General features: G+C 53.8%; 43 protein-coding genes (2 of these 43 running past the window's edge). 17 read left to right on the top strand and 26 right to left on the bottom strand.

All coding sequences use genetic code 11. The features are described 5' to 3' along the window. The 5 genes from ACZ5BW_RS03845 to glgC all read right to left on the bottom strand — a co-directional run. A protein-coding gene (locus tag ACZ5BW_RS03845) for a UvrD-helicase domain-containing protein (RefSeq protein WP_464542709.1) crosses the window boundary here: on the bottom strand, positions 1 to 1,211 show its 5' portion. 2,392 nt of this gene lie to the left of the window's left edge; 1,211 of the gene's 3,603 nt are visible here — the first part of the coding sequence; its start codon is at positions 1,209 to 1,211; the stop codon falls past the left edge of the window. Then, complete coding sequence (locus ACZ5BW_RS03840) at positions 1,208 to 4,003, bottom strand: PD-(D/E)XK nuclease family protein (protein WP_464542707.1); 2,796 nt, start codon at positions 4,001 to 4,003, stop codon at positions 1,208 to 1,210. The genes ACZ5BW_RS03845 and ACZ5BW_RS03840 overlap by 4 nt, the downstream gene beginning before the upstream one ends. 25 nt (positions 4,004 to 4,028) lie before the next feature. Further along, positions 4,029 to 4,352 (bottom strand): ferredoxin FdxA, encoded by a 324-nt coding sequence (gene fdxA, locus ACZ5BW_RS03835; RefSeq protein WP_464542705.1) that lies wholly within the window; start codon positions 4,350 to 4,352, stop codon positions 4,029 to 4,031. A gap of 271 nt (positions 4,353 to 4,623) precedes the next feature. Beyond that, positions 4,624 to 6,324 carry a glycoside hydrolase family 57 protein gene (locus tag ACZ5BW_RS03830; RefSeq protein ID WP_464542703.1) on the bottom strand — a complete coding sequence of 567 codons (1,701 nt, stop codon included), beginning with the start codon at positions 6,322 to 6,324 and terminating at the stop codon, positions 4,624 to 4,626. Between the two features lie 49 nt (positions 6,325 to 6,373). Further along, entirely contained in the window at positions 6,374 to 7,651 is a 1,278-nt protein-coding gene (glgC, locus tag ACZ5BW_RS03825; RefSeq protein WP_464542701.1) for a glucose-1-phosphate adenylyltransferase, read from the bottom strand. A gap of 528 nt (positions 7,652 to 8,179) precedes the next feature. Here glgC and ACZ5BW_RS03820 point away from each other — a divergent pair. The 3 genes from ACZ5BW_RS03820 (at position 8,180) to glgA (ending at position 12,495) form a co-directional block, all read left to right on the top strand. Continuing rightward, positions 8,180 to 8,404 (top strand): hypothetical protein, encoded by a 225-nt coding sequence (locus ACZ5BW_RS03820; protein WP_464542698.1) that lies wholly within the window; start codon positions 8,180 to 8,182, stop codon positions 8,402 to 8,404. A gap of 195 nt (positions 8,405 to 8,599) precedes the next feature. Further along, entirely contained in the window at positions 8,600 to 10,840 is a 2,241-nt protein-coding gene (glgB, locus tag ACZ5BW_RS03815) for a 1,4-alpha-glucan branching protein GlgB (RefSeq protein WP_464542696.1), read from the top strand. A gap of 164 nt (positions 10,841 to 11,004) precedes the next feature. Continuing rightward, positions 11,005 to 12,495: a glycogen synthase GlgA gene (gene glgA, locus ACZ5BW_RS03810; RefSeq protein ID WP_464542694.1), complete on the top strand. Its 1,491-nt coding sequence runs from the start codon at positions 11,005 to 11,007 to the stop codon at positions 12,493 to 12,495. A 72-nt stretch (positions 12,496 to 12,567) separates the two neighbouring features. On the opposite strand, the gene glgP is transcribed toward glgA, so the two are convergent. Both glgP and orn read right to left on the bottom strand, forming a co-directional pair. Further along, positions 12,568 to 15,126, bottom strand: a complete 2,559-nt coding sequence (gene glgP, locus ACZ5BW_RS03805) for an alpha-glucan family phosphorylase (protein WP_464542692.1) — start codon at positions 15,124 to 15,126, stop codon at positions 12,568 to 12,570. Positions 15,127 to 15,205: 79 nt separating this feature from the next. Next, positions 15,206 to 15,760, bottom strand: coding sequence for an oligoribonuclease (gene orn / locus ACZ5BW_RS03800; RefSeq protein ID WP_464542689.1), 555 nt, complete (start codon positions 15,758 to 15,760; stop codon positions 15,206 to 15,208). Positions 15,761 to 15,865: 105 nt separating this feature from the next. Here orn and ACZ5BW_RS03795 point away from each other — a divergent pair, with 105 nt between their 5' ends. The 3 genes from ACZ5BW_RS03795 to rsgA are packed head-to-tail and all read left to right on the top strand — an operon-like array spanning position 15,866 to position 18,433. Further along, positions 15,866 to 17,122: a M48 family metallopeptidase gene (locus ACZ5BW_RS03795; RefSeq protein ID WP_464542687.1), complete on the top strand. Its 1,257-nt coding sequence runs from the start codon at positions 15,866 to 15,868 to the stop codon at positions 17,120 to 17,122. A gap of 31 nt (positions 17,123 to 17,153) precedes the next feature. Next, entirely contained in the window at positions 17,154 to 17,495 is a 342-nt protein-coding gene (locus ACZ5BW_RS03790) for a 4a-hydroxytetrahydrobiopterin dehydratase (RefSeq protein ID WP_464542685.1), read from the top strand. After that, on the top strand, positions 17,492 to 18,433 hold the full coding sequence (rsgA, locus tag ACZ5BW_RS03785) for a ribosome small subunit-dependent GTPase A (RefSeq protein ID WP_464542683.1): 942 nt from the start codon (positions 17,492 to 17,494) through the stop codon (positions 18,431 to 18,433). The genes ACZ5BW_RS03790 and rsgA overlap by 4 nt, the downstream gene beginning before the upstream one ends. Before the next feature lie 174 nt (positions 18,434 to 18,607). Here the strand turns inward: rsgA and ACZ5BW_RS03780 are convergent, their stop codons facing one another. The 18 genes from ACZ5BW_RS03780 to ACZ5BW_RS03695 form a co-directional block, all read right to left on the bottom strand. Continuing rightward, on the bottom strand, positions 18,608 to 20,269 hold the full coding sequence (locus ACZ5BW_RS03780) for a SulP family inorganic anion transporter (protein WP_464542680.1): 1,662 nt from the start codon (positions 20,267 to 20,269) through the stop codon (positions 18,608 to 18,610). 664 nt (positions 20,270 to 20,933) lie between these two features. After that, positions 20,934 to 22,820 (bottom strand): proton-conducting transporter transmembrane domain-containing protein, encoded by a 1,887-nt coding sequence (locus tag ACZ5BW_RS03775; RefSeq protein ID WP_464542678.1) that lies wholly within the window; start codon positions 22,818 to 22,820, stop codon positions 20,934 to 20,936. Further along, positions 22,817 to 25,564, bottom strand: coding sequence for a YbcC family protein (locus ACZ5BW_RS03770; RefSeq protein WP_464542676.1), 2,748 nt, complete (start codon positions 25,562 to 25,564; stop codon positions 22,817 to 22,819). Before ACZ5BW_RS03770 ends, ACZ5BW_RS03775 begins: the two co-directional genes overlap by 4 nt. A 412-nt stretch (positions 25,565 to 25,976) precedes the next feature. Beyond that, complete coding sequence (locus ACZ5BW_RS03765; RefSeq protein ID WP_464542674.1) at positions 25,977 to 27,293, bottom strand: sensor histidine kinase; 1,317 nt, start codon at positions 27,291 to 27,293, stop codon at positions 25,977 to 25,979. After that, complete coding sequence (locus ACZ5BW_RS03760; RefSeq protein WP_041352815.1) at positions 27,232 to 27,915, bottom strand: response regulator transcription factor; 684 nt, start codon at positions 27,913 to 27,915, stop codon at positions 27,232 to 27,234. The genes ACZ5BW_RS03765 and ACZ5BW_RS03760 overlap by 62 nt, the downstream gene beginning before the upstream one ends. A 64-nt stretch (positions 27,916 to 27,979) precedes the next feature. After that, positions 27,980 to 29,083, bottom strand: coding sequence for a uroporphyrinogen decarboxylase (gene hemE, locus ACZ5BW_RS03755; RefSeq protein WP_464542672.1), 1,104 nt, complete (start codon positions 29,081 to 29,083; stop codon positions 27,980 to 27,982). Between the two features lie 194 nt (positions 29,084 to 29,277). Continuing rightward, positions 29,278 to 30,399, bottom strand: coding sequence for a deoxyguanosinetriphosphate triphosphohydrolase (locus tag ACZ5BW_RS03750; RefSeq protein WP_464542670.1), 1,122 nt, complete (start codon positions 30,397 to 30,399; stop codon positions 29,278 to 29,280). Further along, positions 30,392 to 31,492 (bottom strand): 3-dehydroquinate synthase, encoded by a 1,101-nt coding sequence (gene aroB, locus ACZ5BW_RS03745; protein ID WP_464542668.1) that lies wholly within the window; start codon positions 31,490 to 31,492, stop codon positions 30,392 to 30,394. Before aroB ends, ACZ5BW_RS03750 begins: the two co-directional genes overlap by 8 nt. Before the next feature lie 125 nt (positions 31,493 to 31,617). After that, positions 31,618 to 32,031, bottom strand: a complete 414-nt coding sequence (gene hemJ, locus ACZ5BW_RS03740; protein ID WP_464542666.1) for a protoporphyrinogen oxidase HemJ — start codon at positions 32,029 to 32,031, stop codon at positions 31,618 to 31,620. A 238-nt stretch (positions 32,032 to 32,269) separates the two neighbouring features. Further along, complete coding sequence (locus ACZ5BW_RS03735) at positions 32,270 to 32,830, bottom strand: NifU family protein (RefSeq protein WP_464542664.1); 561 nt, start codon at positions 32,828 to 32,830, stop codon at positions 32,270 to 32,272. A 22-nt stretch (positions 32,831 to 32,852) separates the two neighbouring features. After that, on the bottom strand, positions 32,853 to 33,335 hold the full coding sequence (gene sufU / locus ACZ5BW_RS03730; protein ID WP_074972088.1) for a Fe-S cluster assembly sulfur transfer protein SufU: 483 nt from the start codon (positions 33,333 to 33,335) through the stop codon (positions 32,853 to 32,855). Further along, a complete protein-coding gene (locus ACZ5BW_RS03725; protein ID WP_464542662.1) occupies positions 33,335 to 34,594 on the bottom strand; it encodes a SufS family cysteine desulfurase in 1,260 nt (419 codons plus the stop codon). The genes sufU and ACZ5BW_RS03725 overlap by 1 nt, the downstream gene beginning before the upstream one ends. Positions 34,595 to 34,597: 3 nt before the next feature. Then, a complete protein-coding gene (sufD, locus tag ACZ5BW_RS03720) occupies positions 34,598 to 35,908 on the bottom strand; it encodes a Fe-S cluster assembly protein SufD (RefSeq protein WP_464542660.1) in 1,311 nt (436 codons plus the stop codon). 2 nt (positions 35,909 to 35,910) lie between these two features. Beyond that, on the bottom strand, positions 35,911 to 36,699 hold the full coding sequence (gene sufC, locus ACZ5BW_RS03715; RefSeq protein ID WP_464542657.1) for a Fe-S cluster assembly ATPase SufC: 789 nt from the start codon (positions 36,697 to 36,699) through the stop codon (positions 35,911 to 35,913). Next, positions 36,696 to 38,132 (bottom strand): Fe-S cluster assembly protein SufB, encoded by a 1,437-nt coding sequence (sufB, locus tag ACZ5BW_RS03710; RefSeq protein WP_464542655.1) that lies wholly within the window; start codon positions 38,130 to 38,132, stop codon positions 36,696 to 36,698. Before sufB ends, sufC begins: the two co-directional genes overlap by 4 nt. 124 nt (positions 38,133 to 38,256) lie before the next feature. Beyond that, on the bottom strand, positions 38,257 to 38,601 hold the full coding sequence (locus ACZ5BW_RS03705) for a HesB/IscA family protein (protein WP_464542653.1): 345 nt from the start codon (positions 38,599 to 38,601) through the stop codon (positions 38,257 to 38,259). 67 nt (positions 38,602 to 38,668) lie between these two features. Beyond that, positions 38,669 to 39,187 (bottom strand): Rrf2 family transcriptional regulator, encoded by a 519-nt coding sequence (locus tag ACZ5BW_RS03700; RefSeq protein WP_464542651.1) that lies wholly within the window; start codon positions 39,185 to 39,187, stop codon positions 38,669 to 38,671. Positions 39,188 to 39,644: 457 nt separating this feature from the next. Beyond that, positions 39,645 to 40,289, bottom strand: coding sequence for a TetR family transcriptional regulator (locus tag ACZ5BW_RS03695; protein WP_464542649.1), 645 nt, complete (start codon positions 40,287 to 40,289; stop codon positions 39,645 to 39,647). Positions 40,290 to 40,401: 112 nt separating this feature from the next. Here ACZ5BW_RS03695 and ACZ5BW_RS03690 point away from each other — a divergent pair, with 112 nt between their 5' ends. The 6 genes from ACZ5BW_RS03690 (at position 40,402) to ACZ5BW_RS03665 (ending at position 51,281) form a co-directional block, all read left to right on the top strand. Then, on the top strand, positions 40,402 to 41,643 hold the full coding sequence (locus ACZ5BW_RS03690) for an efflux RND transporter periplasmic adaptor subunit (protein ID WP_464542647.1): 1,242 nt from the start codon (positions 40,402 to 40,404) through the stop codon (positions 41,641 to 41,643). A 34-nt stretch (positions 41,644 to 41,677) separates the two neighbouring features. Further along, positions 41,678 to 44,794 (top strand): efflux RND transporter permease subunit, encoded by a 3,117-nt coding sequence (locus tag ACZ5BW_RS03685; protein ID WP_464542645.1) that lies wholly within the window; start codon positions 41,678 to 41,680, stop codon positions 44,792 to 44,794. Continuing rightward, complete coding sequence (locus tag ACZ5BW_RS03680; protein WP_464542643.1) at positions 44,791 to 46,215, top strand: efflux transporter outer membrane subunit; 1,425 nt, start codon at positions 44,791 to 44,793, stop codon at positions 46,213 to 46,215. Before ACZ5BW_RS03685 ends, ACZ5BW_RS03680 begins: the two co-directional genes overlap by 4 nt. Positions 46,216 to 46,336: 121 nt before the next feature. Beyond that, the gene (locus ACZ5BW_RS03675; protein WP_464542641.1) at positions 46,337 to 47,560 is read left to right on the top strand and encodes an efflux RND transporter periplasmic adaptor subunit; all 1,224 of its coding nucleotides are present in this window, start codon (positions 46,337 to 46,339) and stop codon (positions 47,558 to 47,560) included. Continuing rightward, positions 47,557 to 50,733, top strand: coding sequence for a multidrug efflux RND transporter permease subunit (locus ACZ5BW_RS03670; protein WP_464542639.1), 3,177 nt, complete (start codon positions 47,557 to 47,559; stop codon positions 50,731 to 50,733). Before ACZ5BW_RS03675 ends, ACZ5BW_RS03670 begins: the two co-directional genes overlap by 4 nt. A gap of 245 nt (positions 50,734 to 50,978) precedes the next feature. Next, complete coding sequence (locus ACZ5BW_RS03665; RefSeq protein WP_464542637.1) at positions 50,979 to 51,281, top strand: hypothetical protein; 303 nt, start codon at positions 50,979 to 50,981, stop codon at positions 51,279 to 51,281. A gap of 82 nt (positions 51,282 to 51,363) precedes the next feature. Here the strand turns inward: ACZ5BW_RS03665 and ACZ5BW_RS03660 are convergent, their stop codons facing one another. Continuing rightward, complete coding sequence (locus tag ACZ5BW_RS03660; RefSeq protein WP_464542635.1) at positions 51,364 to 52,290, bottom strand: LysR family transcriptional regulator; 927 nt, start codon at positions 52,288 to 52,290, stop codon at positions 51,364 to 51,366. A 141-nt stretch (positions 52,291 to 52,431) separates the two neighbouring features. Here ACZ5BW_RS03660 and ACZ5BW_RS03655 point away from each other — a divergent pair, with 141 nt between their 5' ends. From ACZ5BW_RS03655 to asd, 5 genes are all read left to right on the top strand, one after another. Beyond that, positions 52,432 to 53,901 carry a ribulose-1,5-bisphosphate carboxylase/oxygenase large subunit gene (locus ACZ5BW_RS03655; RefSeq protein ID WP_464542633.1) on the top strand — a complete coding sequence of 490 codons (1,470 nt, stop codon included), beginning with the start codon at positions 52,432 to 52,434 and terminating at the stop codon, positions 53,899 to 53,901. Positions 53,902 to 53,924: 23 nt separating this feature from the next. Beyond that, complete coding sequence (locus ACZ5BW_RS03650; protein WP_464542631.1) at positions 53,925 to 54,359, top strand: ribulose bisphosphate carboxylase small subunit; 435 nt, start codon at positions 53,925 to 53,927, stop codon at positions 54,357 to 54,359. A 190-nt stretch (positions 54,360 to 54,549) separates the two neighbouring features. Then, on the top strand, positions 54,550 to 55,512 hold the full coding sequence (gene cbbX, locus ACZ5BW_RS03645) for a CbbX protein (RefSeq protein ID WP_464542629.1): 963 nt from the start codon (positions 54,550 to 54,552) through the stop codon (positions 55,510 to 55,512). A gap of 185 nt (positions 55,513 to 55,697) precedes the next feature. Beyond that, positions 55,698 to 57,518: an ABCB family ABC transporter ATP-binding protein/permease gene (locus ACZ5BW_RS03640; RefSeq protein WP_464542627.1), complete on the top strand. Its 1,821-nt coding sequence runs from the start codon at positions 55,698 to 55,700 to the stop codon at positions 57,516 to 57,518. Between the two features lie 136 nt (positions 57,519 to 57,654). Next, positions 57,655 to 57,671, top strand: the 5' end (the start) of a protein-coding gene (gene asd, locus ACZ5BW_RS03635) for an archaetidylserine decarboxylase (protein WP_464542625.1). 853 nt of this gene lie beyond the right edge of the window; 17 of the gene's 870 nt are visible here — the first part of the coding sequence; it begins with the start codon at positions 57,655 to 57,657; its stop codon lies beyond the right edge, outside the window.

The following is a 57,671-nucleotide window of genomic DNA, read 5'->3' as shown; positions in this document are numbered from 1 at the left end:
AGCTGAAATACGAGCTTCAGCTGTGCAACAGCATAGGGCAGCAGCCGGATAATCGAGCCGAGTATTTTCCACTGCCCCTCGGTGTAAGCAGGTGGCGGCAGCAGGCGAATGTCGCGCAGCGACTGGCGAAGCGAATCATCATCATTTGCGGCCAACCGGGAAATCAGCTGTAACGCTCGGTCTTTCCAGGATTTTGCAATCTCTTTTTCAGCTTTGGTACCAGATGCGCCGGGTGGAAAACCTTCCCTGACGGTATACTGCTTGCGCCAATCCCCTCCTTTCGTGAGGAGCAGTTCCGAAATGGCGCACCAGCAGGAAACATCCTGCTCCTCACACCCAGGCAAGGTGTCGAACGCACTGAGCCGTTCGTATTCAACTGACATGCTCCCGCCGCTCGCCAGGTTGCTGCCGGCATATCTGGCCAGCGCAATCAGTTCATTCTGGGCGGCAGGAGGATGGAACGCCCACAATGCGCGCAAGCGCCGCAATGCCTGCCGGCGTGTATTCCCTAATGCCGCTTCCAGATCGTGTCGCTCTCGGACATGAACATGCCGCAACCAGTGGTCCCGAAGGGCCAGTATTTCTACAAGCAGTTTTTCTATACGCCCGATATCATTATCGAGGTGCTCCAGCAAACACTCGACATCACTGGCAACCGCATCGTCGCCGTCAAGCAGATCAAGAGTGGCGCGCGCCGCCTCGAGATATAGATCGGAGGCGTCATCCACCGTTTCCGGCTGCCCCCCGAACCCGGAGAGCACTGGCATCTGCCGGGTAAGGGACGCACATAGCGAATCGAATGTTTGAATGCGCAGCCGGGCAGGATGATCAGCAAGGCGCCAGTGCGCCTCCACATCCCGCCGCAGCACCGCATGAGCCAGTGTCCGGGTCGTTTTTTCATGTTCGCTTTCCTGCCCGGTTTCCTGGGCTCCGGATGAATGAGCCGCCTTCTGGGCGGAGGTCAGCGCGGCCATCAGCCGCTGGCGCATCTCCGCAGCCGCTTTGCGCGTGAACGTGATCGCCACCACCTCCTCGGGTTCTTCGACGCAAGCCAGCAGCTTGAGATAGCGTTGAATCAGAAGCCCGGTTTTACCGGATCCGGCCGGAGCCTGCACAATGAATGAGCACGCAGGATCGAGAGTCTGGCGCCGTTCCGCCTCATCCGGCGGAACACTCGATGCATTCTGCTGCAGCGGGAGCGCATTACTCATTCTTCCTCCCCTTGCTCAGTGAAATCCATGGCTGCGCGCTCGTAAATACGGCACAAGGGGCGAACATCGCATGTGCGGCAGGTCTGTGGATATTTCTTGGGGTCGACTTGCGAATGACCGCTGGAAAAATCGGTAACGACGCTTACAAGAGCATCAAACCAGGCTGCGACGAGTGCTTCCCACGAGTCATATCGATCGATGTGGCGTGATTCCGCAAACCCCTTTACGCCGGGCAAAAGATCGTTGTCGCGTGCAAGCGCGGTATACCGCATTTCTCCGGTTCTGACTTGTGCAAAGGCAATGGCGGCAGCGCCCGCCTCAGCGGCCACAAGATAGAGCGGCAGTTGAGGCTCATCCGGGCGTTCACCCAGCATCGCGTTCACGGAAGGCGCCCGTGTTTTGTAATCGATGACAATCCGGCGACCGTCGGCGAGTTCATCCACGCGATCCAGCCGTGTGCTCAAGGCGAGTCCGGCGATTTCGATACTCCTTCTGGCCTCGGTGGAAACTACAGTGAAATCGCTTCGCTTCCTCTCTTCTTCGAGCCATTCCCGGGCCAATCTTATCAGCCGCCGCTGCTCTATCCGGGCAAGACGTTCTGACAAGGTGTACGGATGCCTGACGCTCATGCGGGCAATCACCTCTCCCGCGGCGCTGGTCAGCAGTATTTTCAACTCGTCCTCAGCCAGGGCATCCAGTGTGCTTTTGTCCCTGATCCGCCCCCATACCTGGGCAAGCATCTCGTGAACCAGCGTGCCGCGCTCTGCCGCATCCAGTCCGGAATGAGGCGTCTTCAAGCCTTCCGCATGCAGACGATGTAGCGCCAACGCGCGGAATGGACAGGCGGCCTGGTCTTTTATCACCGCTACGCCGCCGCGGGCCCTGCCATCTCTTCCTTTGTCATGAACTATTCCAGGGGCCGGATCGTCCTTTATTCGCTCAAGTCGGCGTCCCTGATGGATCAGATCGCGATGTTTCACATAATCCGGAAGCAGGTTCGGAAGCTCGATATCGCTGGCAGCAATATGTGCGATCAACGGGCTTGGCGCCAGCTCGCGCGTATCGCTGCTCCCGCTATGCCGGGCGTGGCTCAGAATAACTTCCTTCGATGCAGCCAGCCATCCATCGGTAAAGCGGGATGCAAGTTCAAGAGTGGTTGCCGGCGAGCTCAGGGGCAGCCTTTCAGCGCGCTGCAGCTCGATCGGCAGGAACGGATTCGGGCGCGGTTGCAGCGGCCAGCCCTCATCCGACAATCCCATCACCCAGAGATGATCGAACATCATTCCGGCAGCTTCAAAGACGCCGAGTATCTGGATGGGAACGTCCGGCGTCTCTGGCTGAAACAAGGTATCGGCAGCCATCCCGCGCAGGTGTGAGACGGCCTGGCGATAGCTCATGCCGGTGGTAACGTTATCAAGAAGGGCGAAGCCCGCGAGGACGTCCTGCCATTTTTTGAGCGTCTGGTACTCTGAAGAGTCAGGAGTTCTTTCACCCGGAAATCCGACAAGCCGCAGGATATCGGAAATTGCTCTCGCCAGTGCGGAAGGACGCTGCTTGTCCGTCGACATTTTTTTGCAGAACTTTTCGCAGGCCGACAACAGCCTCGCCAGGATTGGACAGTTTGCGTTGTTTTCACGCTTTACCAGTCCAAGCAGGCGGTCGAGCGCGATCACAGGCTCGGCATGCTTGCGCAGTTTTGCATCAAGCTGCGCACGAGGAAGCATTTCGGCTTCCGCCCCAGCCAGGAAGGGGGAGCGTAACAAGAGGCTTGCACGCTCGAACTCGATTTCTCCCTGAATGAGCTCAAGCACAAGGAACGCAGCATGTACCAGCGGATACGAACCCAGCGCAACACCCAGGGATATGTTGAATGGCATGTGCCGCGGTGTGCCGGGAAGGGCTTGACGGACATCCGGTTCCATCACGGAGCTGAAGATCCGCACGAGGCTGCCCCGATACTCCGAAAGCTGCGGAACCACTATGCCGACGCGAGCGGCGCTATCCCTCTCGATTCGGGCCCGCGCCCACACCGCGACACGATAAATCTCATCATTGCTGACGTCGCATTCCACCCGGTGCACAGTCCGGTTTGCGGAGTGCGGTATTTCGAACCGCTGCACGGGCGGAATGATTCCTCTCACCTCATCGACCTCACAACCAGCTTCCTCAAGCTTTGCCAGCAGCGCAGCCCACTGCGGTGTAACGCTGTCGAAACCATAACAAATCAGGCGTTGCGGTATTGCGATGCCAGGGGAACCGCACAAGCCGGTTACAAGCGTGCAAAGACGTGCACGGTCGATCTGGCGAGCCTTGCGGGTGACATTTTCATAGCGGCGCGACCAGCCGCTGAATGCCCTGCAATCCTCGTTCAGCACGAATTTCCCGAGCCGGGGGATCAACTGCCACTCATGGGCAAGCACCCACGCCTCTCGGGCCAACCGTGCGGTTTCTGCCACGGAGAGCAAGACGGAAGCACCCACCGATCGGGCGACAGCCTCCTCCCACAAGAGCTGCTCCTGTGCAGATGTAAGCAGTTGGGGTAGATGAGACGCATGAGTGGAATAAAGCGCATCTTCGTAGATGCGCTCGATAAATGCGGAAACTGGCAGAATGTCGGCTGAAGCCCAGGCAGAAATTCCTTGTGCTGCCTGGATTCGATCGAACTCGCGCCTGAGGGTGATGGCGAGCCGCCGGTTGGGAGTCACAACCGTATCGCCGGCTTTCAATCCGGCGATACGGTTTACAACAACTTCGGGGAAAGGAATTTGTAGAGAATGAGAAATGGCAGGCATGCCGCGGCAAGCTACCGCTGTCGGTTCAGCGTTCCAGCTTATCCAGTTTTTCCGTTACCTTTGCCCAATCGTCGGCATCAGGCGGCGCATCCTTTCTCTCAATGATGGGTTTCCAGGCTTTGGACAATTCAGCATTCAGCGCGGTGAAATGTTGTTGATTTGAGGGTACGTCGTCCTCCGAGTAAATAGCCTCTACCGGACACTCAGCCACACACAAAGTGCAATCTATGCACTCGTCAGGATCAATCACCAGAAAATTGGGCCCCTCCCGAAAGCAATCCACTGGACACACATCCACGCAATCCGTGTATTTGCATTTGATACAACTTTCAGTTACCACATAAGTCATGACAGATCCTTGCTGAGCTCTTGGAGAATCCGCAATTTTACCAGAAATTTTATGAACATCACTATAGGCCCATGACTCCGAACCATACTGCAATCATGGGTTTAAGACCCTGTGGCGTAACCTGCTCTGTCACTGGACTGTGTCGGACTCGGGAGAGTCTGCGGTTCAATCAAGCGGGTGAGCGCGAATATGTCGGAGCGCACTTTGTCCAAGTGGCTACGGGTACATGGCTTCCCCCGCTTTGCTTTACAGCAGGAATAGAAGCAGCTACTTAGGAGGCACGCCGCATTGCGCCGCTCGTCTCATGCACCCCTCCCCCATGGCTGATGGGCTCAGTGACAGAGGCGGGTACAGGCAGTTTCAGCAGGACATAAAGATTGGCAAGATTGTCGCGGAATAACTGGTCGAAGCTCGATACCGCATAAGGCGGATTATAGTCCCCCAACCACCAGAACCAGTCGGAACTTTCGCAGGAGGCAAGCTGCCGCTCCGCTTTCTCTCTTTCGTCAGGAGTCAGGCGCCCGCTTTGCATGACGAGGTCATAGCTGTGCTTGGCTGCGCTCAGCAGATCCCACGCACGGTTCTTGTCCCGATCCCCGATCCAGGTGGAGAAGGTTCCATACACCCAGCTGCCTGCCGTCAGAACCGGCAAGCGCGCTGCTTCTGTCTCTTTCTCGGCTGCGATATAGTCGCGATAGGTCGTGGAATGGATGGAAGAGTGGTTTTCAAGAATTTCATACAGATCATTGAGAAAATAATATCCATTATAGGGATAGTATTCCCAGGCATTCTCGCCGTCGAGAATCACGCTCACGACCGGTTCCTCTCCCGGCAATGCGCTACGCCCGATCTCCTCCAGAGATCGCACCAGATGTTCGGCAGCGTCCCGTCCAAACCACTTGGCATACTCGAAACCGATCATGTCCGACAATTTCTCGTCCCGGAAGAAGCAAATGACATCGCCTGCTTTTCCGTCAACCCGATATGGCCGGTAAAGAAAGTGACTCCTCTCCGGCAGAGGCTCGCCCGGATAGGAGTGATGCAGACTGTTCGCCAGCACCCCTTCGCCACTGGCAGACCACTTGCAACCTTTTTCACCCAGTATCTCAAGTAGCGGTGCTGATACAGCTCCTTCCGCAGGCCATACTCCCTCGGGTCTTGCACCAAAACGCGCGACATGGCTTTCAATGGCGGAAACCAGTTGGGATGCGACGCGGCTTCGCCCTCCCGGATAAACCGGCTCGGCCGGCAGAGCCGAACCTGGCATGCTCTCGCGAGCGGATGAAAAATCGATCAGCAAGGGTGCGAGCGGATGGTAATGCGGTGTGGTGGAAAGCTCGATCTGCCCTGATTCCACCAGCTTGCGATAACGAGGAATCAAGCCCTGCACAACCTCTCCAATCACATCGAGCAACTGCATCCGGTCTGCATAACTGAAACCCTTCGCCTGCGTCATCAACTGGATCACTATCTCACTGCTTCGCCGCACGCTTTCACCCGTCCAGGCCAGGTGATACCAGACCAGCAGATCAGCAAGATACTGGCCGGAAAGATAGGCCAGTTCCCCGTCCCCGTATTCCCTCAACATTTCATGGATGTCGTACAGGCGTTTGTATGCAGGATACGGCTGCATCATGGTCAGATGATTGCTGCGAAAACAGCTGTCGAAGGCACGTAATCGATCTTCCTGGGAAACGTCATCCAGACTGGGAGTGGCCAGCAACCGCAACAGCGGATCCCGGATCTCTCCGGAAGCAAACTGGGTGGCATAGTCCTCGAGCTGATCCAGCAGCACTGGCACGAAATTGACCACCGCCTTAATACGGGGGTGGGCCTCAAGGTGAGCGACCATATCGCTGTAATCCTTGATCGCGTGCAGGTATACCCATGGGAGCATGAATTCGCCGGTCTCGTAATTGCGATAATCCGGCTGATGCATGTGCCACAGCAAGACTAATTGTACTGGTTGCATATCTCGTACACCTATTTAATCAACCTTATCCAGATCCGATCCGTTTCTATTATCTTACATAATGTATCTTTTGCCCCAGCATTTCCGGAGTGACAAGCGTAACACCCGTTTCAGTCACATAAAAACGCTTTCTGTCTTCCACCGGATCAAATCCCACCTCCAAACCGGGAGGAATGATGCAGTTCTTGTCGACCACTACCCGCCTCAACCGGGCGTTTCGACCTACATCCACGTTCGGCAATATCACCGAATCTTCAAGACTGCTGTAACTTCGCACCTGCACGTTGGAAAACAACAGCGAGCGGCGCACCGTCGCCCCGCTGATAATGCAGCCCCCGGAGACCATGGAATCCAGCGCCTGTCCCCGCCGATCATCATTATCAAAGACAAATTTGGCCGGGGGCAGTTGCTCCTGGTGCGTCCAGATAGGCCAATCCTGATCATACAAGTTCAGCTCGGGTGTCACCTGAACCAGGTCGAGATTGGCCTCCCAATACGCATCGACTGTGCCCACGTCGCGCCAATACGGTACGCCAGATACCATGTTCACGCAACTGTCCGAGAAGCGGTGGGTGAATACGCGGCTTCGTGGTACAAGATGCGGGATCAGGTCCTTGCCGAAATCATGCGACGAGTTCGAATCATCGTGATCGCGTATCAACTGATCGAAAAGAAATTCAGCGTTGAAAACGTATATTCCCATGCTGACAAGCACATAGCCCGGACGGCCTGGAACCGCTGTGGGAGCTGAAGGTTTTTCGGCGAAACCTGTCACCCTTCCGTCCTTGGTTACACTCATGACTCCGAAAGCGCTCGCCTCCTCCAGAGGAAGATCAATGCAGGCAATGGTCATCTCGGCGGATTTCGCAATGTGATCGGCCAGCAATTTGGCATAATCCATTTTGTAGACGTGATCGCCCCCCAGGATCAGTACGTAGTTCGGATTATGACTCCGCAGGATGTCGATATTCTGGTATACGGCATCCGCTGTTCCCTGGTACCAGCTTTCTTCAGTTCTCTGCTGTGCCGGCAACAGTTCGATGAATTCCTGAAACCGTCCGTCAAGAAATCCCCATCCTTGCTGGATATGGCTGATCAGGCTTTGCGCCTTGTATTGCGTTGCGACACCAATGCGGCGAATACCAGAATTCACGCAATTTGAAAGAGGGAAATCGATGATGCGGAATTTGCCGCCGAAAGGAACCGCGGGTTTCGCCCGCCAGTCGGTCAGCTGCCGCAGCCGGGTGCCGCGGCCTCCAGCCAGTATCATTGCTATCGAATTACGTGTGATCTGGCTATAAGAGCGCAAGTCAGCCGGCAATTTCATTCAGACCTCCCTTGAATTGTCGCATGGACGACTCTTTGACCACTATATTATTGCAGTTGCAGCAGTTTTCTGCAGCTAAATTGAAGGAAGCGCAAGCGCCTTGTTTGCGCCGGGGCTGTTTCGCCGGGGCTGTTTTCTCCTCGCCTGCTCCTCTTATGGCCCGCCCACGCAGCCCAAAGCCTGAGGTTACCAAAGTCATTGCGGAACGGGCTAAAATAGCGAAGCAAATTATTGTGCGGGGCGGGCGGACGGATTCCAGTATTGCCGGTTTGCTTGATGGTCCGATGGCATTAGGCCATGCACGTGCGGCACGCGATTTTTTTATTAGCCGTACCTGAGCCTGGACCACGCTTTCCCGCACATCCTGATAGAGCAAGGATAACTATTAGCGTGAGGATTTTGAACATCTCCACTCCTAAAAAATATCCCTCTTTCCCTCTTTCGCCCTTGGGAACAGGAATAATGCTCCTGTGTAGTGTAAATCATGCAGCAACCGATTAACCAGGCCAAATCAAGAGGAGAAATAAAGTGGCAGCAACCAGAAGCTACAAAATCATCTTCGCCAACGAGGGGTCGTTTGCAGTCAACGCGCTCGCCCTTGCATGTGACGGCTCGTGGCGAGATGCGGTCCAGCACTACAACGGTAAGCATGATCTGGCGTTTATCGACGTAAAAGAAGAGAACGCGGCACACCTGGAAGAAATGCTGGAGCAGGACGACAATGTTCTCTCCTACTTATGTACTGATCATTAAAAAGAGATCATCCGCCGAAATCCGCGAAGCCGGGCAATTTCTCGGGCTGACGCAGCCCCGGTTTGGGAAACTCCGGCAGGTCTCTGGCAAGGAAGCGCGGCGCGTGAAGCACGCCAATCACGAAACGAGATCAGTCCTGCTCGTAGGTAGTTGCCGCCATCGCTATCCCAGGCTATCACACGTTATAATCGATGCATGCGACCGCATCTTACAATACAGCGTTCCTCCATCAAGCGAGACCCCCGGCTGCATGCCCTGCTGGCCGGGCGCCTGCACGATCCTTTCAGCTTCCTTGGCGCCCATGCGGAACATGAGCATTGGGTGGTGCGCGCCTTCCATCCTTATGCTGCAAGCCTCTCGATTGATGCAGGCGGCGGTTTCGAAAGCATGACAAGAGTCCATCCTGCCGGAGTTTTTGAATGGCGGGGACTTATACCGCCGCCACGGCCTTATCAGCTACGCATCGAAGAGGCTTCCTTCGAAGCACCAGCACGGGTGTACGATACTTATGACGCCTATGCGTTCCCTCCGCAAGTTTCGGAACATGACCTGTATCTGTTCAACGAAGGCCGCTTGCATCAGGCTTACAAGACGCTCGGCTCTCATCTGGTGGAAATGGAAGGGGTTGCCGGAGTTCGTTTTTCCGTCTGGGCGCCGAATGCGGAACGCATCAGTGTGGTGGGAAGCTTTAACCGCTGGGATGGGCGTATCCACCCGATGGCCTCCCATGGTCAGAGTGGAGTATGGGAATTGTTCATCCCCGGTGTGCCGACGGATTCATTTTATAAATATGAAATCCGGAATCGTGATACCGGCGCGATCCTTCTTAAAACGGATCCTTATGCCCGTCATTATGAAGTACGTCCCGGCACTGCTGCCTGTACTCCATTCGACAGCAAGATGACGTGGAATGACGCGCGATGGATGACGCAGCGCGCAGTATGGGATTGGCTTAGCACTCCGCTCAATATTTATGAAATTCATGCCGGATCATGGAAACGGCACGCGGATGGAAGTTTCTATTCATACCGGGAGCTTGCCGGTCATCTGATCCCGTATGTACGGAAAATGGGGTACACGCATATCGAGTTGCTTCCCATTTCGGAACATCCCCTGGATGAATCCTGGGGTTATCAGACGACGGGTTATTTTGCCGCAACCAGCCGGTATGGCACGTCGGACGATCTGAAATTTTTCATCAACGCCTGTCATCAGGAGGAAATCGGCGTAATCCTGGACTGGGTCCCCGCGCACTTTCCGCAGGATGCTTTCGCCCTTGCCCGATTCGATGGCAGCGCGCTATATGAACATGAGGATCCCCGCATGGGCCTGCATCAGGACTGGGGGACGCACATTTTCAACTACGGGCGTAATGAGGTGAAATCATTTCTCCTTTCCAGCGCCCACTACTGGCTATCGGAATTTCATCTTGACGGGCTGCGGGTCGATGCTGTCGCCTCCATGCTCTATCTCGACTATTCGCGGCTTCCAGGTGAATGGCTGCCGAACAGATATGGTGGCAGGGAGAATCTGGAGGCCATCGATTTTCTGCGTGAACTGAATATCATGGTGCACCAGGAATTCCCGGGCGCGCTGACACTTGCCGAGGAATCCACCGCATGGCCGGGTGTGTCCCGCCCCACTTACCTCGGCGGGCTGGGTTTTTCCATGAAGTGGAACATGGGCTGGATGAACGACACCCTGGTATATATGCGCAATGATCCGGTCTACCGGCGTTTCCATCACGACCAGCTGACATTCGGCCAGTTGTACGCATACAGCGAAAATTTCTTGCTGCCGTTCTCCCACGATGAAGTCGTTCACGGCAAAGGCTCGCTCTTGGGCAAGATGCCGGGAGATGCATGGCAACAATTCGCCAACCTGCGCCTGCTGTTTACCTATCAGATGACATATCCCGGAAAAAAACTCAATTTCATGGGGAATGAATTTGCCCAGGGGCGGGAGTGGAATTCATCGCGCGAACTCGACTGGTATCAGTTGGGCGATAGCTGGCATCATGGAGTAAAGATGGCAGTGCGTGACCTCAACCAACTGTACAGTACCGTTGCTGCACTGCATCAACGTGATTTTGAGCCGGAAGGTTTTTCGTGGGTGGATTGTCACGATGCGGACAACTCTGTGATCAGTTATCTGCGTTTTGCACGAAACGGTTCGTTTGCTCTGGTGGTACTCAATTTTACGCCGGTGCCACGCAGCCGTTATCGCATCGGCGTGCCCGCAGCGGGGAGCTATCAAGAAATCTTCAACAGCGATTCTCGTTACTATGGAGGCAGCGATCTCGGTAACATGGGAAGTATCCAGACAACTGCCCAGCCTTCCATGGAACGGGCGGATTCAATTGTTATCACCCTGCCCCCGCTTGCCGGGCTCATTTTTGTTCATACTGATCTGCCTGCAACCAGCACCGACGGATAAGGGAGGCAGGTTGATCCTCCAGGACAAATCCATAACCCTGGTAGAGCCGCGGCGATAATCAATAACAGTACTGAGACATGCGAGCGCCACGTAGCGTTATGCCTATGCTTCCTGCTCAGTTAACCCGGCTCCCATATGACAATGAACAGTAAACGGAAAAACTCATGACTCCTGCACGATCACATCCGCACCTCGACGTTCTATTCATCACGCCCGAGATTCACCCTCTTAACAAAACCGGAGGACTGGGTGAGGTGAGCGCTGCCTTGCCCACGGCCTTGAGCGAGCTTGGAGCAGACGTGCACATACTCATTCCGGGTTATCCTCAGGTACTCAACGGATTGAAAAACAAGCAGAAGATAGCGGAGTTTGCCGCTCAATCCTCATTTCCGGCAGCAACGCTGCTGTCGGCAAGGCTGCCATTTGGCGCGTCTGGCAATGTTCCCCTGCTCATTATTGATTGCCCGGAGCTCTACTGGCGTGACGGAGGCCCCTACACCGACGCCCAGGGACACAACTGGCCCGATAACGCGATACGCTTTGGCCTTCTCTCAAAAATCGGCGCGATTCTGGCAAGCGATGCCAGCCCTCTGGACTGGCATCCAGACGTTGTTCATTGCAATGACTGGCAAAGCGGCCTCGTCCCTGCCTATCTCCATTTCCATAAGGGAACAAAGGCAGCATCTCTGATGGTGATTCATAACCTCGCTTTTCAGGGAGTATTTTCCCCCGAGACTGTATCTCAGATGGGATTGCCTCAGGCCAGCTTCCATGCCGAAGGAGTGGAATATTATGGAGGCATGTCCTTCCTCAAGGCTGGACTCTACTATTGCGACCACATCGTCACTGTAAGCCCTACTTATGCGAGGGAGATTCAGGTGCCGCCTCTCGGTTTTGGCATGGAAGGACTGCTCTCCCGACGGCACGAGCGCATCACGGGCATTGTGAACGGCATCTCCGATGAGTGGGATCCTGTCAATGATCCCCATCTTGAGCAAAACTATTCGATGGATGATCTGTCCGGCAAAGTCATCAACAAGACCGGGCTGCAACAGCAACTGGGGCTTACCGTCGATCCTGATATTCCGCTGTTTGGCGCAGTGAGCCGCCTCACTTATCAGAAAGGCTATGATCTGCTTTTGCGGATCGTCACACAACTGATTGACATACCCGGGCAACTCGTTATTTTGGGAAGTGGCGAAGCGATGCTGGAGCAGGAGCTGATGCGGATGGCAAGAAATCATCCCGGAAAAATGGCGGTACGCATCGGTTTTGACGAAAAACTGGCGCATCTGATAGAGGCAGGGGCTGACAGTTTCCTGATGCCATCGAGGTTTGAACCCTGTGGTCTGAATCAGATGTACAGCCAGTGCTACGGCACTCCTCCCCTCGTCCATGGGACGGGCGGCTTGCTCGATACCGTCGTTGACTGCACGACGGGGAGCCTGGCCGATGGAACCGCCACAGGTTTCGTATTTCATGAACTGACGCCCGAGGCCTTTCTGGGCACATTGGAGAGGACTGTTGCGGCGTATCGTGACAAACCGGTGTGGCGTCGTTTGATGCGAAACGGTATGGCGCAGGATTTCAGTTGGCGTGCCAGCGCAGCCGACTACCGGAAAATCTACCTGTCGCTGCTCGACCAGAAACGATAGGCGCCAACGCAAGCACCATGTCTGCACGACGGACAGAGGCAGGTAGAGAAGGCAAAGGCAGATGGAGGAAACCTACAGCCACACCATCATGCCCATTTCGAATGGATGGGTCAGCAAAGCATGATACGGATAGACCCGGATATAGTAGTCCAGCTTGCCGCACAAGTCGGGAGTATGGTCCAGTTTGAACAGGTGCTCGGCCGATTCTTCCTCGATACCGCTGAACTCGAAGCGGACATGCTTGAACGAGCATAGCGTAGTCTTTTTCAATCGACGACAGATCAGCAGTTCGACCACCACATCCTCCGGATGTAACCCGTTCAGCTTCACTGCGACACGAAAATCCACTGCCTCGCCGAAACTGATCTGGCCGGAGGGCGTAACCAGACGCCGAATCTCAACGCCGGGCCACGCTTTTCTTACGAATGCTTTCCAGGCCGCTATCTTTCTTGCGTTGCTGAAGTCATCCGCCGCATAAAGCGCACCCTGCTTTTTTGCCGGCAGGTAAAACTTCGTGGTGTATTCGGTCACCATGCGAGTGGCGTTGTAACGCGGCAGCAGCGACTTCATCGAATTCTTCGCCATCTTTACCCAGCCCGAAGAATAGCCCAGCTTATCGCGGTTATAGTAAAGGGGAGCTACATGGTCCTGCAGCGTTTCATAAAAATCCTTGCTTTCTTCCTTGTCGCGACGCACTGGATCCATATTCTCGGGCCCCGGCTTGATAGCCCAGCCATTCTTTCCGTCATAGCCTTCTCCCCACCATCCATCGAGGACGCTCAGGTTGATTGTTCCGTTGATGCCTGCTTTCATCCCGGAGGTTCCGCTTGCCTCCAACGGATACACGGGACTGTTGATCCATACGTCCACACCGGCCACCAGACGGCGGGCAAGGCGGAGATCATAGTCTTCGACCAGGAGAATCTGGCCCTCGAATTCGGGCATTCGGGCAACTTCACTCACTCTCCGGATCAAATCCTGTCCAGGCACGTCGGCAGGGTGCGCCTTTCCGGCAAAGACGATCATCACCGGCCGCTCCTGCTGGAGCATGATTCTGCGCAGCCAATCAAGATCTTCGAATAGCAATGTTGCGCGCTTATAGGTGGCGAAGCGCCGACCAAAGCCGAGTGTCAGAATGTTCGGATTTATGGGGTCAGTGAAGCGCAGAAGCCGGTCAAGATGTGCTTCTGAAGCATGATTACGCGTATTCTGCGTGGTGAGGCGGGCGCGTATGCCATAGAACATTTGTGATTTCAGAGTTTGGCGGACACTCCAGAACAGATGGTCAGGAATGGTGTCGATGCGTGACCAATATTCCGTATCGCACATGTTGTTGCGCCACTCGTATCCCAGGTAGCGGTCGAACAGGTCAGCCCATTCCTGCGCGAGGAACGTGGGAACATGCACCCCGTTGGTGATATATGACATGGGATTTTCTTCCGGCTCGATCTGGGGCCACACGTCCTTGCAGATGCGCGCAGACACATTCCCGTGGATCTTGCTTACACCATTCTGATAGCGCGAGGCCCGGATGGCGAGATCAGTCATGTTGAAATCGTCACTGCCCGGGACACGGGCAAGCCCGATAAAGTCCTCACGAGTAATATGGAGATCACGATAGAATGGCTCAAAATAGGCGTTGATCAAGTCATCACTGAAATGATCGTGCCCGGCGGGCACTGCTGTATGGGTTGTAAATACGGTGCTTGCAGCTACGGCTTCGAGTGCTGCGGGAAAATCCAGACCTTGCTGCACAAGGCCGCGAATGCGCTCCAGCATCATGAAAGCTGCGTGGCCTTCGTTGATGTGCCATATCGTCGGCTCGATGCCCATTTCCCGTAGTGCGCGGATCCCACCCACGCCAAGCATGATTTCCTGCTCGATGCGCATCACTCTGTCGCCCCCATAGAGCTGATGCGTGATGTCGCGATCGCCCGCTGAGTTTTCAGGCAGGTCCGTGTCCAGCAGATACAGGCTTACATGTCCTATTTTTGCCCGCCAGACCTTTACCGCCACCCGGCGTTGCAACAACTCCACTTCTATTCGTACTTCAGATCCATCCTGCCGCAGGACTGGCGCAACAGGCAAATCCGAAAAATCCGAATCAGCGTAAATGACCTGCTGGTTCCCCTGGTTATCGATCATCTGGAAAAAATATCCCTGACGGTAGAGCAAGCCGATACCGATCAATGGCAGGCGCAAGTCGCTGGCTGCCTTGCAGTGATCACCCGCCAGAATGCCAAGTCCTCCCGAATAAATCGGGAAACTCTCATGAAAACCGAATTCGAAACAGAAATAGGCGATCTTGTCGCTCGGGTTCAGGCTCGTATTAATGCCATTCCACAACGTCTCCGAATGATAGTAGTCATAAGCGGACACTATGCTGTTGTAATTGGCCAGGAAAACCTGATCTTCGGCTGCCTTGAGCAGCAGCGTTTCATCCACACGCTTGAGGAAAGCTTTCGGGTTATGTCCGACGGCTCCCCACAGGATCGGATCGAGGCGTGAGAACAGCGAGCGCGTGGCTCGATCCCAGCTGTACCACAGATCGTTGGCAAGATCTTCGAGACGTGCCAGCCGGGACGGGATTTTCGGGGTGACAGCAATGGTAAACAAGGTACCTTTCGACATACTCAATCTTCCCTGAGAGGTTGAAAAATGGGGTACCGAAATAGCTGGCCTAATCCCGGGTTTTTTATATCGACGCGGCTCATGGCTCTACCGCCTGCATGAAATGTTCACGGTAATATTTCAGCTCCGCAATGGAGTCGTATATATCCGACAGCGCTTCATGCTTGCATTGTTTTGTCACGCCGGCCAGAATTTCTGGTTTCCAGCGCTTTGCCAGTTCCTTCAAGGTGCTTACGTCGAGGTTGCGGTAATGGAAACAGGCTTCCAGCCGAGGCATCCAGCGTGCCAGAAAACGCCGATCCTGGCAGATCGAATTGCCGCACATTGGCGAAACTCCGGCAGAAATATGTTCTTGAAGAAAAGCAATCATACGTGCTTCCACTTCGGCTTCCGTCAGCCCGGATGCCCGCACCTTTTCCACCAGGCCCGATTTCGCATGCGTGGATTTGTTCCAGCTATCCATTCCATCGAGCACCGATTCAGATTGCGACAAGACCAGCACCGGAGCTTCCGCAAGAACATTCAACCATGAATCCGTTACGACCAGAGCGATTTCGAGTATGCGGTCACTGTCCGGGCTGAGCCCGCTCATTTCCATATCGATCCAGATGAGGCGGCCATTGTCTTGTGTCATAATTGAATCGCCTTGAATTTTCGACATGTAATTGTGTCATATCGCTATTGATCAGTCATCCTTCAACCGTAAATCCTGATTTGGCCAGTACAACTTCCACTGCACATGCCTATTTTCACTATCATTTTTCTTACCGTCCTGGCTGTCACTTTTCTTATGCGAATGTGGCTGGCGAAACGGCATATCGACTACGTCATTTCACATCGCGATCAGGTTCCGCAGGATTTTTCGTCACAGATATCATTGAAGGCGCACCAGAAAGCAGCCGACTACACCTGCGCGAAAACCCGTCTCGGATATGCCAGCATCCTGCTCGATGTTGTGTTGCTGCTGATACTCACCCTCGGAGGCGGCCTGAACGCTCTCCATACCGCTATATCGAATTGGACGAGCGATCCGTTGATGCACGGAGTGGCACTTATCGCAAGTGTCATGTTCCTGACGAGCGTAGTCGGCCTACCCCTGAGTTACTATCGCACCTTCGTGATAGAAGAGCAGTTCGGCTTCAACAAAATGAATCCACGCATGTTCTTCCTTGATCTGGCAAAGCGGTTTACCCTGGGAATCGTGCTGGGCATGCCGCTGCTGCTTGCCGTCCTGTGGTTGATGGAAAAAATGGGTGAATACTGGTGGTTTTATGTCTGGCTGGCATGGGTGATCTTCAACTTGCTGGTGCTGGCGATCTTCCCTACCTGGATCGCCCCTCTCTTCAACAAATTCACTCCGCTGGACGATGTTTCTTTGAAGACGCGGATTGAAGAGCTGATGCGGAAATGCGGCTTCAAATCCAGCGGTCTTTTCGTGATGGATGGATCGCGCCGCAGCAATCATGGCAACGCCTATTTCACAGGATTCGGCAAAACAAAAAGGATTGTCTTCTTCGATACCCTGCTGTCCCGGCTGGATGCACAGGAAATTGAAGCGGTGCTGGCGCACGAGTTAGGGCATTTCAGGCGTCATCATGTCATAAAGCGCATTGCCTGGACATTCGCGATGAGTCTGCTGTTTCTCTGGGGGCTTGGCTATCTGATGCAACAGGACTGGTTTTACCAGGGATTGGGTGTCCCGGTTGCGACAGTGCCCTCCACAGCGATGGCGTTGCTGCTGTTTTTCCTGATAATGCCTGTGTTCACTTTCCTGTTTCAGCCACTGGCAAGCCTGTACTCGCGCAAACACGAGTTTGAAGCGGATGAGTATGCCGCCCACAATGCTTCCGCAGCCGATCTCGTGCGCGCGCTCCTGAAACTTTATCAGGACAATGCATCGACACTTACGCCGGATCCTCTGCACTCGGCATTTTATGATTCTCACCCGCCTGCCGCGCTAAGGATAGCGCGATTGAGAAGTCTGGCGCATAATTAACTCTGTTCTATATTGATCAGCAGGAGCGCGAATGAATACCACTGTTAATGATCTCGCTACAAAACAATGCAAACCTTGTGAAGGAGCGATGCCTCCTTTGTCACAGGAGGAAATAACTCAGTTGATGCGGCAGCTCGATGGCTGGAACTATCTTGGAAAAACGATTCGCAAGGAATTCAGTTTCAAGAACTACTATCAAACAATGGCATTCGTTAACGCTATAGCATGGATATCACACCGGGAGGACCATCATCCCGACATTACCGCAGGTTACAACAAATGTCTGGTGGAATACACAACCCATGCTATCGGTGGTTTGTCAGAGAATGACTTTATTTGCGCCGCGAAAATTGACACGCTTTTTCAAATTTGAGATCGCCAGGCTGTCCATCAGTTACCTTACCTCCCCTTCATGGAGAAATTATAGCGGCCTTCGGCAGGCATTTCCTCGTTAAAACCGCGGATGACTCGACGCTCACATGCGTGTTACGCGGAAAAAAGAGCGGGGCGGCCTGCGGCGATCGGGTTGAAATTCATCAAACGGCGCCTGAGCAGGGGGTTATCGAAAGGATCTTGCCGCGTAGCGCGCTTTTATACCGTAGTGATATCTCCCGCGAGAAACTCATCGCAGCCAATGCGACCCAGGTAATCATTGTAGTGGCGGCAGTCCCCAGCTTCAGCGAGGAACTGATAAATCGCTGCCTGGTTGCCGCCGAAAGCCAGCGGCTCAATGTTCTGATCGTACTCAACAAGACAGACCTGACAGGACCTGGCAGCGCTGCCCTGGATAGGCTCTCACTCTACCGCGAACTTGGCTACGCTTTGTTACCCATCAGTGCCAGAAACGACGTAAAACCCCTGCTGTCCCATCTGGAAAACCATCTCAGCGTACTGGTGGGTCAATCCGGTATGGGAAAATCCACCATTATCAATGCGCTTGTTCCTGCCGCCGAGCGTGCCACTGCCGACATTTCCGCCACACTCGACGCAGGGCGCCACACGACAACTCATGCGCGGCTTTATCATCTCGACAGGGATGCCCTCATCATAGATTCACCCGGAATTCAGCAGTTCGGCTTGCAGCATCTGAGCATTGAAGATATCGCCTGGGGATTCAGGGAATTTCGTCCCTACATCGGCAAATGCAAGTTCAATAACTGCCGCCATTCAAGCGAACCAGGGTGCGCATTGGTGGATGCGATGCAGGAGAATAAGGTGAGCGTACGCCGCATTGACCTCTATCATAAGCTGATCGCCTCGCTACGCACGGATCGTCATCCATCTTCTCCCTTGCGAACCAAAATCCAGTAGCGGTTTCCAATCCACTTACTTCCGTTCGACACAGACGGTACGGAACATGGCATTGCGTATCATAAAAGCTGCGATACGGTCTTTTCCATAAGCTAAAAGCACGATGGACCGGAGATACGGTCCATCGTGCTTTTATTACTTATTACTTTTATTACGAAGCTTGCTGGTCAGGCATCACTCCCTCGACGTGCTACCATCAAGCGAAGGTGCGGTAGCGCCGACTTTTTCCTTCTTCGCCTTTCTTCCCGCGAGTGGATGAGCAGAGAAAGGTTGGAAGCGATCGAAACCTGTTACCGTCACCGCTCCCCCTTTTTCGACATATTGCTCCTCGAAATGCTCCAGGAATTCCATGAAGGTATGATCGACCAGCGTTGCCTGGCTGAAGTCGAGAACGACTTCTTTTTGGGGTTCAAACTTGGCCAGTACCTTCTTGAAGCCGATCAGGTTGGAAAATATCGCGGCGTCCTGAACGTTCATGTAGTACTGATTTCCGGTCTGCTTCAGTTGATAGCGCGCCGCGAAAAGGTTGCCGAACGATGCACCATTTACGATATGGAAGACGAATTTGACGAGAATACCTGCGCCGATACCCATCAACAGGTCGCTGGCGACCGTCACCGCAATCGTAACCAGGAAGATCGTCAACTGCTCGCTGCCAATCTTGTAGGTCTTGAAAAACTCATGCGGCGAGGCCAACCGATAGCCGACGAAGATCAGCATGGCTGCTAGCGCGGCATTCGGAATCATCTCGATCACGGGGATCAGGAGCAGCATCGAAACAAACAGGCAGAAGCCGTGGAAGAAATTGGCCCAGCGCGTACGCCCACCGAAAGCAACGTTCGCGGAGCTGCGAGCAACTTCCGAGATCATCGGGGAGCCACCGATCACGGCTGCAAAGGTGTTTCCGGCGCCAACCGCAATAAGATCCTTGTTGAAATTCGATTGCCTTCTCCAGGGATCCATACTGTCAACGGCTTTGACGGTCAGGCAGGACTCCAGGCTCCCTACCAGCAGGAACATGATCACATATTTCCAGAATGCCCCTGTTCCGATTTGCGAGAAATCGGCATTAAAAGCAATTTCCTTCCAGAAGTCACCGATGTGCACGAGTATGTGCGCAGGCTGCGTCGTCTTGAAGTCCAGGAATATGGCGCCCGGAATCGCGATCAGCAGAACGATCATCGGTGCCGGAATTTTTTTCACTAAAGGGCTTTTTATCATAGGCAATCCGAACAGGACGATCAGGCTGAGTATCCCGACTATTGCCACAGGCCCGTTTGGATTCATGATGGAATGGGGCAGGTGAGCATAAAGCTTCACAGGTCCCATTCCCGCCAGTGTCGCCGGGTCTATTCCGAGGAGGATGTGCGCCTGCTTCGAAATAATGATAAGCCCGATCGCAGCCAGCATTCCATGTACCGCGGATAGCGGGAAGAAATCGCTAAGCGAACCCGCTCTCATGAAGCCTATAACGACCTGCAGCGCGCCCGCTACTACCATGACGCCCAAGGCCATTTTCCACCCTTCCGGACCGCCGCCGACTTCAGCAACGCAGCCTGCGACAATGGTGATCAAACCCGCCGCAGGGCCTTTGATGGTGAGCGGCGAACCGGCAAAGAGGGCGACCAGCACCCCGCCGATCATGGCTGTAAGAACACCCATCGCAGGAGGGAAATCCCCCGCCTTCGCAATACCCAGGCTCAAAGGCAACGCCAGCAGGAATACGAAGAAACCCGCGGTGAAATCGTATTTGAAATTCTGCATCATCCCCGCCAGACCATCTTTCGGTACTGTCAGTTTAGCGGTAGAAGCAGTAGTTGCATTAGCTGAACTCATCAGTGATAACTCCCATTAGTTGGATATTAAATATCCCGAATAAAAAAGTCTCATATTTCCATTAATTTCCATTCGCCTGCCAGGTCCCAGCAGCAGGTTTATCCAGAGGGTTTGAAGAGCCTCATCCGCGGTACTTTTCGTCTATAAAACATGAATGTGTTCATCCCAACCAGGTTTCCCAAATTTCCGTGGCCTGCGCCATTCGTCTTCACATTTGTGATATAGTTCATCTTTTATTCCATCCCCTTTCAGAGGAGTTGCTCAAAGTACGGAATACCATCCGGCATTTCCTTTTTCCACCCTCTACACCCCAGCATCTTTTTTCTTCCGAAGTGTGTGAGGCTTCGCATACTTTGTCTTTTATTGCCTCTGATGAGGCGTAGTTGCGTGCGCTGAAGTCGTCAGAAACGATTTGTCTACGCTCTGGTACCCCCCTTGCGGGAGAGCGAATACATTTTCTGAAACCTTCTGAGGCGTTCACTTATTACTCATTACTCCGGTACCTCCTTATTTCCTGATAACCCCCCTTGTAGATACTCGTTGAGCGCCGGCTTTATTCCGAGGTTTCTCTCACATGGCTTCTGATTCCCTGGGTTTAAGCCGGCGCCTTTCATTTCCATCAGATCTGTCTGTTTATTCCCACTTTCATATCATTGCTTCACGTTCACGAGTTTTTGAAGGGGACGGCATGGTAAGTTTTAACATGAGGTCCAAGATAAACCCGTGAATATATTCTCACCAGGGAGAGACCGACGATGATGAAGCTCAGTGCGAGAATGAATGCAAATACAATCTGGTCTGTGTGAATATGGGTGAAGATCAGGTCTATTCCCAGGAACGATGGCGTAATAGGAAAACCCATCAAGCCCAGACACGCAAGCAGGAAAATGAAAGCCTGGCCGGGGTATTCAAACACATGACCCTGAGGTTCCTTCAGATCCACCCTCCGCTCGATTGACTTCAGTTGGGTCAGACACACGTATCCCACAAGGCCTGAAAGGAGAATGCCACTTATATAAATGACGATCTCCCGGGTCGTCACTTCATCGTAAAACGAGATGGCAAGCGCGATCCAGAGATGATTCATGACGACGAAGTACCAGCTCAACTGGGGACTCATTCTTTCTGAGAAAGACTTCAGCACGACGATCAGCGCGATGAAGGCAAATAGTGTCGGCAGGAATTGCTGGACCCCGACCGGTAAAGACTGCTCGTAGTACAGGCAGACGAGGCCGGCGAAGAAAAGTGCGGTAGCGATAGCGAAACCGCCGGCCCCGGACAACACCAGGTTCAGCTTCCTGCCGATCCATTTCACGGGATCCCAGAAGAAGAAGTACATGAACGAATCGAGGTTGAACTCCTTCACGCTCAGCATATAGGCCGCGTACTCGATTTGCTTGGAGGTGGAGTGCTTGTCGATGTATTCCCTCGGAACGAAGTTGTAGAACTGATCGCGGAGCAGGAAGGTCACGGCCGATGGCGAAACCAGAAGCTGATACGTCCGCAGGAATGCATTTCCTGCCAAATGGATCAAGGCAAGATCATAAAACCCTAACGCCACTTCCACGAAAATGATGCCGATCTGCGCCACGGAAGAGTAGGCGATCTGGGTCTTGATCGAGGACTGTACGCGTGAAATAAGGGTCGCGACTACGGCTGTCGCCACGCCAAGAAGAATCACAGGCGCTACCACAACGAGCTGGTTTTCCCAGAATGGGAACGTTCTCAGCAAAAGGAAGACGCCCAGATGAACCGAGAGCGATCCGTAGAAGATTGCACTCGACGGGGTCGGACCCTCCATTGCTCTGGGCACCCAGGAAGAGAACGGGAGTTGGCCCGATTTCACAGCGGCCGCCAGCAGGAGCATCAATCCGATCAAAATCCCCAGTGTCTCGTTGCCCTGAAGAGTCTGTGCAACCAGTTCCGGATGCATGAGCTTGGAGAACGTGATGTTTTCGTGCCACAGATGATGGCTCATCCAGATGACGAGGATCAGGCCCATATCCGCCACGCGAAACACCGTGAATACCTTGAGTGCATTTTTTACCGGCAGGTACCGCTCCCTGTAGAACCCGATCAGGAGGAAGGAGGTGATTCCCAGAACTTCCCAACCGATGAAGAGCGTCTCGAAATTACCGGAGAAAATAATGATGTTGTAGCCGATGAAAAAGAACAGGATGGTGTTGAAAAACCGCTTATAGCCCCTTTCGCGATGAAGGTACCATCTGGAGTAGACGGTAACCAGAAAGCAGAGGAAGGAACCGACGAACAGATAAACCGCGGTAATTTTATCGAAATAGAATGCAATGAAAAACTTGTAACTTTCCGTGTTATACAGGATAAGCTCAATTGTCTCGAGCGTCGGATATCCGGCGAACAGCCAGAGGGCCAGGAATATCCAGGCCAAAACCATGTGCGAACCGACAGTGGAGTAGGCTATCCAGGAAATGGCATCCTCATTCTTTCTCGGCACGAGCATGGTGAGCGCAAACCCGATCAACGGGATGAATATGAATACCCCAAGCAGCGAGGTTAGCAGCGGCATCGTCATTTTTTCACTCTCTCCTTCTTCTCGATAAAGTAGACAGGTAAATTCTCTTGAACCGCATCCAGGGTTTCGATCGATTCCGCTTTCTTGGCCCGTTCCATCAACACGCTCAGATCCGATACGGTTTCCAGATCGTTCAACAGGGGCTTGTAAATCTTGGAGAAATCACCGTCCTTGTACAGCCAGAGCTCACCGGTGTCCGGATGCACGACCAGGCAATGCACCCAGTAGTTTTCATAAAACGAATAGTTTGCTGTCTGCGACTTGATCACCTTCAATGCCACATCGGGATAATGTTCGATGATGACCAGGAGACGGACGGGATCGTGGACCTCAATCATCTGGCTGGGGAGCCCTGTCCTCAAATCGCCATCCGCGCCGTTGGCCACCCCGATCAGACCCATGACGTTGTGCGGCAGTTTCGTTCCGGCACCCATTTTGTGATTGTCGGTCCGGGAGAAAAAATACTCGAGGTCAATACCACCCATAACCAACGCAATGGGGCCCATGGACATAGTGAGGAACTTACCTTCAGGATCAGTGCGGTAGTCATAGGTGCTTGTCGACGCCCGCCTGTCCAGGAAGAGGTTTTCCGTAATGCTCCGTCTGCCGATAATACTTACCGCATTGGTCGCATGATTGAGCTCCGGCCGAGGTTCGAACAGCGAAACTGCTCTCCGTCGAATTTCTTCGTGAATTTCTTTCGGACTCGCTTTCGTGTTGATCGATACCAGCCTCCGGGATCTTTCCTTGGCGTGAAGATCGAGCGCTTCGTTGACGACAAGCGTATTCCTCCTGTGTTTGGCGGCGTTTTCCTCGGAGAGAATATCTTCATCGAAGAAGGCGACTTCGTCACGCGTGGTGTCGTGCAGACCCGGGAGGAACTGGGTAGTGGGCGGAATAACGACGCCCCGCTCTTTGAGCGCTTCCCTTACCTTGGGATGATTGGCCATGTAACAGAACGTCCTGGCATTCACCGATCCAGGCCGGCCACCGCATGCGCCACAGTCATAGGCGGTATAGTGAGGGTTGTTTACGCTGGATGCGCCGTGGCCAATCATGTAAACAATGGGAGCGAAGGTTTTCGAAACCCCGTTCAATCCCGTGCTTGTCAACACTCCCTGAACGCGCTGGACCATCTCGTCAATCGTAAACCCGATCTGCAAACCGTTTTCCTTGTCGTTCGGGTCCTTGTTTTCGATGGTGAGCCTCGCGTTCTTGTCCACGTGGGAATAAGAGGAGGCCATGGCAGGCATCGCGCCCGGCTTGAATACATTCAAGGCTAATCTCAGAGCCGACACAAACCCGATGGTCTGGGAGATAAACCAGCCCTGGAAAAGCGAATGCGTGAGCTTGGAAAAATGTACTTCCTTCTTTATCTTCTGCTTGTTACCGATTTCCTTGACGAGGAATTTGGGGAAGACCGGTGCGGGACAGCATTTCGTGTAAAACTTGCCGTTCTCGGGTTGATAATACAGTTCGACGTTAAAAAATCCGGCGGTGGTAAACGTTTCGCAATCCGGATCCAGCTGCTCGAGGTAACGGCGGAACGATGTCAACCGGTCATCAATGCAGAAGAACGTCTGGAAACTTCTGTTTTCGATCTTTCTTTCCCAGGTCTTGTCCTGCAAAGCTATTCCAGTCAACACCTGGTCGTAGTACGTCCACTCAAAAGCATCGTGCCAAAGGGAAAAAACCGTATCGATCTCAGTCTCGGGCACATCGTCGAACAACGGTTCAGGCCGCTCTTCCAGAATGCGGGCAATGGGTTGCCAACTTTCTCCGAAATAGGAATCGAGCGCGTCAATCTCAAGCAAAAGCTCGAAGATAACCAGGTCATGAACGGTAATGTTCTTCGGGTTCAGGAGAGAGGCGGGTTGGGCCTCGACGGCAGCTACCATGCCCGACCAACCGGGATGCGCAAACTGCTGGTCGAACAGATACTGCGCATAGAGAGTTTCATCTCCCACCAGGAGCTTCAGCAGATCCTCCATCTTGCAGTTTCCGGACACCAAAAGCTTTTTAGCTCTCTTCGTCTTGAAGAAACTGGCAAAGCTTTTTTCTTCCATTTCCTTCATGGCCGCAAGAAAACCCTTGTGCCCTATAGGGAAACCCCATATTGAAATTCCCTGGTCGAGGTAGCTACACAGGATTCTGAACAGAAGCGGGTGAACCATCAGGTCCAGGTCAATAGGATAATGGCGCTTCCAGTTCGCCCTCAGTTTGCCTATTCGGGGGGAAACGGAATCGTCATATTCCTTCTCAAGCAGCCGCTGCATCCAATCCTCAAGATACTGTGCGCCCTTCTGCTCGGAGATGACCCGCTCAAGAATATCTTTGCGAATACGCCCGGCTTCGTACAGGTCTCTATATTCACGGAGTTGAAGAGAGGGAAAATATCCGAATATTTTTTTTGCGCGACGCGTTCCCTCATGGAAGGGATAGTTCTGGAATGCGTGTAATGTATTATGATGAATAAAATCTTTCAGCGGAGCCTGCGAGGGCAGATAGTGACTCAGGTCATGAATCACTTCCTCTTCATTGAAGGAAGAAACGGAGGTTTCCTGCGCCTGGGCTACAGTCCGCTCGGCGTGCAGCGTACTGACATCCGCTCGTTTATCCGGGCTAGCCGGTGCACTTACTGCGGCGGCACCGGAAGCTGCAAACTGTCTTGGAGAATCCTTCACCAACTCGATCCTCTTTCCCTCTTTCTGAATACTTTCATCTTTGTCTATTGCTGCTGGCATAATTTTTACTCCTCTTCTTCGTGACGTATTCTGACCTGTTGACAGGATTCCCTTTAACCAAAACAAACTCGATTCATCGACTTAAAATAACAGAGGAATTTACTCAGGTATTTACTCAGGTATCAAATTAACACATGCCATGTGAAGAATTCGTGAAGATAAATACCCCTCATAAACAGGGTTTAAACGAGCATCATCACCGGGCAAGATGGACATTCCAGCGGTCCGGTCACTAAAAAGTGGAGTCTTCAGGAAGGAGAAAATGGCGGAAGTAGCTCCGCAAGATGAGGATTTTGCAGAAAATCGATAGCGGGAACTGTAGAGCTTACGCTATGTCAGGCAATCAGACAGAATCAGGCAGAAATCGCCGGGGCGAAGACTCCAGGAAAAGCGATTCTCAGGGAAATACAACTCAGGGAAATACAATATGGAAGGTCGCACCTTGTCCCGGCATGCTTTCGACTTCTATGCTCCATCCATAGTAGTCGCAAATGCGCTTGACGATGGCAAGCCCTATGCCCAGACCTTCACCTTGCGTTGAACCGCGGAAGAAGCGTTCATACAGGAGGGGGAGATAGGAAGGCTCAATACCGATACCGGAATCGGAAATCGAAAGACGGTTGCCTTTGAAATTTACCCGTATGAAACCGCTGTTTGTATATTGCACCGCATTGCGCAGCAGATTCACAAGGGCCGTGTGAATCGCCTGCCGGTTCAGCGTCAGCATGGCTTTCGGTTCCACCATGACTTCGAATGTAAGATGCTTTCGATAGATCTCCCCGCATATCGATTCTGCCGCATCGTAGACACACTCGGCCAGGTCCACGGGTTCCATTACCCCGAGCGACTGCTCACGCGCAAGAAATAACAGGGCTTGCAACTGCTCACCCATGCGGGTTGCGGCGCTTTCGATCATGCCGATGCGCATGCGCGCTCTTTCCGACAGATTCGGTTCCGCGACCAGCAGTTCACAGCTTGTCAGGATAGTTGTAATCGGAGTGCGCAGCTCGTGGCTTATATTGGCGGTAAACTCCTGTTCCCGGCGCAGCATACGGGTTATGCGGCTTTGATAGTCATCCAGCGCGCGCGCGAGTTGCGCCACTTCCTCATCCTGCCCGGGCTGGGTAAGCGTTTCCCCCTGGATGTCACCGGGCGCGAGATGCCTCACCTGCTCGGCGAGATCAGTCACCTGCTTGACCAGCACACCGGCCAGCAGATACCCCACCACGACTGCGACACCCACGACGGAAACGAGCGACAGGACGATGAGCAGTTTCAGTTCCCGTTGCCGCGCTTCATGCAGACCTATTTCATAGGCGACAAGAAACTTGACCCCGTTCACGTGATGGACCGCGACCCGGACTTCCTCCGGGCCGCGAAAAACCTTGTGCCGCCTGTAACTCAACCCCTGCAGATAGGAAGGAAGACGAGATTCTTCCGAGGAATCGTGGATGATGTATTTTTCGAGATTGGAACCTTCCTGCGGCACGAAGTCCGCATGCTCGCGATAGCGCTGGAGCAGATAATCCATCTCGGTTTCGATGATCTGCTCGATATGGGCTTCTTCGATGTCATCGGAAGCGATATACAGGCTGACTCCCAGCGTTCCGACAACGACGATACAGAATATCGCAAACGCGAGTGCAACGCGAAGGCGAAGCCCGCGCCTAATTACGGGCACGCGTGGAAAGCCGATAGCCGAGACCGTGAACGGTTTCGATTGGATCATAGCCACCCGCGCGCGTCAGTGCGCGGCGAAGCTCGTGCATGTGACTACGGAGGGTATCGCTGGTTTCCTGCACATCTCCCCATACTTCCGATTCGAGTTCTCTGCGGCTGAAAACGCGGCCAGGCTCGCTCATGATGACTGCAAGCAAGCCAATACATTTTGGCGGCAATTTGACGTTCGCGCCCGCGAAGCGAATTGTGAGAGTTTTCGGATCGAAGGAAAGATCCTCGGTTTCCAGCGTTCGACTGGTTACCTTCCCCTTTCGACGTTTGTGCATGGCAACCAGCCGCGCTTCAACTTCTTTCAAGGCGAAGGGTTTGACCAGGTAGTCATCGGCCCCGCAATCGAAACCTTTCAGCTTGTCTTCCAGCGTGTCGCGCGCTGTCAGCATCAGGACCGGGGTATCGAGATGCGCTTCCTGACGAAGCTTCCGGCACAGTGTTATACCGTCCGCACCAGGTAATCCCAGATCAAGCAAAATGCCATCAAACTGCTGGGTAACCGCAAGATGCAGCCCTGTAATCCCATCGGCCGCCGCATCGACACTGTGACCGCGAGCTTCGAGAAAGTCGTACAGATTACTGGCTATTGCCCGATCATCTTCAATAATAAGTATGCGCACGTGAAAAGTTCCAACCAATCAGACTGCAGAAATATCATGTAGATTCGATGTGAAAAAATTCCGTTTATCCGCTAGCTGCCGAAATGCTGCTTCCCTCTGCATCCGCACGATGAAATCTGCGGCTGAGGCTGTGAACCGCTTCAACCAGCGCAAGCGCATTTTCGGGCGGCGTAAACTGCGATATGCCATGCCCCAGGTTGAAGATGTGACCGCTGCCTTCGCCAAAATCCGCAAGAATCTGTTCCACTTCGGCAGCAATTATCTCCGGTTCAGCGAATAACACGGCAGGATCAAGGTTGCCCTGCAAGGCGACCTTGTGGCCCACGCGTCGCCGGGCGTCTGCGATATTCACGGTCCAGTCCAGCCCCACTGCATCACATCCGCTGTCCGCGATACTCTCGAGCCATAGTCCCCCACCTTTGGTAAAAACAATGCTCGGAATACGCTCAGCCCCCTGATGCCGCCTCAACCCCGCTAGTATCTGGGTCATGTATCGCAGCGAAAACTGCTGATAAGCGGCATGGGAAAGCGCCCCACCCCAGGTATCAAAAATCATTACTGCCTGCGCGCCGGACTCGATTTGAGCGTTCAGATAAGCGGTGACAGCCTGCGCGTTGATATCGAGAATGTGATGCAGCAAATCAGGGCGCCGGTACAGCATGGTTTTTATTTGCCGGAAATCAGTTCCGCCGGCCCCTTCCACCATATAGCAGGCAAGCGTAAACGGACTGCCGGAGAACCCGATCAGCGGGACCCGATTATCCAGAGTTTTGCGTATCTGCGAAACCGCGTCCATGACGTAGCGCAAATGAACAGCAGGATCAGGGACGGTAAGAGCCCGGATCTCCCACTCTTCGCGCAAGGGGCGCTCGAACCTGGGGCCCTCTCCTTCCGCAAAATATAATCCCAATCCCATGGCATCAGGAATCGTCAGAATATCCGAAAACAGGATGGCCGCATCCAAAGGAAATCGCGCGAGAGGTTGCATCGTAACTTCGGTGGCGAAGTCGGGATTCTTGCAGAGTGCAAGAAAATTGCCCGCACGAGCTCTCGTCTGATTATATTCGGAGAGATAGCGCCCAGCCTGCCGCATCAGCCAAACCGGCGTGTATTCAGTGGGCTGCCTCAGCAGTGCCTTGAGCAGGGTATCGTTCTTCAATCTCGTCATTCAGACCCGATCAATCGCAAAAATCAGTAAAACCGGATGCTCGAGTTACCAGTGGAGCTACCAGTGGAAATGGATGCCTTGGGGACTGTCGGGACCCCGGAACCGTTAGGTTCTCTTTCAACCCTCCATCTTACCATGAATGGTCGACAAGGCACACGGTCATTCGCGAAAAGGTCAACGATAGGAACGATCTGTCAGCTTTCCTCGACAACGAAAAGACGCCGGTATTCACGAATGGCATAACGATCCGTCATGCCTGCGATATAGTCGGCGATGGCCTGATGCTTGTCCTGTTGAGATCTGGACTGGAATTCCGGGGGCAGCAACCGGATATCCGAACTGAATGCGCCAAAGAGCTGGCAGATGATATGCCGTGCCTTTGCACTCATGCGCGATACCTTGTAGTGCCGGTAAAGATGCTCCCGCAGGAATTTTTTGAGCTCCTGCTGCTCCTGGGCGATTTCCCTGCTGAATCCGATCAGCGGGGGAACAGTCCGGATTTCGTCCAGGGTCCCAGGGCTTACCTGCTCGATATTCACTGCGCTTTGCCTGATCAAATCTCCCGCCAGCGTATTGATCATGCGCCGCACTGTTTCATGGACCAGCCTCCTGCCCGATATTTTCGGGTATTGCTGTCTGGCCATTGCCAGATGGCGTGCAAATATTCCGACCTCCTCAAGTTGCTGCTGCATAATGAGACCGGATCTCAAACCGTCGTCCACGTCGTGATTGTTGTAAGCGATCTCATCAGCCAGATTGGCGACTTGCGCTTCCAGCGAAGGCCGACGATTCGTGAGGAAGCGCTCGCCAACGTCCCCCAGTTCCAGCGCATTTTTCTTCGAACAATGCTTGAGAATGCCTTCGCGGGTTTCAAAGCACAGATTCAATCCGTCAAATGCGCCGTAGTGCTCCTCCAGTACATCCACCACCCGCAGGGACTGCAGATTATGCTCAAAGCCGCCATGTTCCTTCATGCACTCGTTCAGCGCGTCCTGCCCGGCATGACCGAAGGCGGTATGGCCGAGATCATGCGCCAGCGCGATAGCCTCAACCAGATCCTCGTTCAGGCGCAAATTCCGGGCTACGGAACGTCCGATCTGCGCCACTTCGAGGCTGTGCGTGAGGCGCGTGCGGAACAGATCCCCTTCATGATTGACGAAAACCTGGGTCTTGTACTCAAGCCTGCGAAAAGCGGTGGAATGAATGATGCGATCGCGATCGCGCTGAAAAGGCGTGCGGCCGGGAGACGGTTCTTCCGCAATGCGGCGTCCGCGGGAGTTGGCAGGCGATACCGCATAGGACGCCAGCTCACGCATCAGCCGTACATTCCGTCAGAACTTCGGTCAGTATCGGGGGTGGCACATCTGCATGCACCACCGCCCGACCGATATCCTCGAGCAGTATGAAACGCATTTTCCCGCCTTGTACTTTCTTATCCAGCCCCATCAGACGCAAATATTTTTCCGGACCGAGATTCGGAGCAACCACCGGCAGTCCGGCCTTCACATAGAGATTTCGGATTCGATCCACATCCTCCTCGCCTATCATGCCCATACGTTGTGATACCTCGGCTGCCAGGATCGTTCCCGCAGCCACTGCTTCCCCATGAAGCCAGTTGCCGTAACCCATGGCATTCTCGATTGCATGCCCAAAAGTGTGTCCAAGGTTCAGCAGGGCGCGCATGCCGCTCTCGCGCTCGTCTGCTTCCACAACTTCCGTCTTATGCTGACAACTCCTTTCTATTGCTTCGATCAGAATCGAACTTTCACGTTCCAACAGGAGCTCAATATGAGATTCAATCCAGCCGAAGAATGCCGGATCGCGAATAAGGCCATACTTGATGACCTCGGCTATACCGGCGCACAGTTCCCTATCGGGCAACGTATCGAGTGTGGAGGTATCTGCCACTACTGCCTGGGGTTGATAAAACGCCCCAATCATGTTTTTGCCCAGCGGATGATTGATCCCGGTCTTACCGCCCACTGAGGAATCGACTTGCGCCAGAAGTGTGGTGGGCACCTGAATGAACGGCACGCCGCGCAAATAGGTTGCGGCCGCGAAACCGGCCAGGTCTCCCACAACTCCTCCGCCAAGGGCGACGATCGGTGTATTGCGTTCGCAGCGGTGTGCCAGGAGAGCATCGAAAATGAGATTGAGGGTTTGCCAGTTCTTGTATTCCTCGCCGTCGGGAAGAACGATCGGCACTGAAACCACATCATGAACTGCGAGAGTCGCACGAAATTTTTCGAGGTATAAAGGCCCAACCGTAGTATTTGTGACGATGGCTGCCCGCTTCTGACCCAGATAATCCAGGAGGAGTTCAGGCTGAGTCAGGACATCTGCACCGATATGGATGGGATAACTGCGCGGGGCAGACGTAGAGACAAGATTAACAGTGACTGTTTGCATTATTGTGACGAGAAAGGAGGCACGACTTGTCCGGAAACCTCGATAAGCAGCTGCCCGGAAACTTCGATAAACAGCGTCTAAGTGGTTCTTTTGGATAACCCTGACAACTTATCACTACGCTTTGCTCACCAGGGTTTCACCACCACGAGTATCACGACAGCGATCAAGATGAGTACCGGGACTTCATTGAACCAGCGGTAATAAACATGGCCATGACGGTTGCGGTCGCGTTTGAAATCGGCCAGCAGTCTGCCGCAGTATCCGTGATACGCAATCAGCAATACCACCAGTGCGAGCTTCGCATGCAGCCAGGCTCCAGTGATGCCATAGCCCAGCCAGAGCCACAGACCCAGGACGACTGCCAGCACCGCGCTGGGGGTCATGATCCCATAATAGAGCTTTCTTTCCATGATTTTGAACCGCTCTATGCCCGCCGAGTCCGTAGTCAGGGCATGATAGACAAAGAGCCGTGGCAAATAAAAAAGCCCGGCGAACCAGGCCACCACGAAGACGATATGAAAAGATTTTATCCAGAGCATATGCTTTTCGAACGGAAACAGCACATGCGTTCAGTTGCTGCGGACTGAGCGCTGTGCAAAAAGCAGATACTATATACTGAAATATACTGAAGCGGACGACAGGTCGCTAACGCGGCGTCAGGAACATGAACACCCCAAAGACTCGGGAAGCAGAAAAGCTTCCCTTCGTGGAAGGTTGATTACAGTGGTATCGGTCCGAAGCTGGGTTCGTCACGCGAACCGGATTATGCCGCAGATATCAGACCGCAACAACTTCCAGATCAGGCTCTATTGACCTCAGCATGTTCTGAATGCCTCGCAGTGTGCCGGTAATCGAGCTCGGACAGGTGCCGCAAGCACCCTGGTAGTGAACACTCAGCCTGTTGCCTTCAAGGCCAAGTACATGGAGATCGCCTCCATCGCTCTGGAGATAGGGGCGAATCTCCTCGTCGAGTATTTCGTTGATCAAATTAAGCCGCTGCTGGTCCTCAGGACTTAAATTTGCAATTTCCGCACTCGCGGCTGCAACTGTAGCGGCTGTCTGGGTATCTGCCGCCGGCGCGGCACGAATAGGGTCTGCTACTTCCCGTGCCAAGTCCTGCCAGTCAGCCGCGCCATCCTGGGTCACTGTGATCCACCGATCCACATAGAACACATTAGTGACATGATCGATGTCAAACAGCGCTTCAGCAAGCGGATCGCCTTTCGCCTGCTCGGCATTATCATACGAACGCGTTACTCCCCAGGTCAGCGGTTCCTTGAGGATGAATTTCAACGCATTCCTATTGGGAGTTCCCTCTATTTCAACTATCTTCGGCATTTTTGGTACCTTGACGAAAAGCTCAGGCATCCCCTATCGGGGCGTGCATGGGATCATCCTCCGCTTCGGTTGAGGTAGTGCTGACGGAATTGAGCGCTGCGTGAAGCGTGTGCCATGGGAGAATCGCGCATTTGACGCGGGTGGGCAGGTCGCGGACGCCGGCAAATACGGTGAGCCTTCCCAGATGGTGGGGGTGGGCAAGATCCAGCGTGCCCGTGGCCATGTCACGGAATTCCTTGATCAGCATCTCTGCGTCTGCAAGGCTCTTGCCTTTTACAACGGTGGTCATCATGGATGCAGATGCCTTGCAGATCGCACACGACTCGCCATGGAACGCAATGCCTTCGATATGTTCCCCTTCAAGATTCAAATCAATATCGAGGTGATCGCCACACAGCGGATTGTGCCCCACCGCATGATGGCTCGCCTTGTCCAGCTTGCCGTAATTGCGCGGTTTCCTGTTGTGGTCGAGGATGACTTCTTGATAAAGCGATTTCGTAATCATTAAACAAATATCTTTTGCACAGTACGAATGCCTGCGATGAAAGTATCTACCTCAGCCATTGTATTATAAAACGCAAACGAAGCCCGTGTAGTGGCAGGCACCTTGAGGCGCAGCATCACAGGTTGCACGCAGTGATGGCCGGTGCGAACGGCAACGCCTTCCTGATTCAAAAGCGTACCGACATCATGCGGATGTACACCCGCCACCTCGAAGGACAGCACCGCGGTTTTTTTCGCTGCTGTGCCTATGATGCGCACTCCGGGTATCTGGCGCATCTGTTCGGTTGCGTAGTTGAGTAATTCAACCTCGTACGCGGCGATGGCATCGATACCGACACTCGACAAATAGTCCACGGCGGCGCCAAGCCCAATAGCGGCTGCAATGGGGGGAGTTCCTGCTTCGAACTTGTGCGGAATGGAATTGTAGGTGGTTCTTTCGAATGTCACCGACAGAATCATGTCCCCACCACCTTTGAACGGCTGCATGCGCTCCAGAAGTTCCGCTTTTCCGTACAGAATACCGATGCCCGTCGGACCACACATCTTGTGTCCGGAAAAAGCATAGAAATCGCAGTCGAGATCCTGGACATCCACTTTCATATGCGGCGCAGCCTGCGCGCCATCCACCAGCACCGGAACACCGCGGGCATGCGCGAAGGCAATCATTTCCCTGACCGGATTGATCGTCCCCAAAGCATTCGATACGTGCATCACACCGACAAACTTCGTGCGCTCGTTGAAAAGCTTCTCGTATTCATCGATGAGAAGTTCACCGGCATCGTTGATAGGCACGACACGTATCCTTGCCCCTTTTTCTTCCGCCAGCATCTGCCACGGAACGATATTCGAATGATGCTCCAAAGTGGTCAGAATGATTTCATCACCCGCACCGATGAATTTGCGTCCATACCCGTGCATCACGAGGTTGATGGAATCTGTCGTTCCGCTGGTAAAGATTACCTCTCTGTCTTCACGCGCATTGATGAAGCGCTGCAATTTACGACGCGCCGCCTCATACTCTGCCGTGGCAGTCTCGGATAAATAGTGCACTCCGCGATTGATATTTGCGTGCTGGCTTGTCTGATAACGCACCAGGCGATCGATTACCGGCTGCGGCATCTGACTGGAGGCTGCATTATCGAGGTAGACCAGCGGCTTTCCTTCGACCTGAAGCTTCAGAATCGGAAAATCAGCACGCACACGTGCGACGTCGAGCGTCGAATCAATCTGAGGTTGCAGCGTGGAATCTATGATTTTCATGGCTCAGTTTTTCTTGGTTTGTTCCAGTACTGTCTGTTCAAGCCGGTATTTGAGCGATGCGATGGGAATGCGATCAATGATCTCGGCGCCAAACGCATAAGTCAGCAGATTTCGCGCGGTAACTCCGGATAGGCCCCGGCTCTTGAGATAAAACAGCTCCTCGCTATCGAGTTGACCTACCGTGGCACCATGTGCGCACTTCACGTCATTCGCAAAAATTTCGAGTTGCGGCTTGGTATCGATACGCGCCTTCGCATTCAACAGCAGATTGCGGCTGGATTGCGCGGAATCCGTGTTTTGCGCGCCCGGACGAACCATGATCTTGCCGTTGAACACGGCGTGTGCGCTACCATCAGCGATGCACTTATGTAACTGGCGGCTGATACAGTTGGGTTTGGCATGATCTATGGAACTATGCGTATCGGCAAGCTGGCGGTCATGAATCAGCGCCAGCCCATCGATAGCACACTCGGCCCCTTCGGCATCGAGCACTGTATTCAGGTCGTAGCGTGAAATGCGTGCCCCGAGTGCAACGCTCACAGAGCGGTAGCGGCTGGCATGTGCCAGCGAAACAGCACAGTTTCCGATATGAAATGCTTCGATGCCGTCGCGCTGTACCCGGATATGACTGATCTGGGCATTATCTCCCACAGCGATCTCGGTCACTGCATTGGTTACATAGGCTGCTTCATTCAGGCTGACGTAATCCTCGAGAATAGTAACTTCGCTTCCCGCTTCAGCGATGAAAAGACAGCGGGGATGACTCGCCACCTCCGGTTGCGTTGCAATGAGCAGCACGTGCACGGGTGTATCGATCGCTGCCCCGCGTGGTACGATGACCAAAGCGCCATCGTGCAGGAATGCGGTATTGAGCGCCGCGAACAGATTATCTTCGAATCGCGCATACTGACCCAGATGCGGCTCTATTGCCTCCGCATTCGCTGTTATCGCTGCTGACAGATTGGTGGCGATCAAGCCGCGATTTCCGAGGCGTTCTGCCGGAGTAGAAAGTTGCGGCATGTATTTGCCGTCGACAAATACAAGCCTGATAGCAGCTTCCGCCACGGAAAAATGCTCGACATCAGCGGCCTGCAGCGCTGCTGCAGCACGAGCGGGCTGGAATGATTGCCGGGCAAGCGGCGAGAGGTCAGTAAAACGCCACTCCTCATCACGTGTTGTAGGCAGCTTCAGCCTCCCCGCATGGTCGACTGCATTTGCCCGTAACTGGTTAAACCAGGCAAGAGGACTGGCCGGCAGTCGCGGTTGTCCTTGAAGCAGGCTTTCGAGATAGCTGTTGCTATTCACGAGACTCATGCTCATGCGCTTGCCGGGACACGCCGCTCAACCCCTACCCAATCATAACCTCGCGTTTCGAGATCGAGCGCAAGCTCTTTGCCCCCTGTTTTAACGATGCGTCCAGCGCGCATTACATGCACGTAATCCGGTTCGATATAGTTGAGCATGCGCTGATAATGGGTTACCAGAATGATTGCGTTGTCCTTGTTTGCAAGTTTGTTTACCCCATTGGTAACGATTCTCAGGGCATCGATGTCGAGACCGGAATCCGTCTCATCCAGGATAGCCAATCGTGGCTCCAGCAGCGCCATCTGCAATATCTCGTTGCGCTTCTTCTCGCCGCCCGAAAAACCTTCGTTGACGCCGCGATCCAGAAAATTGGGATTCATTTCCAGCAATTTCATTTGCTCGCGCACGAAATCCTCGAATTCCAGCGGATCGAGTTCGTCCTTTCCACGCTGCGACTGCAGGGTATTGTAGGCAAGGCGCAGGAAATGGCTGTTGGAAACGCCGGGTATCTCGATCGGATACTGAAAGGCAAGAAATACGCCTGCACGCGCCCGTTCTTCCGGTTCGAGATCGAACAGATTCCGGCCTTCAAACAATACCGATCCCCCGGTAACCTGATAGGCGCTGTGCCCGGCAAGCACCTTGGCGAAAGTGCTCTTGCCCGAGCCGTTCGTTCCCATGATGGCATGCACCTCACCACTTTTGACGATAAGGTCAACACCTTTGAGTATCTCTACGCCATCGACTGCCGCTCGCAGTCCGCTTACTTCCAGAATCGTTTTGCTGTCCTGATGAATCATCCAACACTTCCCTCCAGCTTGAATCCAAGCAGTTTTGTCGCTTCGACCGCAAACTCCATCGGCAGCTGCTGAAATACATCCTTGCAGAAGCCATTGATAATCATGGAAACCGCTTCCTCATTGCCGATGCCGCGTTGTGCAAAGTAGAACAATTGATCTTCGCCGATTTTTGACGTTGATGCTTCATGCTCGACCTTGGCATTCTGGTTACGCACCTGAATGTAGGGAAAGGTATGCGCTCCGCATTGATCTCCGATCAGCATCGAATCGCATTGTGAATAGTTGCGCGCGCCGCTGGCGGTGGGAGCAATCCTGACCAGGCCGCGGTAGCTGTTATTGGAATGCCCGGCTGAAATACCCTTGCTGACGATGGTGCTGCGGGTATTTTTCCCGATATGGATCATCTTGGTGCCGGTATCCGCCTGCTGATAGTTATTGGTTACCGCTACCGAATAAAATTCGCCTACGGAACTTTCCCCCTGCAGTATGCAGGACGGATATTTCCAGGTTATCGCGGAGCCCGTTTCAACCTGAGTCCACGAGATGCGCGAGTTGACGCCTTTCGCCAGACCCCGCTTGGTTACGAAATTATATATGCCGCCCACCCCCTTCTCATCGCCCGCATACCAGTTCTGTACCGTCGAATATTTGATATCGGCGTTATCGAGTGCAATCAGTTCGACCACCGCGGCGTGCAATTGATTGGTATCGAACCTGGGAGCCGTGCACCCTTCGAGATACGACACGGACGACCCTTCCTCGGCAACGATGAGGGTGCGCTCGAATTGTCCGGACTCTTCCGTATTGATGCGGAAGTAGGTCGACAGATCCATCGGGCACTTGACGCCTTTCGGGATGAAGCAGAAAGTGCCGTCCGTAAAAACGGCCGAGTTGAGTGCTGCATAGTAGTTGTCACCCACGGGCACCACCGTACCGAGATACTGCTTCACCAGTTCGGGATAAGCATGCACGGCTTCGGAAATGGAGCAGAAAACGATCCCGACTTCCGCGAGCTTCTGCTTGTAGGTGGTGGCTACGGATACACTGTCAAAAATCACATCCACCGCCACGCCGGCCAAGGCCGCGCGCTCATGCATGGGCACTCCCAGCTTCTCAAAGGTGCGAAGCAGCTCAGGATCGACTTCATCCATGCTGTTGAGCTTCTTTTTCGGCTTGGGCGCAGCGTAGTAGCTGATCGCCTGAAAATCGATCTGCGGATACCTGACATTGGGCCATTTCGGCTCTTCCATCTTGAGCCATTGCTGATAGGCTTTGAGCCTGAAATCAAGGAGCCAGGCGGGTTCGTTTTTCTTGGTCGAAATGAGCCGGATAATATCTTCGTTAAGGCCTTTTGGCGCGACATCCGACTCGATTTCGGTAACGAAACCGTGTTTGTATGGTTGATTGACCAGATTCTGTAGTACTGCACTCATGAGATTCGCTCCAATATCGGAATGTCTTTTCTTTTAGTAGAGGACAACCCCTTTGCTACGAATACTGCCGCTCCTGTTATCCCGGTTGCTGGCGCCCCGGTTGCTGGCGCCCATTTCCAAGTGACTAGACCTTGGCCGGTTCTTCTTTCACACTGAAGCTTTCACCGCAGCCGCAGGTATTATCCACGTTGGGATTCTCAAATCTGAATGATTCGTTCAGCCCTTCTCTGACAAAGTCAATTCGTGAACCATTAAGAAACGGCAGAAAATCGACATCAACCACTACATGAGCGTTACAGGACTCGAACATCCGATCACTCTCGCGCAGCTCATCTGCATAAGCGAAGGTATAGGCAAATCCGGAACACCCCACCTTCTTGACCCCGACTCGCAGGGCCAATCCCTTGCCCCGCTTCGCGAGCTGCTTCTGAATCTGTTTCGCCGCGTTTTCAGTCAGTGTTATTGCCATCGCCATTCTCCACCTGTCCCATGCGATTATGACAACGAAAGTAAGCGTTCGGCATTCAAAATTGGAGTCAGGCAGAAATTGCAGCGCGACTCCGGTCGGGCATGACCTTTTCAGGCGCAACCTTCCGCATATCCAGCATCTGCACCACACCCGCCTCTCTTGCCTTCCGCCATTCCTCTCTTTCCCTCTGCTCATCGACCAGTTGTTTCAGCGTGACTGCGCCAAGATGGTCGAAAATCAGCTCGTTGAGCTTTGTCCACAAGTCGTGCGTCATGCATTTCCTGTCGTTGTGGCAATTTTCCTTTCCATTGCACTGGGTTGAATCGATAGGCTCGTCAACCGCGAGAATGATCTCGGCAACCGACACTTGCCCCACGTCTTTCGCAAGGCAATAGCCGCCACCCGGGCCTCTTACACTATCGACAAGTCCACGGGAACGCAGTTTGGCGAACAACTGCTCAAGATAAGATAGCGAAATTTGCTGACGCTGGCTGATTTCCGCAAGTGTCACAGGACGCGTCTGACGTTGCAGCGCGAGATCGAGCAACGCCGTTACTGCAAACCGTCCTTTGGTTGTTAGCCTCATGATGAACTCCTCTTTGCTCTCGATGGATTCACGGATTAAGTAGATAGGTCCAGAAATATCTCAGTCAACAAAAATTCAATAGATGACTGATTTAGTCAACTATAAGATACCCGATTGATTTAGTCAACTATAAGGGCATCATTTCTGAAAATATACAATGTGGGAGTGAATCCTCTATCGATTTGACATCCTCGCCCACCTGAAGGAAGACGATTCCTACAGCACTACGAGGTTTGCCGCGCATTCCGATCAAAAGAAAATCATCGGCAATGGATACGTGGACACTCGTGCAAATTTGATCACTTCCGCGGATATGGTTGAACTGACAGCAGTTTGCCCTGGAGCAAACGGAGCAGGAGCAACTTGAATTGCAGTAGCGGAGTTCCGCAACGAACCCGTCGTATCGTATTGTCCGACGAAGTGGGACCTACTGTCAGACGACTTCATTCCATGCGATTCAGGGATAGCGAACAGTCCGCTCAGGGGAGACGCGACGCAGTCTCATATGCGCCTCCACCAGTTCAATAGCCTGGTGCCGGAACTGATTTCCCTCTGTATCCTTCACCCACATGTGCAACAACCCGATAAAGAACAGATGGGTATCAATGGCCAGTTGCACGGGATCGTGAGAGGAATGCAGTAATTCCTGAACCCGGGCGCGTTCGTAAACCAGCCTCAGCTTCTCCGAAATGCGCGCACAGTTGAATAAAATCTGCTGCAAGACCATGGCGAATTCATCCACGTACTCGCACTTGATCATCATGATTTCGTATATCTGGCGGGTCTCCTTGCTATCCGCCAGAACCTGAATCGTGCCGCACAGGAAATTTTCGATACAGGCGAGAGGATCGTCCACGCCTTCGACCAGCAGGGTATCGTCCATGCGATCGATGAGAGGCAGGAATACCTGCTCGCGCATGGCCTGAATCAGATCGATTTTATTGTTGAAATGCCAGTAGATCGCTCCCCGCGTGACGCCGGCCTCGCGCGCGATATGCTCCATGGTGGTACGGGCGACACCCCGCTCCAGAAAAACCTGGCGCGCCGCATCTATAAGGCGTTGCCGTGTCAATTCCGCATTTTCCTTGGTTTTTCGGACCATGTTACGAATCGCTATTTACATCTGTGAAGGTTGGTTTATAATTTACATACATACACGTATGTATGCAAGTTCCAAATTTAGCAAGTTCCAAATTCAGCTGCACGGAGCATGGATGACAGCCACGCAAGATTATAAGAACAAACCCGACAGCTCGTTAATGTTCAGCCAGAGAAAAACGCCCGGCCTGCTGCACGCCGTCATGCGGCTTGCCATAAGCATTGCTGCGGGCATCGTCGTGACCGTTACGGTGCAAGGCTGTGGCAAGAAGCCTGAAACGCCCCCTCATCCACCGGCCCTTCCCGTAAGTGTAATCGAGGTTCAACCTACCAGCGTACCGATCAGCGCCGAAGCCGTGGCCCAGACCGAAGGCGCCAAGGAGGTCGAAATACGTCCCCGCGTGGGGGGCATTCTGCTCAGACGCCTGTATGAGGAAGGCGCAGCGGTAAAAGCCGGGCAGTCTCTGTTTCTGATTGATCCGGTACCCTACCGATATGCGCTTGCTCAGGCGAGGGCGCAACTGGCAGAACAGAAAGCCCGCATCATTCAGACCGAGCGCGAAGAAAAACGCCTGAAAGACCTGCTGGATACGCAGGCAATCAGCCAGCGCGAGTATGATAACGCGGTTTCCGATAACGCAATTGCGCATGCCGCGCTCCAGCAGGCCGAGGTGCGCGTGCGCGATGCGGAACTCAGTCTCTCCTATACCTCTGTAACCGCCCCGGTCAACGGCATTTCTGGCCGCTTCCAGTTTTCGGAAGGCGCGCTGGTGGAAGCCAACAGCAGCCTTTTGACCACGCTGGTGCAATTGTCGCCGATCTGGGTGCGTTTCAGCCTGTCGAGTAACGAACTGATGCAGCTCGGTGGTCCCCTGACCGAGAAAAAGGTAAAACAGGTGACTTTGATATTGCCGGACGGCTCGGAATACGAAAAGAAAGGGGAGTTGAATTTCGCCGCCAGCCAGATCGACCCACTGCTGGGCACGCAGCAACTGCGCGCCACGTTCGAAAATGTCGGACAGCGATTGCTGCCGGGACAGTTTGTCAGGGCGAAAGTGGTCATTGGCCAGCGTGACGGTGTATTCCTCGTCCCGCAGAGTGCAATACAGACGTCTGACCGCGGTCAGTCAGTGTATGTGATCAACGAAAAAAACGAAGCGACTCCGCAGCCGGTGGTTACCGGGAAGTGGATGGGTACGGACTGGGTAATCCTTGACGGACTCAAAGCCGGCGATAAAGTCATTGTCGATAACATCATCAAGCTTCGTCCCGGCTCGCCCGTTTCCCCTCACGCGCCCGGAGAAGCACCGGGAACGCCTCCTGCCCAGCTGGATTCCGATTCCGGCAAAGCCGCTTGAGCAAAAAACCGGGCGGAAAACCGCCGGATAAATCATGACCAGATTTTTTATTCTGCGACCGATATTTGCGTCGGTTATCTCCATTATCATCGTCCTTGCCGGTCTTGCCGCCGCCTTGCAGCTCCCCATTGCGCAATATCCGGAGATCGCGCCGCCTACGGTGCTGATAACCGCGACCTATCCCGGCGCCAGCGCTGAAACCTTGACCAAAACAGTGGCCGCCCCCATCGAAGAGCAATTGAGCGGTGTCCAGGATCTTTTATATTTCAACTCAAGCGCCGACTCCAGCGGAACGCTGACCATAACCGCAACGTTCGAGGTCGGCACGGACGTTGATCAGGCTACTTTCAATATCAGTAACCGCGTAAACGTCGCGCTGCCGCGCCTGCCGGATGAAGTGCGCCGCACCGGCCTGAAAATTGAGAAGCGCTCCAACGACATCCTGATAGTCTTCATGCTGATCTCGACCGAGAAAGGCAAATATGACCCGCTCTATCTCAGCAACTATGCCACGCTCAACATAATGGACGAGCTGAGGCGTACGAACGGAGTCGGTGATGCCACTGTCTTTGGCGGCCAGGATTACTCCATGCGCATCTGGCTTCATCCTGATCGCATGGCACAACTGGGCGTGGCTACCACGGACATCACTGCCGCTATCCAGGCGCAGAACGCCCAATATGCTGCCGGCAAGATCGGTCAGGAACCAGCCCCGCCTGATCAGCAACTGATTTATACCGTCAATGCAAGAGGTCGGCTGGTAACACCTGAACAGTTCGGTGACATCATTTTGCGGGCGGATGGCCCGCGTGGGGTCCTCTACCTCAAGGATGTCGCTCGTATTGAGTTGGGGGCACAAAGCTATGATGTTCGCACGGCATTGAATGGTCAGCCCGGGGCCGGCATTCCCGTCTTCCTGCAGCCCGGCGCGAATGCGCTCGACACGAAAAATGCGCTGGTCGCCAAAATGGAAGAGCTGAAGAAACATTTTCCGGAGGGAATGGACTACGTGGTGCCGTACGATACCAGCCTGTTCGTCAAAGCCTCGATGTGGGAGGTGGTCAAGACGCTTGGCGAAGCGATGGTGCTCGTCCTGCTGGTTGTTTATCTATTCCTGCAAAGCTGGCGCGCCACGCTGATCCCCATTGTTGCCGTGCCCATTTCCCTCGTAGGCACTTTTGCCGGGCTGTGGGTGTTCGGATTCTCCATCAATACACTCACGCTTTTCGCCATGGTGCTTTCAATCGGCATTGTGGTCGATGATGCAATCGTCGTATTGGAAAATATCGAGCGGTTGATGGACGAAGAGAAGCTGCCGCCGTTGAAAGCCGCCATTCGCTCCATGGAACAGGTCGCAAGCGCGGTGGTTGCGATTGTCCTGGTACTGTGCGCGGTATTCGTGCCGGTTGCATTCATGGGGGGAATCGCAGGCGAACTGTATCGCCAGTTCGCAGTCACCGTCGCAGTGGCCGTTACCATTTCCGGCCTGGTGGCGCTGACCCTGACGCCTGCCCTGTGCGCTATTCTGCTCAAGCATACTCATGGCGAATCTGCGTTCTTTCGTGCTTTCAACAAGGGTTTTCACCGCCTGACCGATTTTTACATTCTCATGGTCAGCACTACGCTGCGCCACAGGATTATTGGCGCTGTCGTATTCCTGGGCATCGTTGCCTTATCGGCTTATCTGTTTGAAACAGTACCCGAGAGTTTCGTGCCGCCGGAAGATCAAGGCTATGTCGTCACGGCAACCATTCTGCCGGATGGGGCCACCCTTGCGCGAACCACAAGGACCGCTGAAGCGGTGCGCGCAGGGATAGCAAATGACCCGGCAGTAGCCCATGAGTTTGTTGTGAATGGTTTCGACCTGATCGGTGGCGGGAATAAAACGAGTTCTGCTACCATGTTCGCTGCGTTCAAGGACTGGTCGGAGCGAGAGGCAACGGCGGACGATATCATCCAGAAGCTGATGGGTATCGGAATGCAGCAGTCGGATGGAATCGCGATCACCTTCAATCCGCCCGCCATCCGCGGACTGGGAACTGCGGGCGGCTTCGAAGTCTATGTGCAAAGCCGTGCCGGCGCTAATCCGGTTCAATTATCCACAGTAGTGAACAACCTTATCGCTGCCCTGAACCAGGAACCGAGGCTGGCTGGCATCAATACTTTTTTTCGGCCTACCGTACCGCAATTCTTCGTTGAAGTGGATCAGGAAAAAGCAATTTCTCAGCAAGTGAGAATCGCAGACATTTACGCCACGCTGCAAAGTACGATGGGTTCGCTGTATATCAACGATTTCAATTACTCCGGTCGTACCTACCGGGTGCAAATGCAGGCAGAACCGCAACACCGGATGCATCCCGAGGATCTCGGCAGAGTGTATGTACGCTCCCAGTCCGGCGCGATGGTGCCCCTGTCCGCCCTCAGCAAACTCAGCACCATTGTGGGCGCGGAGCAGCTCGAGCGCTACAACGGTCTCCTTGCTGCAAAGATTCTGGGAAGCGGCGCGCCTGGTGTGAGTTCAGGTGACGCTATCAGGCTTGTAGAGGAGATTGCGGCAAAAAATTTACCGGATGACTACCAGATTACGTGGACGGGACAGGCTTATCAGGAAAAGCGGACCGGCTCAGCCGCAATTTTTGCCTTCAGCTTCGCGATCATAATGGTATTTCTCATTCTTGCTGCCCAGTTCGAGACCTGGGCCCTGCCGCTTGCCGTTATCATGGCGGTGCCTTTTGCTCTCGCGGGCGCCCTGCTTGCCGTTTTGATCCGAGGCATGCCGAACGATATCTATTTTCAGATCGGCCTGATCACGCTCGTCGGCCTGGCTGCGAAAAATGCCATTCTGATCGTCGAGTTTGCTACGCAGAAAATGGCTGAAGGTCTGCCTGTGGCACAGGCAGCGGTTGAAGCGGCGCGCCTGCGCTTCCGGCCCATCGTCATGACGTCCATGGCTTTTGTGCTGGGGATCGTGCCGCTGCTGATCGCCACGGGAGCAGGCGCTGCCGCGCGTCGCTCCATGGGAACCGGCGTGTTTGGGGGAATGTTGCTTGCCACTTTTGTTGCAACAATATTTATTCCCTTGTTTTTTACGTGGCTTTCGCGCAAAAATAAAGGTAAGTCAGTCAAAAACCTGTCGCAGGAAACATCATGAGAAACATCGTGGCGAGCCATCGTGGCATGAGAGAGCGCATGCGGAGCAGGATGGGGTTGTTGCTCTCGACTCTGCTCCTTGCATCCTGCGCAATGGGACCTGACTATATTCGCCCTCATGTCGAAACATCCGAAAAGTTTCGCTTGGCACAAACGGAGGGGCAGTCCATTGCGAACTTGCCCTGGTGGGAATTGCTGCATGATAATCAACTGCAACAGCTCATCCGTCTCGCACTGGCCCAGAACAAGGACCTCAAGCAGGCGGTAGCAAGCGTTGAAGAGCTGGAGGCGCGCCTTGCCATTGCACGCATAGATTTCCTTCCACAAATGGATGCGAATGCCAATGCACCTGCTTTCGGAACCCTTGGAGGATTCAAGTTCCCTGGATTTCCCACGCCTTACAGCTATTTCGGTCAGACAACCCTGAATTGGGAAATTGATATCTGGGGTCGCATCCGCCGCTCGAACGAAGCCGCCCTGGCTGACTTGATGGCGCGGGAAGAAAACCGGCGCGCGGTGGTCCTGACCCTGGTAAGTTCGGTAGCGCAGGCGTATTTCGATCTCCTGCAATTCGATATGCAGATGGGTATTGCGCGCAATGCCCTGCACTCATGGGAGGAGTCGGTGGCGCTTGCGCGAGCCCAGCTGCGGGGAGGAGTCATTTCCAGGCTTGACCTCGACCAGTTCGAAGCTGAGCGTGCGAATGCAGCCACCCGGGTGGCAGAACTGCAACGGCTGACTGCCCAGAAGGAAAATGAACTGAGTGTATTGATGGGGAGAAATCCGGTTTCGATAGAGCGGGGACGCTCCCTCACGGAGCAGTTGCTGGCGCCAGAGGTGCCAGCCGGACTTCCTTCCGAACTGTTGCAGCGACGCCCCGACATCCTGCAGGCGGAACAAACCCTTGCAGCGGCAACCGCCCGGATTGGCGCAGCCAAGGCGGCGCGATTTCCCAAGCTCAATATTACCGGCTTCCTGGGCGTGGCAAGTCCGGCGCTGTCCAATCTTCTCCTTTCCGGAAGCGAATTCGGGGTAGGCGGATTGGGTCTGGCTGTTCCATTGATCAATGCGCGGGGTTTGGGGATGGAGCAGCGTGCAGCGGAAGCGCAGGCGAAGCAGATGCTCGCCCAGTACGAGCAAACCATCCTGCTTGCATTCAAGGAAGTCGAAGACGCCCTTGTGGCGGTAAGTACCACCAACGAACAGCGCAAGGCGCAGGAGCAACAGGTGAAGGCACTGCGCTCGGCTCTGCATATCGCTGATCTGCGATATAAGGGGGGTGTTACCAGTTATGTGGACGTGCTGCTGGCCAAACGTAACCTGTTCGATGCAGAATTCGCGCTTACGGCAACGCGCCGCCTCCATCTGATATCCGTGGTCCAGCTTTACAAGGCGCTCGGCGGCGGATGGACGCCTGTTTGACGGCATCGGGAACAGCCTGGCGATCCGAAACCTGATCCGTCATAAAAAAATAACGGTTATCATCACCCTCAAGCAGCTCATTGTTGCTCCTCCCTTTTCCGGCAGCCGCCAGGAGACGTACATGAATCTGTCTCACCCGTGGTTCCTCTCCAGTCGAGTATCTGTCGCCGCTCTAGGCGCCGAACTCATCCTGATCTCTTTTTCAGGCTGCCAAAAAGCGCCACCCGCTCCCGCCCAGATCGTCCCCGAAGTGGAAGTAATTACCGTCACCACGCAGACTATTCCCGACGAACCCGAGTTTATCGGGCAAACGCAGGCTTTTCGTCCCGTCGAGATTCGCCCGCAGGTGACGGGAATAATCAAGAAAGTTTTTTTTACCGAGGGGAGAAATGTCAAGACGGGTGACAAACTTTACCTGATTGATCCTGTGCCCTTCGAGGCGGCCTATTTCAGCGGAAAGGCAAGAGTAGCGCAAGCCCAGGCCCGCCTTGTTCAGGCGGGGCAGGAAGAGGCGCGCGTAAAACCGCTGCTCGAGGAACAGGCTGTCAGTCGGAAGAGCGTCGATGATGCAGTCGCGGAAATGCTGGCGGCCAAGGCCGCGCTGGAGGTAGCGCGAAGCGACCTGGTGAAGGCAAAATTCGATCTGGACAATACGATCATCACGGCGCCTGTAAGCGGCCGAATAGGGCGCAGCCAATTCTACGAAGGGAGGCTGGTCTCCGCGCAGACAACCCTTTTGACGACCATTGATCAGTTGGACCCTATGTACGTCAATGTAAGCGTACCGGAAAGCTACCTCCTCCGGCGGCGCCGCGATCTTGCGGAGCACAGGATTGAGAGACCGGACATTTTTCAGCTACGGGGTGTGATGACCTTTTCGGACGGGAGCGTATATCCAGGAGAAGGCCTGCTCGATTTCGCGGATGTCAACTTACGGTCCGAGACAGGGATGCTACAGGCGCGGTTCACATTTCCCAACCCGGAAGGGGGCTTCGCGCCAGGGCAATCCTACTTTTATCCGGGGCAGTTCGTCAAGATTCGCCTCAAGGGGTATATCCGGCCCGATGCGATCCTCATCCCGCAGCGGGCCGTTCAGCAAATGCCTACCGGATCGTTTGTCTATGTGATCGGCGAGGGCGACAAGGCGGAGCTTCGTCCGGTTCGCGCGAGCTTGTGGTACGAGAACGAGTGGTTGATCGACGATGGCCTTCAGCCAGGGGAACGGGTGGTAGTGGAAGGGTTTCATCGGGTTCGACCAGGTGCTCAAGTGACTGCGGTTCCATTCCAGGGTGAAAAGACGCCAAATAGTCGCTCCGAGGAAAAAACCACGCAGAACGCATCATGAGTTCCCATTTTTTTATCGATCGTCCAATTTTTGCGTCAGTCCTGTCCATCATCATTATAGTGCTGGGCCTGGTGTCTTTGCAGAAGCTGCCGATTGCGCAATTTCCGCAAATCACGCCACCGATGGTGCAGATCGATGCGGATTATCCCGGTGCAAGCGCGGAAATTGTCGCAGAAGCGGTGGCGCGGCCAATCGAGGTCCAGCTTCCCGGCATCGACAATCTCCTCTATTACGACTCCACCAGCACAAATGATGGGCACATGACGATGAGGCTCACGTTCGAGATTGGCACTGACGTGGATATCGCGCAGGTCCAGACCCAGAACAGGCAACGCCTTGCCGAACCCCAGTTGCCCGATGAAGTCATCCGCCAGGGTGTAACCGTAAAAAAGATGTCGCCGGATTTGCTGGCGGTTATCATGCTGACCTCGACCGATCCCAGGCATGAGACTGTTTTTCTCTCGAACTATGCCCTGCTTCGCGTTCTCGACAACGTCAAACGAATCCCGGGTGTCGGCGACGCCATCATCTTCGGTGCGCAAAATTATTCGATGCGGTTGATCCTCAATCCTGTCCGCATGGCGCAACTCGATATCACGCCGACCGAAGTTGTGGCCGTGGTTCGCGAGCAGAATCGCGATTTCCCCGCCGGAAGGATAGGCCGCGAACCTACGCCCAAAGGCACCGAACTTACTATCCCGGTCATTACCCAGGGACGCATGAGCGAGGTGAAGGAATTCGAGGATATGATCGTTCGAGCGTATCCTGACGGTTCCATGGTCCGGATGAGGGATATCGCACGGGTGGAACTCGGTGCTCAATCTTATGACCTCCAAGGGCGATGGAACGGAAAGCCCAATGCGTTCCTGCTGACCTTTCTTTCCCCGGGCGCCAATGCGCTCGAGACTGTCAAACACGTTCGCCAGGAAGTGGAAAAGCTGTCGAGAAGTTTTCCGGCAGGAATGTCCTACGATATTCCCTATGACACGACCACATTCATTGATGTCTCCATCAAGGAAGTGGTGAAAACCCTTATTGAAGCCACTCTCCTGGTCATCCTGGTCGTCTTTCTTTTTCTTCAGAGCTGGCGTGCGACGCTCATCCCGGCCGTTGCCGTTCCCATTTCGCTGATTGGAACCCTGGCCGGGATGGAAGCGCTGGGATTCTCGATTAATACGCTAACTCTGTTCGGCATGGTTCTTGCAATCGGCATTGTCGTGGACGATGCGATCGTCGTGGTGGAGAATGTCGAGCGGCATATGACCAAGGGAGGCCTGTCATCCAGGGACGCAGCCAAAAAAGCCATGGATGAGGTAACGGGGCCAGTGGTTGCAATTGTCCTTGTGCTGGCTGCCGTATTTGTTCCGGTCGCTTTTTTAGGCGGTATCACCGGTGAGCTGTATAAGCAGTTTGCCATCACTATCGCCCTGTCTGTCGCCATTTCCGGGTTCGTGGCGCTAACGCTCAGCCCCGCGCTTTGCGCGCTGGTTCTCAAGCCGGGCCATGACTCGGCCAATAAATTCTGGAATATTTTCAACCGGTCGTTCGACTGGCTACAGAGTCGCTACGTCGGAACCGTCGGGATGATTCTGAAGCGATCCTTAATTGCCCTGGCTATCTTCGGAGCCTTGGCAATCGTCATCCTCGGGCTGTTCAAGACCATTCCGGGCAGTTTCCTTCCAGAAGAAGATCAAGGTTATTTTATTACCATCGTCCAACTGCCGGAGGGTGCCTCCAAGACACGAACAATCGAGGTCTTGAAAAAGATAGAAAACTATTTCATGGCGAATCCGGCAGTCCATTCGACCGATGTCCTGGCGGGCCAGAATTTTGTGTTCGGCACGCGGGGAACGAATCAAGCGACGATGTTTGTCCCGCTGCAACATTGGGATACACGCACCGATCCCAGCGACCAGGTTCCGGGTCTTATTGCGGCGGCTCTCGGGGAATTTGCCAAAATCCCCGAAGCCTTGATTCTTGCATTTAACGCGCCCTCCATCCCGGGTCTTGGTTCCACAGGAGGTTTTTCGCTTCAATTGCAGGACCCCAGCGGGGGCGATTTTACGGAGTTCGCCGCTGTCGCTCAGGAGTTTGTAGCCAGGGCTATGGAATATCCGGCGATCGCGGCTGCCAATACGAATTTTCGTGTGAGTACCCCGCGGCTCTATGCCCAGGTAGACCGCGAGCGGGCAAAAGCGCTCGGCGTGCCCATTTCTGAAGTCTTCGATACCATGCAGGCTTATTTTGGAAATCTGTATGTAAACGATTTTGTGAAATTCGGCCGCGTCTACCGGGTACAAACAGAGGCGCTACCGGAGTATCGTTCCCGCCCGGACGACATCAGCAAGGTATATGTGCGCGCCCAGAATGGCACAGAACCTACCATGATCCCGCTGGACTCGGTCGTGTCCACCGAATTCAGCAGCGGTCCAGACCCGGTTACGCACTTCAACGGATTCAATACCGCATTGGTGCTGGGCGGTGCGGCGCCGGGGTACAGCTCAGGACAGGCGCTGGAAGCGCTGGAACAAGCAGCAAATGAAATTCTGGTACCGCGCGGTTATACAATCGACTGGAGCGGGATATCGTTCCAGGAGCAGAAGGCGGGAGGACAATCTATCCTGGTGTTTGCCTTTGCTCTGCTCATGGTCTTTCTGGTGCTGGCCGCCTTGTACGAAAGCTGGTCCGTTCCGTTCGCGGTCATTCTTGCGATACCTTTTGGAGTTCTAGGCGCATTGCTGGCCATATGGATGCGCGGACTAACCAATGATATCTACTTTCAGATCGGGCTGATAACGTTGATCGGACTGTCTGCGAAAAACGCCATCCTGATCGTCGAATTCGCAAATCAGCGCTACGCTGAGGGCGTACCGTTGGTCGATGCCGCGCTCGAAGCGGCACGGCTTCGTTTTCGGCCTATCATCATGACCTCCATGGCCTTCATCCTGGGCGTGTTTCCCCTTGTGGTGGCGTCCGGGGCAGGCGCCGCGAGCCGGAATTCCATCGGGACGGGTGTTTTCGGGGGAATGCTGGCCGCGACCTTTCTTGCCATCTTTTTCGTACCCCTCTTTTTCGTAGTGATAAGAAAAATGACACGTCGGCGCGGGCAACCAGGGGTTGGAGCGCCCCATGCGATATCGGGTAATCCTCCTTCCACCGTTGAAAACGAGTGAGCATGCGGAACGGAGGGCATATGTGATATGTGCACCGGCAGCCAGAACTTAGCTGCGGGAAGAAAGGCCGGCCCTGATGTCACGCCATAAGCTTCATCTGGTATTTGCTGATCTCGCCCAACTGACATCAACGACATTTTGGCCTACACTGAAGATTACGTAGTCTTTCAGAGACTATGGCAGGAATTTGTGATTCATGATTTTGGTAGCCCCTATTGCATGGATTTAATCAAGGAGACATCACCATGACACAAAAACGAAAAATGGGACTCATTATTGCAATCGTTCCTTTTTTAATAGCCACGGGCAGTCTCACAACTGGTGCCAATGCAAGTGAACATGAAGGAGGAAGCGATGCTTCTGTGATGAAAAGAGAATCGGACGGTAGTGTCAGTAAAAAAGAATTCATGAAACACCACGAGTGGATGTTTGACCAAAACGACAAAAACCATAACGGTAAGCTTGAACCCGATGAAATGAAAAACCTACACAGAATGGTGAGTAAAATGCATGAGTGCTTTGAACAGGAATATAGACAAAAAAAATAGCTAGCGTATAGGAATTTATTCGAAGCCTTGGCCGATAGTACTTTTACTCTGTCGGCTAAGGCTTAGGTGTTTAGTCCCGCAGTCAAAATGAGGCTTCAGCCCTGTTGTGCGGCATCAATCCGCGAGCCTCTTTCAGCAGAAATTCCTGGAATGCCTGCGCAACGCTGGAGAGCCGCTTGTGCTTTCGATGAACGATATGCCAGTAGCGCATGATGGGAAAATCCTCGACATCGAGAATCTTCAACCGTTTCGTTTCCAGTTCCAGTTCCACCGTGTGCAGCGAGGTGATGCCCAGACCCATACCCGCCTGGACTGCCTGTTTGATTGCCTCGCTGGTGTCAGTTTCCATTCCCCTGCTGAGCGAAATATGGTGCGATGCAAAAAAACGCTCCATCGCGCTGCGTGTGCCGGATCCCGGCTCCCGCACGAGAAATGTTTCCTGCTCCAGTCGCTTGACAGGAATCTTCCGCACCTTGCATAACGGATGCTCCGGCGGAGCGATGACAACCAGGGGATTCTCCATGAATGATTCGGTTGCAATATCCAGATCTTCCGGCGGCTGACCCATGATGGCAAGATCGATTACATTGTCGGACAGTTGCTTGAGCACTATTTCACGATTGGATACGTTGAGGCTGACGGTAATATCCGGGTAGCGCTGGCAGAACTTGGCCAGTAAATGTGGAGCAAAATAGTTGGCGGTGCTAACCACTGAAATATTGAGCCTGCCTCGTTCCAGTCCTTTCAGTTCATCGAGCGCCAGTTCCATGTCTGCCAGTTGCTGGGAGATGGCACGGCTGTAATGATAAAGTTCGCGTCCCGCGTCGGTCAGATAGATTTTCTTGCCCATCTGCTCGAATAACGGGAGTTCAATAGTGTCTTCCAGTTGCTTGATCTGCATGGAGACTGCCGGCTGGGTAAGATGCAGACTCTCTGCCGCACGGGAAAAACTCAGGTGGCGAGCAACCGATTCAAAAACCTTTAACTGCCGCAGCGTAATATGCAGCATCTTGCCTCATGGTTCATGGAGAGTGAAAATATATAAGTAAAATGTTATCATAACAATCAAAACACGTGACTGTTATTTATAGTAATACCCATTACAATTCTTTCCGTAGCACCTTTAACTACCCCTATGAGGAGAACTGACATGAGTGAAGAAATTACCGGCAAGGAACGCTACAAATCCGGCGTAATTCCGTACAAGAAAATGGGCTACTGGGATTCCGACTATGTGCCCAAAGATACGGATGTCATCGCCTTGTTCCGTATCACACCCCAGGCAGGGGTAGATCATGAGGAAGCCGCCGCCGCTGTCGCTGGCGAATCTTCCACCGCCACCTGGACTGTTGTCTGGACCGACCGTTTGACCGCGTGCGAACTGTATCGCGCCAAGGCCTATCGTTCAGAGTTGGTGCCTAATACAGGTCCCGGTACCAAGACCGAAGCTCAGTATTTTGCTTACATAGCGTACGACTTGGACTTATTCGAAGGGGGCTCCATTGCCAACCTGACGGCTTCCATCATCGGCAACGTATTCGGCTTCAAGGCGGTGAAAGCGCTGCGTCTCGAAGACATGCGCATCCCTGTGGCTTATCTGAAGACTTTCCAAGGCCCCGCAACCGGCATCATCGTGGAGCGCGAGCGCCTTGACAAATTCGGCCGGCCGCTGCTCGGCGCAACGACCAAACCGAAACTGGGTCTTTCCGGTCGCAACTACGGCCGCGTCGTATATGAAGGACTCAAGGGTGGTCTCGACTTCATGAAAGACGACGAGAACATCAACTCGCAACCCTTCATGCACTGGCGTGATCGGTTCCTGTACTGTATGGAAGCAGTCAACAAGGCCTCCGCCGCTACCGGTGAAGTCAAGGGCCATTACCTGAACGTTACCGCTGGCACCATGGAAGACATGTACGAGCGTGCGGAGTTCGCCAAGTCGCTCGGCTCCGTCATCATCATGATCGACTTGGTGATCGGCTATACCGCGATCCAGTCGATGGCGAAATGGGCGCGCAAGAACGACATGATTCTGCACCTGCACCGTGCCGGCAACTCCACCTACTCGCGCCAGAAGAACCATGGCATGAACTTCCGTGTCATCTGCAAGTGGATGCGGATGGCTGGCGTGGATCACATTCACGCAGGCACGGTTGTCGGCAAGCTGGAAGGCGACCCGCTCATGATCAAGGGCTTCTACGATACCCTGCGCGACCGCCATACACCGGTAAGCCTGGAGCATGGCCTGTTCTTCGAGCAGGACTGGGCTTCCCTGAACAAGGTCATGCCGGTTGCTTCGGGCGGCATTCATGCCGGCCAGATGCACCAATTGCTGGATTATCTCGGCGAAGACGTGATATTGCAGTTTGGCGGTGGTACCATCGGGCACCCTCAGGGCATTCAAGCCGGTGCGGTTGCCAATCGCGTTGCGCTGGAAGCAATGGTACTGGCACGCAACGAAGGCCGCGACTATGTGAAGGAAGGCCCCAAGATTCTGGAAGAAGCCGCCAGGTGGTGCACGCCGCTCAAGCAGGCGCTGGAAACGTGGAAGGACATCACCTTCAACTATGAGTCCACCGACACCGCCGACTTCGTGCCGAGCGAAACGGCCAGCGTTTAATCGTATCGAGGAGAAACCACATTATGATGACCAATTTTCAAAACCGTATCACGCAAGGGCAGTTTTCTTTTCTGCCCCCGCTGACGGACAAGCAGATTTCGGCGCAAATCAAATACGCGCTGAAGAACAACTGGGCCGTCGGGATTGAATATACCGATGATCCGCATCCCCGCAACACGTATTGGGAAATGTTCGGCAACCCGATGTTCGACCTGAAGGACCCCGCGGGTATCCTGCAGGAGATCAACGATTGCCGCAAGACCTATCCGAACCACTACATCCGTGTCACGGCCTTCGACTCGTCGCGCGGTGTGGAAAGCCCGGCGATGTCCTACATCGTCAACCGTCCGAAGAACGAGCCTGGCTTTGGCCTGGTGCGTCAGGAAGCGGATAGCCGGCAAGTCCGCTATACCGTCCATTCCTACGCAACGGAAAAACCGGAAACCGAGCGGTACTGATGACTTCCTCCCCTTCCTTCCCCGGAAGGGGATAGCCAACTTCGGACAGGGCAGCGGGCGCTTTAACCGGCCTGCTGCCTCACCTGATCCTGATTTCCCTGATAATCCCATGTACGGCCGCTTTCTGGTAAACCAATAACCGAGGCACGGGTCTAATATTTTATTTCCTTTTGTTTTGGGTGGATCAAACGTGACAACACAACTGAAAGAAATTCCCCCTTCCGATAACAGTTCCATTGATCTGGAAGCCGAGTTTCAGGCTTCCAATATCAAGGAAGTACTGGATAAGCTTGACCGCGAGCTGATTGGCTTGAAACCGGTAAAAACCCGCATCCGCGAAACCGCAGCCTTGTTGCTCGTGGACCGCGTCCGCAAGAAACTGGACCTTACCGCCGGCGCGCCCAGCCTGCACATGTCTTTCACCGGCAATCCGGGCACCGGAAAAACCACGGTCGCGCAGCGTATGTCCGAGATACTGCACCGCCTGGGTTATGTGCGTGAAGGACACCTTGTTTCCGTGACCCGTGATGACCTGGTGGGCCAATATATCGGTCATACTGCGCCCAAGACCAAGGAAGTTATAAAGAAGGCCATGGGTGGCGTGCTATTCATCGACGAGGCCTATTACCTCTACAAGCCCGAGAATGAACGCGATTATGGCGCTGAGTCGATCGAAATTCTGCTGCAGGTGATGGAAAACAACCGGGAGGATCTGGTTGTCATCCTTGCCGGTTACAAGGACCGCATGGACAAATTCTTCCGTAGCAATCCTGGCATGCGGTCGCGGATAGCTCACCACATCGATTTTCCCGACTATTCTCCGGATGAACTGGTGGCTATCGCCAGGCTTATGCTGGCAGCACAGAATTACCGTTTCAGTGCAGAAGCGGAAAAGGCCTTTGGCGAATACATCCGGTTGAGGATGAAAATGGAGCATTTTGCCAATGCGCGTTCCGTGCGCAATGCTCTCGATCGGGCACGGCTACGCCAAGCCAACCGTTTGTTCGAAGGAGCAAAGAAAAACCTGTCACGCACCGACCTGATCACCCTCGAAGCGGAGGATATCCGGGCAAGCCGTGTATTCCGGGAAGGTGCTGTCGACCTGGATGGAGATGAGGGCGCAAGCCGGGAATTATCCGAGGAATCGACATAAAAGCGCTTCCTGCACCGCTCCCATGAATCTGTCGATATTACAGATTCAGTAGTTTATCATTGCAGCATTGATCAAACAGGGCGCCCGATTGGGCGCCTTTTTTTATCTGCTTTCTGCGCTCCGTTCTTATCATAGGAGCGCGTTATACTCCTTCCGAAACCATCCTCATTACCTGGAATTCAACGATGCGCCCTACCCGTCTGGAAAAGCCGCCTACCAACCGGAACGACTGGAAGACCGTCCGTACCCTGCTGCCCTATTTATGGGAATTCAAAGGCAGGGTAGTGGCGGCAGTGGTATTAATGCTCATGGCCAAGCTTGCCAACGTGGCAATACCGCTGGTACTGAAAGAAATTATCGACGCGCTTGACCGTCCGCGCGCCCTGCTGGTCTTGCCGGTTCTGTTGCTGTTAGCGTATGGGCTCCTGCGCCTCTGCAGCACACTCTTCGGAGAGCTGCGTGACGCCGTGTTCGCCAAGGTAACCCAGCGCGCCATTCGCCGGGTGGCAATCAAGGTGTTCAGTCATTTACATGCGCTGTCGCTGCGATTTCACCTGCAAAGGCAGACGGGAGGAGTGTCGCGGGATATTGAGCGGGGAAGCCGCGGTATTTCGTTTCTCCTCAATTTCATGCTGTTCAACATCCTCCCGACTCTGCTGGAAATCAGCCTGGTTGCGATCATCCTCATCTCCGGGTACAGCATCTGGTTTTCTGTGATCATCCTTGGCACGCTGGCGGCCTACATTGCGCTCACGCTCATCGTGACTGAATGGCGAATGATTTTTCGGAGAACCATGAATGACATGGATTCAAAAGCCAACACTCAGGCAATTGATAGCCTTCTGAACTACGAAACAGTCAAGTATTTCGGCAATGAATCCTGGGAAGCGCGGCGCTACGATGAGCACATGCAAAAATGGGAAATTGCGGCGGTTCGTAATCAGACTTCTTTGGCTGCACTCAATTCGGGGCAGAGCGCCATCATAGCAATAGGAATAACTGCACTGCTGTGGCTTGCCGCCGACGGCGTGATTCAGGGTTCCATGTCATTGGGAGACCTGGTGCTCGTCAATGCTTACATGCTCCAACTCTATATGCCACTGCATTTTCTTGGATTCGTTTACCGGGAGATCAAGCATTCTCTGGCGGACATGGAAAAGATGTTCAATTTACTGGCGGAGAATGAAGAGATCCAGGATAAACAAGGTGCAGCAACCCTTATTGCCGGAAACGCACCCGTACGCTTCGAAGCGGTAAATTTCAGTTATGAACCGGACCGCCAGATTCTGTTTGATGTCAGCTTCGACATTCCGGCAGGACGCAGCGTCGCAGTAGTTGGTCACAGTGGATCAGGCAAGTCCACCCTCGCACGGTTACTCTTTCGCTTTTACGATGTCAGCAGCGGGCGCATCCTGATAAATGGGCAGGATATCAGGGATGTCACCCAGAGTAGCCTGAGAGCGGCGATAGGTATCGTTCCGCAGGACAGCGTGCTGTTTAACGATACCATTTATTACAATATTTCCTACGGCAATCCCAGGGCGAGCGCTGAAGAAGTATTTGAAGCTGCAAGGTCCGCTCATCTTCATGATTTCATCGAGAGTCTGCCGGACAAGTACCAGACTGTCGTTGGGGAAAGAGGGTTAAAACTTTCCGGCGGTGAAAAGCAGCGGGTAGCGATAGCTCGCGCAGTCTTGAAAAATCCCGGAATCCTTATCTTCGATGAAGCCACCTCCGCCCTGGATTCAAAATCGGAGAAAAGCATTCAGGGGGAGATGCGCCGTATCGCTGCCAATCGCACCACGCTGACGATTGCTCATCGTTTATCCACCATCGTCGATTCCGATCAGATTCTGGTGATGGACCATGGTCGCATCGTCGAGCGCGGTACTCATCGGGAACTCCTCTCGATGAATGGAGCCTATACTTATATGTGGGAACTGCAGCAACAGGAAGAACAAACCAGACTTCAACTTGTAACCGGCGGTCTGGGACACAGGCTATAATAGGGGGTTCGCATCCCGGGCGAAAAGAATATTATGGCATCCGGGTGACGCGAATCTGGAGTAAAAATCGGCTCACGAAGATTGATCGCTTAATACACATAATCTAATCGCCCCTATTCTTATCTCAAAAATTGCCATGCAGACAGCTTCTCT

This window comes from Nitrosospira sp. TNL300 (assembly GCF_055385915.1).
This window is presented reverse-complemented; position numbering and strand designations above follow the sequence as displayed.

Bases quoted from the DNA above. Each gene is read 5' to 3' on its own strand.
- ACZ5BW_RS03660 (WP_464542635.1), bottom strand. From the start codon at position 52,290: ATGCTGCATATTACGCTGCGGCAGTTAAAGGTTTTTGAATCGGTTGCT.
- ACZ5BW_RS03640 (WP_464542627.1), top strand. From the start codon at position 55,698: ATGCGCCCTACCCGTCTGGAAAAGCCGCCTACCAACCGGAACGACTGG.
- sufC (WP_464542657.1), bottom strand. From the start codon at position 36,699: ATGATTCATCAGGACAGCAAAACGATTCTGGAAGTAAGCGGACTGCGA.
- fdxA (WP_464542705.1), bottom strand. From the start codon at position 4,352: ATGACTTATGTGGTAACTGAAAGTTGTATCAAATGCAAATACACGGAT.
- ACZ5BW_RS03780 (WP_464542680.1), bottom strand. From the start codon at position 20,269: ATGAGTTCAGCTAATGCAACTACTGCTTCTACCGCTAAACTGACAGTA.
- sufB (WP_464542655.1), bottom strand. From the start codon at position 38,132: ATGAGTGCAGTACTACAGAATCTGGTCAATCAACCATACAAACACGGT.
- ACZ5BW_RS03655 (WP_464542633.1), top strand. From the start codon at position 52,432: ATGAGTGAAGAAATTACCGGCAAGGAACGCTACAAATCCGGCGTAATT.
- ACZ5BW_RS03765 (WP_464542674.1), bottom strand. From the start codon at position 27,293: ATGATCCAATCGAAACCGTTCACGGTCTCGGCTATCGGCTTTCCACGC.
- orn (WP_464542689.1), bottom strand. From the start codon at position 15,760: ATGACACAAGACAATGGCCGCCTCATCTGGATCGATATGGAAATGAGC.
- ACZ5BW_RS03795 (WP_464542687.1), top strand. From the start codon at position 15,866: ATGCCTATTTTCACTATCATTTTTCTTACCGTCCTGGCTGTCACTTTT.
- ACZ5BW_RS03770 (WP_464542676.1), bottom strand. From the start codon at position 25,564: ATGCCAGCAGCAATAGACAAAGATGAAAGTATTCAGAAAGAGGGAAAG.
- ACZ5BW_RS03840 (WP_464542707.1), bottom strand. From the start codon at position 4,003: ATGCCTGCCATTTCTCATTCTCTACAAATTCCTTTCCCCGAAGTTGTT.
- ACZ5BW_RS03650 (WP_464542631.1), top strand. From the start codon at position 53,925: ATGATGACCAATTTTCAAAACCGTATCACGCAAGGGCAGTTTTCTTTT.
- ACZ5BW_RS03695 (WP_464542649.1), bottom strand. From the start codon at position 40,289: ATGGTCCGAAAAACCAAGGAAAATGCGGAATTGACACGGCAACGCCTT.
- ACZ5BW_RS03675 (WP_464542641.1), top strand. From the start codon at position 46,337: ATGAATCTGTCTCACCCGTGGTTCCTCTCCAGTCGAGTATCTGTCGCC.
- glgC (WP_464542701.1), bottom strand. From the start codon at position 7,651: ATGAAATTGCCGGCTGACTTGCGCTCTTATAGCCAGATCACACGTAAT.
- ACZ5BW_RS03690 (WP_464542647.1), top strand. From the start codon at position 40,402: ATGACAGCCACGCAAGATTATAAGAACAAACCCGACAGCTCGTTAATG.
- glgP (WP_464542692.1), bottom strand. From the start codon at position 15,126: ATGTCGAAAGGTACCTTGTTTACCATTGCTGTCACCCCGAAAATCCCG.
- glgA (WP_464542694.1), top strand. From the start codon at position 11,005: ATGACTCCTGCACGATCACATCCGCACCTCGACGTTCTATTCATCACG.
- ACZ5BW_RS03830 (WP_464542703.1), bottom strand. From the start codon at position 6,324: ATGCAACCAGTACAATTAGTCTTGCTGTGGCACATGCATCAGCCGGAT.
- ACZ5BW_RS03750 (WP_464542670.1), bottom strand. From the start codon at position 30,399: ATGCGTGAGCTGGCGTCCTATGCGGTATCGCCTGCCAACTCCCGCGGA.
- hemJ (WP_464542666.1), bottom strand. From the start codon at position 32,031: ATGCTCTGGATAAAATCTTTTCATATCGTCTTCGTGGTGGCCTGGTTC.
- ACZ5BW_RS03735 (WP_464542664.1), bottom strand. From the start codon at position 32,830: ATGCCGAAGATAGTTGAAATAGAGGGAACTCCCAATAGGAATGCGTTG.
- hemE (WP_464542672.1), bottom strand. From the start codon at position 29,083: ATGACGAGATTGAAGAACGATACCCTGCTCAAGGCACTGCTGAGGCAG.
- ACZ5BW_RS03700 (WP_464542651.1), bottom strand. From the start codon at position 39,187: ATGAGGCTAACAACCAAAGGACGGTTTGCAGTAACGGCGTTGCTCGAT.
- aroB (WP_464542668.1), bottom strand. From the start codon at position 31,492: ATGCAAACAGTCACTGTTAATCTTGTCTCTACGTCTGCCCCGCGCAGT.
- ACZ5BW_RS03685 (WP_464542645.1), top strand. From the start codon at position 41,678: ATGACCAGATTTTTTATTCTGCGACCGATATTTGCGTCGGTTATCTCC.
- ACZ5BW_RS03680 (WP_464542643.1), top strand. From the start codon at position 44,791: ATGAGAAACATCGTGGCGAGCCATCGTGGCATGAGAGAGCGCATGCGG.
- sufD (WP_464542660.1), bottom strand. From the start codon at position 35,908: ATGAGTCTCGTGAATAGCAACAGCTATCTCGAAAGCCTGCTTCAAGGA.
- ACZ5BW_RS03665 (WP_464542637.1), top strand. From the start codon at position 50,979: ATGACACAAAAACGAAAAATGGGACTCATTATTGCAATCGTTCCTTTT.
- ACZ5BW_RS03705 (WP_464542653.1), bottom strand. From the start codon at position 38,601: ATGGCAATAACACTGACTGAAAACGCGGCGAAACAGATTCAGAAGCAG.
- sufU (WP_074972088.1), bottom strand. From the start codon at position 33,335: ATGATTACGAAATCGCTTTATCAAGAAGTCATCCTCGACCACAACAGG.
- ACZ5BW_RS03775 (WP_464542678.1), bottom strand. From the start codon at position 22,820: ATGACGATGCCGCTGCTAACCTCGCTGCTTGGGGTATTCATATTCATC.
- glgB (WP_464542696.1), top strand. From the start codon at position 8,600: ATGCGACCGCATCTTACAATACAGCGTTCCTCCATCAAGCGAGACCCC.
- ACZ5BW_RS03670 (WP_464542639.1), top strand. From the start codon at position 47,557: ATGAGTTCCCATTTTTTTATCGATCGTCCAATTTTTGCGTCAGTCCTG.
- ACZ5BW_RS03725 (WP_464542662.1), bottom strand. From the start codon at position 34,594: ATGAAAATCATAGATTCCACGCTGCAACCTCAGATTGATTCGACGCTC.
- ACZ5BW_RS03790 (WP_464542685.1), top strand. From the start codon at position 17,154: ATGAATACCACTGTTAATGATCTCGCTACAAAACAATGCAAACCTTGT.